This window comes from Paenibacillus sp. PastF-3 (genome assembly GCF_029893135.1).
GTDB lineage: Bacteria > Bacillota > Bacilli > Paenibacillales > Paenibacillaceae > Paenibacillus_AQ > Paenibacillus_AQ nitricinens.
The window spans coordinates 288,357-346,027 of sequence record NZ_JARXWM010000007.1 but is presented as its reverse complement, the minus strand read 5'-3'; the positions used below and the strand labels follow the sequence as shown (position 1 = coordinate 346,027).

The following is a 57,671-nucleotide window of genomic DNA, read 5'->3' as shown; positions in this document are numbered from 1 at the left end:
TTAATTATGGTAGTAGCGTTCAATTACTTGGGAGACAGTCTACATTCCGCAATGAACCCAAAAGCGCATCTTCTAAAGAAAGGGAAAGGATGTCGTCTAAATGTCTTTATTAGAAATAAAAAGTCTCTCGGTTCATGAGGCAGATACGGATCGTTGCCTTGTTCAGGATCTCAGTTTTACTCTCAGAAAAAATACATGTTTAGCCATTGTAGGAGAAAGTGGGAGTGGTAAGTCACTGACTGCTAAGGCGATACTTGGTCTTATACCTCCTTGGCTGGAGGTTACTGGAGAAGTGATTTACAACAAAAGGAATTTATTGCATGAGAAAGGCTCGGTTCTTCGAAAAATAAGAGGTCAGAAAATCTGTATGATCCTGCAAGATGCGATGACAGCATTCAATCCTCTGGATACTATAGGCAAACAGATGATAGAGACCTTTCGTGAGAACCTTGGAGTCACGAAGCGTGAAGCCCGAATTATAGCCGAGACTGCTTTGCATCGTGTACACATGCATACCCCAAAAGAGGTATTGAAGAAGTATCCTCATCAGCTGTCTGGTGGGATGCTGCAAAGAGTAATGATTTCAATAACAATTATGCTAGAGCCGGACATTATCATTGCGGATGAACCGACTACAGCCCTCGATTCTATTAATCAGCGTGAGGTAGTAGAACAGTTTAGACTGCTACGGGAGATAATGGGAACATCAATCCTTTTTATCTCACATGACTTAGGTGTTGTTCAATATTTGGCGGATGATTTAATCGTGATGCGTAATGGTGAATGTGTTGAAACGGGCCAGGCTTCTGAGATATTCTCAAATCCACAGCATGAATATACACGGTTTTTGATTAGAACCCGGGTTAATCTGGCTGCTCCTTTTCAGAAATCGATGGAAGAGAGAGTGATATAATGTTTGTCGAGGTTAATAAACTATCTAAAAGCTATCCAAAAGCTGGTGGCTGGTTTAGAAAAGAAAAATTAGAAATTCTAAATGAGATTCAATTTTCGATCAGAAAAGGGGAGTGTTTAGGATTAATTGGAGAAAGCGGAAGCGGGAAAAGTACATTGAGTCGGATCATTCTGGGATTAGATAAGCCGAGTAAAGGGAATGTGAAGATTGAGGGTCTTCCGGTTTCGAGATGGAGTAAGTGTAATAAAGGGAAAATGAGTGTGGTATTTCAGGATTATACCACATCAGTAAACCCTCAATTTACTGTCCGGAACATCATATCTGAACCGTTGATTATTTTGGGAGACACTAAAGAGCTTGATGATCATATTACGACCCTTTTGTATAAGGTAGGACTCCCGCTAGCGATGCTGGACAAGTATCCCCATGAGCTAAGTGGTGGACAACTGCAGCGGGTGTGTATTGCACGGGCGATTTCAACAAATCCGGAACTTGTTGTTCTTGATGAAGCTATTAGCTCACTAGATGTTTCAGTTCAGGCTCAGATTCTAGAATTGCTTCTTTCACTTCAACAAGAGATGAACATGACCTATCTGTTTGTTACCCATGATCTTCAAGCCGTGGCAAATCTGTGCGACCGTGTTCTTTTTCTTTACCATGGAGAGATTGTTGAAGAGCTTGATAGTTTTAAGCTTTTTGACGCTAAAAATGAGTATGCCAAAAGGTTGTTGGATTCGGTGATGCCATTTCATACTTGATCATGCTTCCCGACCAGATCATTCACATCCATAAAGATAACCGTCAAATCATAGGAAATATGATATAATGACGTCGTTGTTGTATGGTGCATTTTAATATGAAAATAGGATGGACAATATGAGAGGATATTTTCATAACGTCGATAAAAAACGATTGATTATTATGGTTATCGGCAATGTATTTCTGGGCATGGGAATCAGTATTTTTAAGCTGTCCGGCATGGGGAATGATCCCTTCAGCGGTATGGTTATGGCACTTGCAGAAAACACAGGTATGACATTTGCAAATTTTCTGATCTTATTGAATCTGGTATTGTTTGTAATCGAATTCATAACAGGACGAAAGTTTATTGGCGCCGGGACTTTCGTGAACGCAATTCTTCTAGGTTACATAGCTACTTTCTTTCATAGTACTTGGCTATCTCTGTTCGGCGAACCTCAATTGATATGGCAGCAGGTGGTCATCGTAGCGATTGGTGTAGTGGTATGCAGTTTTGGGGTATCTCTGTATCAGTCATCGGAGGTAGGCGTAGCTCCCTACGACAGCCTGTCCCTGATTATGAGGGATAACTTCCCGAAAGTATCTTATTTTTGGCACCGGATGTTTACGGATTCTCTTTGTGCTTTGGTTTGCTTCCTGGCAGGAGGCATTATAGGCTTAGGAACTCTGGTATCCGCATTGGGTTTGGGACCTATTGTTCATTTTTTTAATGTGAATTTTACGGAGAAACTTCTGGCAAAAAGGCGTACCAATTAAAAAGTTTATGAATTACAGTAAAGGCGGGGCAGATCAATCTGCCCCGCCTTTACTGTAATTGAAGGTCCATTTCTAATGAGCAGCGGATGAACTTTTTATTTTATTATTTTTATGAACATCTTCTGTACCGCTATCCAAGGCGGACTTGTAGTAGAAGCATTTATGTTCTATGACTTCCATCGTTTTTTTTAATTCTTCCATCTGTGCTTCTACGGAGGCTTTCCGCTCCAAGAACATGTCATATCTTTGCTGTAAGGTGGAATCTCCCTCTGAGCACCACTCAATGAAATGTTTTATTTCTTTAATTGGCATCCCGGATGACTTCAGGCATTCAATTACTTTTAAAGCGTCCATATCGGATTGTTTAAATATACGTTTACCGCCGGAGGTTCTTTCTATAGAAGGGAAAAGACCTTCCTTGTCATAGTATCGCAGGGTATGTGGTGTCATATTAAAGGATTCTGCAACTTCACTTATGGAGTATGTTTTCATCATCTATCTCCAATCTCAAATATATTTTATGCTTGACTTAGAGTTAACTTTAAGTAATAACATATGTTTTGTAAAGCTGACGTTATAGATTTTAATATTATCTAGAAGAGAGGTTTCACTATGATAAAAGTTAATGCACGCGCTACATTCAGTCAGGAAGGTCCATTCAAGCTAACCACAATCGAACGCCGAGATCTGCAGCCGCATGATGTTCTTATTGAGATTAAATACGCTGGCATCTGCCACTCGGATATTCATACTGCCCGCGGGGAGTGGGGGCCGGTCAACTATCCACTCGTTCCGGGACATGAGATCGCCGGAATTGTCAGCCAGATCGGTTCTGAAGTCACAAAGTACTCAGTAGGCGACCGGGTAGGAGTAGGTTGTATGGTTGACTCCTGTGGAGAGTGCAGTAATTGCCATAAAGGTGAGGAGCAGTATTGCCTGAGTGGAAATACGGGCACCTATGGAGCTATCGACCGGTACGGGCAGTATACGCAAGGCGGATATTCCACCCATATTGTCGTAACCGAGGATTTTGTGGTTCGGATCCCTGACAGTATTCCGCTTGACGCCGCTGCGCCGCTTCTGTGTGCAGGAATCACCACCTATTCACCACTACGTCATTGGGGAGCTGCTCCTGGCAAAAAAGTAGCTGTGGTGGGTCTTGGCGGACTTGGACACATGGCTGTGAAGATCGCTCATGCCATGGGGGCAGAGGTTACTGTTTTATCACAGTCATTGAAGAAGAAGGAAGATGGATTGAAATTAGGGGCGGATCATTATTATGCCACAAGTAATCCGGAGACATTTAAGCAGCTTGCCGGTTCATTCGATCTTATCGTGAATACAGTAAGCGCGCAGATTAATATCGATGCCTATCTTTCGCTTCTGGCGCTGGACGGCACATTAGTCAATGTCGGTGCACCCGCTGATCCATTAGCAGTTAACGTGTTTTCGTTGATCGGCCACCGCCGTTCGTTTGCCGGATCGATGATTGGCGGAATCCGTGAAACGCAGGAAATGCTTGATTTCTGCGCTGAACATAATATTGCATCTGAAATCGAGGTCATTTCTGCTGACCGGATTGATGAAGCCTGGGAGCGTGTACTTGCTTCAGATGTCCGTTACCGGTTTGTCATCGACATCAGCACGATGGGGAACGAATAAGGATTTCCTCTTTGTTTAAATCGGTTCGCGTCCAGAACCTCTGAGAATTCGATAATACCTGAGAAGATATGGAGGATCTGATCTCCATTGGCACAATCGGGAAGGACAAAAATGTAGAGATTCTCAACAAAGTATTTAAAAAGCAACTTGCCAACAGGGGGGTTGCTTTTTTGTTAAGCTTTTTATAGCTGAAGATATAGAGCCGACACGGATTAGAAAATCGTAAGATATGAAAGACAGGAGCCGCAGCCACTCTTGCTGCAGGATTTCAGCAATAATCCTTTATGAGATAGAAACAATCCTTTTAGCGGTAGCCGCTAGTCAATATGTCTTATAGACTTGTTAATGTAAGGAGTCCCGTATAATTTTAGAACGAGAAACGCACATATTCATACAAAAGGTGGAGAGGAGTAATAGAGAAGGGGATTGCTATACCTAAAAAGTTTCCCTACAGAAAGAAATTTTCCCGTAGGAAAAATAAGAAGGAGAGAAAATCCATATTATGAGCACTGTAACACAGATAAACAACAGCAAAGATAAGCAGACGCATTTTATCCTCAATGGCAATCTATGGAATGTCATGGCCCAGTTATCATGGCCCGCTATCATCGCAATGGTCCTCTATGGCTTAAACGCGGTTATCGCTGCTGTATTTGTGGGAAGGTTTGTCGGAGAGGAGGCACTGGCTGGAGTTTCGGTAGCCTATCCTTTAACCCAGATCAGCTTGGGACTGGGCTCCTTGATTGGGGTGGGTGCCGGTTCAGATTTAAGTTTAGCGCTCGGCAGGAAGGACAAAGAAATGCAACAGCGTTTGATGGGAAATGTTAATTATCTGTCAATCCTTGTAACGCTTGTCTATATGGTGTTGGGTCTACTTTTCTCCACACAGCTGGTACGATTCATGGGTGGAGAGGGGGAAACTCTGGCTCTTGGAGACAGCTATTTTAGAATTACGGTAATCGGTTCATTTTTCTGGATTTATGGATTGGCTGCCAACATGATTGTGCGTGCCGAAGGGAAAATGAAATCGGCAGCCGTGGTAATGGGCATTGGACTGGCAGTTGATGTTTTGTCCAATTATGTTCTGGTAGCCTGGCTGAATTTTGGAGTAGAGGGTGCTGCCTGGGCTACAAATATCGGGATGCTGGTCTATACCTTGCTGGGATGGATTTATTTTGGCAAAGGATTTGCGTCATTCCGAACGAATGTCTTCGCAATTTATCGGGATGCGAGCACAATCAAATCCATAGTTGGACTGGGAATGTCAGCTTTCATTATGAACTTTATGAATCTGGTACAGGCCGTTATAGTATTCAATACGCTGTCGAGATACGGGACTACAGCAGATATTGCATTTTATGGGGTGGTTTTTCGTGTATTCACCTTCCTGTTGACGCCGATTTTCGGATTAATGCGCGCCTTGCAGCCGGTCATTGGCATTAATTTTGGAGCAGAACAGTATGAGCGCGCCATCAAAGCTTATAAAATATTCACACTCGTCTCCATGCTGTTAACATTACCTTTCTGGATAATATCCATGATCTCTCCGGCTTCCATTCTGGGACTGATGCTGCCGGATCAAATCTTTGAGACCAGCAAAATGTTATATTTCCGGTTGAACATGGCGGTTCTGCCTTTATTGTCGCTCATTTTTATGGCCATGACCTTTTTCCCTGCGATTAATAAAGGGAAACCGGCGGCCGTTATCGGTATTACCAGACAACTTGTTTTTTATGTGCCGGTGATGCTTATTTTGCCAAGATGGTTAGGAGTCTCTGGAGTATATTGGGGTTCGCTCGTGATTGATTTTGTGGTTGTTGTGTGGACGGTAATCCTAGTAACTAAGGAATTTAGCAGACTTAGAGATAAGTCTAAGCCGGTCAGGACTTACAATATGTAAAGATAAGATGCTGGAGTTCACAGCCTAAGGATGGACGATCTAATAGATATATCCAAAAAGAGTACAGGGGCATTATAATTAGGACAATTGAATGGACATAAAGAACCCAAGCAATTGAATTCTTAATCGCTTGGGTTCTTTGCTTCATTTTCATGGGTGTTATTTCAGCTCTGAATTATGAATTCATCAACTGATATTAGGTGTAGAGTCTCTTATGATGAGTTTGGTATAAATATGAGAAACCTGATAGGGTTGCTTCGGATCATTAATTCGGGAAAGTAGCATTTCGGCTGCTTTGACGCCCATCTCATTACTATAAATATGAACCGTAGTAAGATGGGGTTCTACAATGCTTGATTCAGGACCGTTATCAAAGCCACAAATGACGATGTCGTTAGGAATGGAAAGCACATTTTTGAGTGACTTCATAAAGGTAACCGCAATATAATCGTTAGCACACACGAAAGCAGAAGGGAGCTCATTGATTTGACTTAGTCTAGTATCTGCCCACTCTGGACTTGAGAAAAATAGTCGATCGTCATCGAGAATGCATTGTGTGAGATCAAGCTGAATCCCGGATTCTATCAGTGCGCGATTAAAGCCCACCCATCTTTCATTAAAACTCCTACAGTGATTATAGTCCCCGATGAACCCCAGTGATTTGTAACCGCCCTCAATTAACTTTTTGGTAAGTTGGTATGTGCTGTGTTCGTTCTCCATGAGAAGCACATCTGCTTGGAATTCAGGGTAACAGACATCTGCAGAGCAGTCGATGAAAATAGTTGGAATACCTAGACTTGTAATCAGCTTACTATATTCCGAATTAAACAACTCAATACAAATAATTCCGTCTACATTGGAGACATCAAAATTATTTGGAAGAGACAGGGACTCTTGATCAATATCTCTTATAATGTGCATGGATAAATTATATCCTTCTGCACTGATTCTTTTTTCCATGCCGCTGATCAGTTTCGATCCAAAGTGGGAAGTGTTAGGTAAGTTTTCTGTTAATAAAGCGATGTTTCCAGAGTTTCTTGATAGAGTACTTTCGGAGTCCATAAATGCAAATTGTTTATATTTTAACTCTATCGCTTTCTTTATGACCTTGTTTCTGGTTTCATCAGGTATACCGTTCGTTCCATTTAACGCTTTGGAAGCTGTATTTCTGGAGATTCCTAAAGCGTCTGCGATGTCTTGTATGGTTACTTTTTCCCGAGCCATCTATGTAATTCACCTCTATATTCATGTTCTTAATATTCGCCGCAAATACTGTACTATTTGTCGTTATTTCAACTCTCTTTAATGTATATTAGTTTGCTAAAAATAGCAACATGATATTTACAAATGCATAATTTAGTTTACATTATATTTGGTCATAAGTGTGCATTTAATTAGTTTAGTTTTTGTTATATTTCGATTTTTGTGAGAATAAAGGTTGTGATCTTATTTAAATTGGCTGTATTTGCAATTATGTAAAAATATATACGCCATTTATGTACAAAATAATTTGTCATATGCACATAAATATTTTTACAAAATGTATTGACGAACGATTGAGTGTTTGGTAAATTGTAAAAGCAGCAGGACATAAGAGAGATTGAAAGCCCTTACTGCATCAAGATGTAAACATTGATAAGAACGGAGGTAAAGGCATTGCATAACCCAATAGAAGCCGAACACGGAATAACGGTGACGAGACATAAGAGTTCCTTCATGGATTATCTAAAGAAGCACTACTTTCTTTATATTTTGCTCGCACCAGCTGTGATTCTGACCCTTATTTTTAAGTACGGTCCTATGTATGGTGCGATTATCGCCTTTAAAGATTTCAGCCCAATCAAAGGAATTATGGGAAGTGAATGGGTAGGTTTGTACAACTTCGAGAAATTCCTTTCTTCCCCCAATTTCGAAGTAATCTTTATGAATACGCTTAAATTAAGTTTCTTCGGATTAATTCTGAGTTTTCCAATTCCGATCCTGCTTGCCTTGATGTTGAATCAAATTCGCCGTGCAGGCGTCAAAAAGAACATTCAATTGTTCTTGTATGCACCGAACTTTATTTCTGTTGTCGTTGTGGTCGGGATGTTGTTTATCTTCTTGTCCCCAACGGGACCGATTAACCAGTTTTTTACCTGGCTTACTGGTGAACCAATTATGTTCATGTCTCGTCCCGAGTACTTCCGTTCGATCTACATTTTATCTGATATTTGGACCGGAGCCGGTTGGGCATCCATTATTTATGTAGCAGCGCTTGCTAATGTCGATCCTGAGTTACATAATGCAGCTAATCTTGACGGTGCTAATCTTCTACAAAGAATACGCCATATCGATCTGCCAACCATTCGACCAATTATGGCTATTGTATTTATCCTTGCAGCCGGCGGAATTATGTCAATTGGCTTCGAAAAAGCCTACCTCATGCAAACGGCGATGAACTTACCAACCTCAGAAATCATTCCGACTTACGTTTATAAAATTGGTTTGCAGTCGGGCGATTATGCCTATTCAGCCGCAGTAGGATTGTTTAACTCTATCATCAACATCGTCTTGCTCCTCACAGTTAACTTCACCGTGAAGAAACTGAATGAGGGTGAAGGTCTTTACTAAGAAAGGAGCAACAAGCTATGCCTATTAAACATTCCGGATTAGATCGCTTTATCGTCGTGCTGAACGCGATCTTCCTGACACTGGCCGTACTTATCATCGTACTTCCTTTGATTTATGTAGTGATTGCTTCTTTTATGGATCCATCTGTGCTGCTCAGTAAAGGATTATCATTTAATCTTTCGGACTGGTCATTAGAAGGGTATGTAAAAATTCTTTCGAATCCTGCCATGATCCGTGGTTTTGGAAACTCTGTTTTATACTCTGTTTCATTTGCTATGATTACCGTTCTCGTCTCAATCTGTGCAGGGTACGCACTGTCCGATGACAGGCTCAAAGGAAAAGGGTTCTTCATGACATTGTTTATTATCACCATGTTCTTTGGGGGTGGACTCATACCGACATATCTGCTCGTTAAGAACCTTGGTTTGCTTGATACAGTATGGGCGGTGATCATTCCAGGGGCAGTTAATGTTTGGAACATCATTCTTTCTAGAACTTTCTTCAAAGGCGTTCCGAATGAAATGAAGGAAGCCGCTAATGTAGACGGAGCTTCGGAAATGCGGATTTTCTTCAGTGTCGTATTACCGCTCTCCAAACCGATTGTTTTTGTGCTCGCTCTTTATGCCTTTGTGGGCCAGTGGAATTCCTACTTTGACGCTATGATCTATTTAGATAATCCGAATCTTCATCCACTGCAGCTGGTGCTACGTTCCATCTTGATCCAGAATCAGGTAGATCCGGGCATGATCAGTGATCAACTCGCCATGGCGGAAATGAAACGATTGTCTGAAATCATCAAGTATGCTGCCATCGTTGTTTCCAGTTTGCCACTCATTGTTATGTATCCGTTCTTCCAGAAGTACTTTGAAAAAGGTGTTATGGTCGGTTCCCTTAAGTAGGAAACAGGCTGCACATAGATAAAGATTAATTCATTCCTATCTAATTTGGAGGTCATACCCTATGAAAAGAATTAAGAAATCAAGAGTTTCGACGAAAGCAGCTTCTGCCACTGTACTTGCTTCTCTTATATTCCTTACTGCATGCGGTGGAGGAGGAGGGGGAAGTGCAGCTAGTAAAGAACAGGATGCCAGCGGTAAAGTAACCTTGAACTTTATAACACAAAGCTCTCCACTTGCACCAACTGATCCCAATGAAAAACTGATTAATAAACGTCTTGAAGAAAAGACGAATGTTCATATTAATTGGAAGAATTTTACGAAAGACGTATTTGTTGAAAAAAGAAACTTGGCTGTGGCAAGTGGTGATCTTCCTGATGCAATTTTTAATGCGGACTATAGTGACTATGAGCTGCTCAAGCTTGCTAAAGATGGTGCCATCGTTCCGCTGAATGATCTCATCGAGAACAATATGCCAAACTTCAAAAAGGTGCTGGAAGAAGCACCGGAATATAAGAGTATGATTACGGCACCAGATGGCAATATTTATGCCTTTCCATGGATTGAAGAGCTGGGTAGCGGTAAAAAAAGAATCCAGGCAGTAGATAGTATGCCTTGGATCAATGTGGAATGGCTTAAGAAGCTTGGCCTTGATATGCCTACAACAACGGAAGAATTAAAGGAAGTATTAATTGCATTCAAGACAAAAGATCCAAACGGCAACGGTAAGGCTGACGAAATTCCATTGTCCTTTATTAACAAGCCGGGAGCAGAAGATCTGGCATTCCTATTTGCTTCGTTTGGATTGGGTGAGAACCCTGACCATGCGGTTGTGAGCAATGATGGGAAAGTGATATTTACGGCGGCACAAGAAGACTACAAGGAAGCAGTTTCTTTTATTAACGAGCTGTATAAAGAAGGACTCATTGATATTGAAGCCTACACACAAGACTGGAGTACTTACCTTGCAAAAGGAAAGGATCAGAAATACGGACTTTACTTCTCATGGGATAAGGCCAACATCACCGGAGATAATGACAGCTACGAAGTTATGCCTCCGCTTGCTGGACCCGATGGTGAAGTTAACGTAACAAGAACGAACGCGCTTGGTTTGGGAAGAGGGAAGATGGTTGTCACAAGCGCCAATAAGAACTTGGAAACGACAGCGAAATGGGTTGATCAACTCTTCGATCCGATTCAATCTGTACAGAACAACTGGGGGACGTATGGAGATGAAAAACAGCAGAATATTTTCGAATTTGATAAAGAAAAAGGAATGCTGAAACATTTGCCACTGGAGGGTGCAGCTCCTGTAGAACTACGTGAGAAAACAAGTGTTGGTGGACCCCTAGCTATTCTTGATTCTTATTATGGGAAATACACAACCATGCCGGATGATGCCAAAAGCAGAATGGATATTATCAAGAATATCATGGCGCCAAAAATGAAAGCAGAAAACGTAATGCCGAGTGTATTCCATTCCATTCAAGAGCTTGATCGTCTTACGACAATTGAAACGGATCTTTTTGCTTACGTGCTTAGAATGCGTACTGAATGGTACCAAAACGGTAAAGTCGAAGCGCAATGGGATGAATACCTGAAAGAATTGGATCGCTTGGGCTTGCAAGAATGGCTTGAAATTAAACAAAGCGGCTATGACAGAGCAACCAAATAACAAACTATAAATAATGTGCGGTGAAGGCCGTGTTTGGGAGTAAAGGAGAAAACAATAATGTCTACGATTGCGAAACAAAATTACCGAGGTGTGTATCATTTTTCCCCTAAGGAAAAGTGGATGAACGATCCAAACGGAATGGTTTATTTTGAGGGTGAATATCATTTGTTCTTTCAGCACCATCCGGGTGGAATGACCATGGGGGCTATGCACTGGGGCCATGCGGTTAGCAAGGATCTTGTTACATGGGAGGAACTGCCTATCGCTCTCGCTCCAGATGAATTAGGTATGATTTTTTCCGGCAGTGCTGTAGTTGACTGGAAGAATACGACTGGATTTTTTGAAGGTAAACCAGGTTTGGTAGCGATTTTTACGCATCATTTGGATATGCCAGAAGGCAAGCCAGCCATTCAGCGTCAAAGCTTGGCCTACAGTAAAGATAACGGAAGAACCTGGACGAAATATGAAGGAAATCCGGTACTTGAACATGATACATTTATTGATTTCCGTGACCCAAAAGTATTTTGGCATAAAGATACTAATAAATGGGTGATGATTGTAGCTTGTGGTCAAACGGTATGTCTATATCATTCTCCTGATCTAATGAACTGGACATATGCCAGCGAATTTGGTGAAGGAATCGGTTCTCATGATGGGGTATGGGAATGCCCAGACTTGTTCCCGCTTGCTATTGCTGGCGATCATTCGAACACGAAATGGGTGATGCTTGTGAGCATCGGTGCGGATCCCGCTTTTGTGGAAGGGTCAAGAACGCAGTATTTCACAGGGGATTTTGATGGAGAAGTGTTCACGCCAGATGAAGATTCGCTAAAAGTTCGCTGGATTGATTATGGAAGAGATAATTATGCAGGTGTAAGCTGGTCTGAAATACCGGCTGAAGATGGAAGACGACTATTTATCGGCTGGATGAGCAACTGGATGTATGCTAACAAGACGCCGGCAGAACAATTCCGCGGCGCGATGACGATGGCAAGGGAACTTCAACTCGAATCAAGACAAGGGGAGATCTTTCTTGTGCAGAAGCCGGTACGGGAGCTAGAATCTGCTCGTGTACAAGTCCTTTCTATGAAAGAGGCAACGGTGCAAGAAATCAATACTCTTCTTAAGGAGATTCACTTGGAATCTTATGAGATTATAGCTGAGTTCACTCAGGGTAAATCTGTAGGCTTCAAAGTAAGAGTAGGTGCGGATAGTCAAACGGTGATCGGTATTAACGGTGAGACCGAGGAGCTTTATGTAGATCGGATGGCTTCAGGTCAGCATGATTTCCACGAACATTTCGTAGGACATCATTCAGCCAAACTCGAAGCGCTTGATGAGTCAAATGATCTCCGTATTTTTGTGGATCGCTCTTCAGTTGAGGCGTTCAGTAATAGAGGTCAGGCAGTGATTACGGATCTTATATTCCCTGGACTAGAATCTAAAGGTATAGCTGTGTTTGCAGAAAATGAGAATGACTTGCTGATTTCCCTGGATATCTATGAGCTTACTCCCTCTGCTGGGCAAGACAAGAATTAGTCACCGAGAGGAGTCATGAATATGCGTATAGGAGCGATTGAAGCTGGCGGGACGAAGTTTATATGTGGCATTGGGAATGAAAATGGGAAAATTGAAGATCAGCTTAGTTTCCCAACAGAACATCCTGAGGTGACGTTGCCCAAAGTTATTCAATATTTTCAAGGCAAGCAAGTAGAAGCTATCGGAATTGGATCATTTGGTCCGATCGATATACATCCAAATAGCCCGACATATGGTTATGTTACAACAACACCGAAGCCAGGGTGGGGAAATTACGATATGCTGGGTACTTTGCAGCAAAGCTTCTCGGTTCCCTTTGGATGGGACACGGATGTGAATGCAGCGGCATTCGGTGAAGCTAAATGGGGCGCTGCCCAAGGGCTGTCCAGTTGTTTGTACTATACAGTTGGCACGGGTATTGGTGTCGGTGTGTATTCCGAAGGCAAGCTTATTCATGGTCTTGTGCATCCCGAGGGGGGGCATGTTCTTACGAGACGTCATCCTGACGATGTATTCCCGGGGGGATGTCCCTATCATGGGGATTGCCTAGAAGGGATGGCGGCAGGTCCTGCTATCGAAGCAAGATGGGGGAAGAAGGGGCATGAACTTCCTATGGATCACCTTGCATGGGAAATGGAAGCATTTTATATTGCACAGTCGATTACGGGAGCTATATTGCTTAACTCTCCTCAGAAAATCATTCTGGGTGGCGGTGTTATGCAGCAGTCACAATTGTTTCCACTTATCCGGCAGGCTGTGCTTCAGAACCTGAACGGCTATGTTAGCTCAAGTACGATTTTGGAACACATAGATGATTATATCGTTCCACCAGGTCTAGGCCAACAGGCGGGATTATGCGGCGCTCTGGCTCTTGGACTCACAGCACTGGAAAGTCAGATTTCTGCTCAATTGTAAAAGAATATATAGAGGAGGTCAGTGCAGTGATGAATTGGCCTCCTTCTTATTTTTAAAAAGAGTAGTTATTAATGATAGAAAAAGAGGGTGAAGAAGATGAGGAACAAAGGAAAAATTGTATTATGCTTTCTCATGGCCACAGGACTTGTTATGACTTCAGCAGGCCTTTATGTTGCAAATCCCGGTACGGGTTGGGCTGCTCCTATTTTTGAAAGCGTAACCAGAACAAAAACGAACTTAACAGGTTGGCAAATAAAAGGAAAAGGGCAGCTGGTGGATACGCCTGACGGGATCTTACTGACTTCGGAACCAAAAGAAAATGTAATGGCCATCTCCGAAACGGTGTCAGAGGATTTTATTTATGAAGCAGATGTCATGATCAAGGATATGAATGCTGATGCGACCTTGCTTTTCCGTTCTAATGAAGAGGGTTGGAATTCCTATATGCTCCAAATCGTACCGAATGCAGGTATAATCCGCTTACGAGACGCAAGTGGTACTGAAGGGAAATTAAAAGAGGAGCGAAAGATTACTGTGAAGGAAGGAGAGATCTATCATCTTAAGGTCACAGCTGAGGGTTCATCGCTGAAAGTATATTGGGACAATAAATATAAACCTGTGATTGAGGTTCAGGATCAAACGTATCGTACGGGTAAGCTAGGACTCAATGTATGGGATGGTTCTGCTTTGTTCCAAAACATTATCGTAAGTGATCTGAAAGGAAATCTGGGTACAGTGGTTACAAATAAAGGAGAATGGCAGCCTAATATCGGCGGCAAAAAAGGAAGGGGAATAAACCAGAATAAGTCACAGCAAATTTATAATAGGCAAGCTTCTGATTTTGTATATGAAGGAAATATAACCCTTCAATCTGATTCTGTTGCAGCACTCGCATTTCGTTCAACGGCTGATGGAACAAAGGGATATGAAGCTACCCTTACAAAGGAAGGGAATCAGGTCCGTTTAAGCTTGGCGAAAGCTAACGGAACAACCATTGGAAGTTCACAGCGTACCTATCCAAGTCAGACCGGAGCAAAACATCACGTAGAGATAAAGGCAAATGGAAACAGAATTCAGGTCTTCTTAGACGGGTACACCCCGGCTGCAATTGATCTAACAGATAAAACCTACACCGATGGATATGCAGGAATCGTTGTTAAACAGGGAACAGTTTACTTCCAGGATACCTATGTGACGGATGCCAGCAGTTATTATAATGAAAAATATCGTCCTCAGTATCACTATACGCCAATTCGTGGTTCTGCGAGTGATCCGAATGGACTGGTCTACTTCGAAGGAGAATATCATCTATTTCATCAGGACGGAGGCACATGGGCACATTCTGTCAGTATAGATATGCTGAACTGGAAGCGGCTTCCGATTGCGCTGCCGTGGAATGATCATGGACATGTCTGGTCTGGATCGGCTGTAGCAGATTTGACGAATGCATCAGGCTTGTTCGGAGACTCAGGAGGTAAGGGGCTAATTGCATATTACACTTCCTATAATCCTGATAGTCCGAATGGGAATCAGCGTATCGGTCTTGCTTACAGCAAGGATCAAGGTCGTACTTGGGAATATTCCAAAACGCGACCCATTGTTATCGAGAATCCAGGCGATAGTGGAGGGGAGCCCGGAAGTTGGGATTTCCGTGATCCGAAAGTGATTCGTGATAACGACAATAACAGGTGGGTAATGGTTGTATCCGGTGGAGATCATATTCGTTTCTTTACTTCAACGAATCTACTGGATTGGACCCTGACAGATAGTTGGGGATACGGGGATTATGTTCGCGGTGGTGTTTGGGAATGTCCGGATTTGCTTCAACTTTCGGTAGACGGAACATCACAGAAGAAATGGGTTCTGATGATTAGTACAGGAGCGAACTCAAAAACAGGCGGATCAGATGCTGAATATTTTGTGGGTCATTTAACGGCGGAAGGTAAATTCGTAAATGATAATTCAGCAGGGAAAGTATTGCGAACAGATTTTGGAAAAGAATTCTACGCTTCAATGTCTTTTTCGAACATGCCAGATCATCGCAGTGTAATGATGGCATGGATGACAAATTGGGACTATCCGTTTGCTTTTCCAACGACCAACTGGAAAGGCGTTCTGTCTATCCCGAGAGAAGTTACATTGGTAACGACTAAAGATGGGATTCAGCTCGCCCAGAGTCCGATCAAGGAGCTCCAATCGCTGCGTAGTCAGCTGTATTCTACAGCTAATAAAGTCGTGACTCCTTCTTCTCAGAACCTACTGAAAGGCATTACCTCTGGTGCATACGAGATTGAAGCAGAAGTGGAAGTTCCAGCAGGTAGTCAGGTGAGTGAATTTGGCTTTAACGTTCGTGAAAGTGGAAGTAAGCAAACGGTTGTTGGATATAAACCTAGTGAGAGTCAGATTTTTGTGGATCGGTCTGCATCTGGTTTGACGGATTTTTCGAGTTTATTTAGTACAAGACATGAAGCGCCAATGCCAACGGAGAATAAGCGTGTTAAGCTGCGTATCCTTGTAGATGAGTCTTCTGTTGAGGTTTTTGGCAACAACGGTAAAGTTGTTTTGTCTGATGTCATTTTTCCAGATCCAGCCAGCAGGGCTTTAAGCTTTTACACCAAAGGGGGCAACGTAAAAGTCGTATCTCTGAAGGTGAACCGGTTAGGCTCTGTATGGAATCAGGACTCTAATTCCGCTACCAAGATAATGATGGATACAAATGATCGTGAACTGAGCAAGGGGCAAAGCGACACACTCCTGGCAATGGTAGAGAATGGTACAGGTAATGGTGCACAGCCGGTGAAATGGAATTCCAGTAACAAAGATGTAGTTGAACTAAACGTGGCAGATAACTTACAGGTAACCATTGTAGGTAAAAAAGAAGGCGAGTCTATCATTACTGTCTCTACTCCAAATGGGAAGACATCAACAAGCGTATTAGTTAAGGTAACGGATGGTGAATTTCATACGAACTTAGGTGGATGGACTAAAGATCTTTCCGCAGCCTCTTGGGTCATTAGTGAAAATGGAATTCGTGGAAGTTACTTGAGTGACGCAAATTATGTCGCAGAGAAGCGGGCAGGAGACTTTACTTATGAAGCAGAGATGATGTTAGGTAAATCCGGTGGAGCGGGCTCTATGTTGTTCCGTTCAAGCGAAGATGGACGCAGCGGATACTACTTAAATCTGGATCCGAATATGAAGTCCGTACGTCTCTTTTATAAAATCGAAGGCCGTTTTGAAGAGCGTCAAATGCTGGCGAAAATACCTACGTTCATTCAGCCGGGTCAAACCTATAAAGTGAAAATCGAAGCCAAGGGCCCGCATATTGTGGTTTATGTGGACGGGCAGAAAGTGATCGACCTGCAGGATGGCACTTTTGCAGAAGGTCACTTTGGACTACATGTATTTGGTGGATATGTTTCATATCAAAACGTTAACGTGAGCGGAGAAACACCTGCCAATTTGACCACATCCAGTCTAGTAAATGCAAAGCTACAGAAATCTCTCTACACAGCAAATCTTGCAAATGGTGAAGCGGTTACCCTGAAGGAAACGAATAATTCTACGGATCAGAAGTGGGTATTCGTGCCGACGGGGGATGATGCAGGTTCCTATTCCATTCGTACAACAGCTGGTCAGGCGCTGGATCTCGACACAGGACAAAATAAGATTCAGTTATACCATTATCTTGGATATAACAATCAGCGTTGGATTTTTCACGAGAATGATGATGGTACCATTAGTATTACTTCTGCTTATCATAAGAAAGCGCTGGAAGTATCAGCAGATGGAACGACACTGTCTCTAAGCGAACTTGATCCTACTCTTGATCGACAAAAATGGGTAATTACGAATTAACATGAACCGGGTTCAATTTTATGCAATTCAGTTGATGGACCCGGTGATTTATTATTTAACACTGTCGTATTTAAGGTATGAAGATGAAAACAAGACGACATTAAGGTACAATCATACTTAAAACGAATACCTGATGAAATAATCCATTCGTTCATCGAGCAGGGGGGGCTTATGAGAACAGCAAACGCTAACTTAATGAAGGAAATTAACCTTAACAACGTTCGTCAAGTGATGAAACGTATAAATACAGCCACCAAACCCCAGCTGGCGACACTGACCAAACTGAGCGTAGTAACAGTAAACTCATTAGTCAAGGAGCTGCACGAGTTAGGTGAGCTGTTCGAAGACTTGACTGTACCATCAAACGGCGGTAGGCCAGCACAAACTTATCGCTACAATTACAACTTCAGCCTCGGGCTGGTCATTTATCTGAAGGATAAAGAGGGACAGGTGCTGATTTCAGCCACCGTCGTGAATTTGGAGAACGAAATTCTGGCGAAGGATGAACACATCATTCCAGTCTACGAGAGACAATTTTTTTATGATATTATTGAACACTCTATAGCCTTGTATCCTTCTATCAAGGTTATTGGCATAGGCATTCCGGGTCAGGTTGTCAACGGCGAAATTAAAGTCAGCAGCCACCATGAGCTGACTGGCTCACGGATGATTCAAGAGATTGAGCAGCAATTTGAGTTGCCTATCTTGGTTGAAAATGACGTTAATGCAGCTATTAGCGGATATTGCATGAACGAAGGGGGAGAAGAGAAGCAGTACTTGCTTGGTCTTTACTTTCCAAGCAGGTACCCGCCTGGTATGGGGATCTATCTGAATGGAAAGATCCTTAAAGGCAATCAGGGCATGTCAGGGGAAATAAAATTCCTGCCTGACATGCCTGACTGGAGTCTGGAGATGGGCAAGGACACGTTCATCGATACTACCTGCCGGATTATCCAAACCCTGAATGCAGTTCTTGCTCCGGACAAAATTGTAATATATCAGGATAAGGTGGAGTTAGAAACCTGGACATCTGCTTGGGAAGCTTATCAGCTTCGACATCCAATGCCCATTTATCCACAGATCGTTATGCAAGATACATTTCAAGAAGATTTCGAGGCCGGCCTGCGCTGGTTGACATTGAAGTCATTGGAGCCGGATTTGGTCGAGCTCCATTAAGAGGTTGTCCCATAAGTCATGAGATGAATGACTTATGGGACAAGCCTCTTTTTTTAGGTGATCAATATGAGTATTAATCCAATTGCAGATATGCACTGCAACAAATGATACAGCTTCGGATCAGTGAATGGGTTGCTTGACAAAGGAATGGTTATATCGCATACTTAATTTATAGACTTTATAAAGTATATTTATTAAGTGTATAAATGTATTTCTTTACCCGTGCGTCGAATCATTTTTATCACGAGGGGGAAGCATGCTTGTCTACCTGGTTTTTGATTGTTATATATCTGGCTTTTATCAGTCTAGGACTTCCTGACTCTTTACTTGGCTCGGCATGGCCCGTTATCTGGCCCGAGATTGGTTCATCTCTTGGCTCGGCGGGTATCGTGTCCATGATCATTGCGGGAGGGACCATCGTGTCCAGTCTGTTCAGCAAAAGGATGGTCGAGCGTCTGGGTACGGGTAGAATCACATTGTTCAGTTGTTTCCTTACTGCGGTTGCGCTACTTGGATTTTCCATTGCTCCATCGATGCTCTGGTTTATAGTGTTTGCCATTCCACTTGGTCTTGGGGCGGGAGCGGTGGATGCGGCATTAAATCACTATGTGGCAGAAAACTACAAAGCCCATCATATGAACTGGCTGCACTGCTTCTGGGGTGTGGGGGCAACGATGGGGCCGATGATCATGGCTGTCAATCTTGTGAACTCTCAGTCATGGAGAGGTGGTTATGCAGTTGTTGCGATCATTCAGTTCCTACTCGTGATCATTCTTCTTGTGACGCTACCCCTCTGGAAGCGCGTGGCTACAACGCAGGAGAAACTGCTTTCGAAGGATGGGGAGCTGCTAGAAAATTTTCATGTTGAAGCTGCAGCAACAACGAAGCTACAAACTAACGTACTTCGTTTACGGGGTGTGAGGCCAACGCTCCTTACCTTCCTGCTGTATTGCGGGATAGAAACGATTGTCGGGCTCTGGGGTGCTAGTTACCTGGTCAGTACAAGAGAGGTCACAGCTGATGTGGCTGCACGTTGGATTTCCTTATACTATGGTGGCATCACAGTTGGCAGGTTAACAACTGGATTCATCGCATTAAAGGTTCATAACCGCTTTCTTATCCGTTACGGTCAGTTGGTAACCATTGTAGGTGGTGTAATACTTTTATTACCGCTGTATTCGTCCTTATCGCTGTTCGGATTCCTCTTGATCGGTATCGGTCTGGCGCCTATCTATCCGGGTCTTCTGCATGAAACACCTTCCCGATTTGGCAGAGAGAATTCAGCCCGATTGATAGGCTACCAAATGGCTGTAGCGTACACGGGAACAACATTAATTCCACCACTGTTCGGATCTTTAGCTGTACACACAAGCCTAGATCTATTCCCCTTTGTTGTGTTTACCCTACTAACATTGATGTTTTTGAGTACAGAGACGATTAATAGATTGCTGATAAAACCCACGCAAGGGAGGGGATGAAGAGATGGTTTATATCATTTTATGCGCAATCATCTGGGTAGGAGTGTATTTGAATCTAGCCGCATCGAAGGAATCGATGGATGTAAAGCCTATTCGTTCCGTGAATGATCTGTTTGAATAACCAAGGAGCAACGTAAAAAAGCATCTGATCCTAGATCAAATGCTTTTTTTGATAGTGCAAAGACTATATCGTTTCAATTGCAACACCCCAAACCATTCCGTTACAGGCGGAATAGCTTGGGGTGTTTCATTTTTTATAGCGCTTATAATTATTAATTAAGTAAAACTATTGGTTTTGTGAAATATAGTGACTTACTGTTTCTTTTGAAGCAGGAAAACATACATATATATTGAATACAAAACAACAAAGAGGGAGGATGAAAATGTCATATAGAGCCAATGCATTACGTTCGTCATTAACCCTAGCTGTTCCAATTATTTTAGATAGGCATTACCATTCTATAACTATGAAAAATATCGAATCCGCCTGGTTTGTAAAGACGCATAAGGAATTGTTAGATTCAACATTCAACACGATATTAATGAGTATGATAGAGGCACTGTTCTTGGATTCCTTTGATTACGACCAATACCTAAACATACTAGAAAAAGAGGGGGTGGGGCAAGGGATTTATACTGCAGAAATATTCGGTGATCATTTTGATATCTTACTTGAAATGAGCAAGGATTTAATCTTAATTGCTCAGAATATTATGTTTAAGATCATTGAAGAGATGGAAGATGATTCTACGACTCGATTGTTTTTTTATAATCGTTTAATGGAAAGCAACTGGACCGGTTTTACGGGCTTTGCAAAGGGTTATTTATCTAATAAAAATCAACAGATTGACAATTTGCATGAACAAAAAATTGCTGTTATGGGACAAATGGCAGCTGGTATGGCACATGAAATACGGAATCCGCTTGCTTCGATTAAAGGGTTTGCCCAGCTTGTAAATAACAGGCTATATGAACCGGAGATCAAGGCGGATGAATTGCGTGCGTATCTGGATATAACCATCAAAGAGATTGATGCTCTTAACGGATTAGTAACGGACTTCCTAGTACTGGCTCGAAAAGGAGATAGTTCGAAAAATAACGGCGTAGTATATAACGTTATCGAGGCTATACATAGAGTTAATAACATCGTGAATCAACTCATACTTAGTGATGATATTATTCTTACCGTGGAGTATTCTCTAGAGAAAGTACTAACGTATGGAAACGCCTCTCAACTAGAGCAGGTAATTCTAAATATATTAAAAAACAGTATTGATTCATTCACAGCATTTAGCGGCAGAATAGACATTACAGTTAGCGCCTCTGCTGAGACTAACGAAATTATACTTATTTTTAAAGACAATGGGGAAGGAATTCCACAGGATAAATTAAAGCGAATATTTGACCCTTTCTATACAACCAAGCAAAAAGGGACGGGAATTGGATTATCCATTTGTAAACAATTAATAGAAATGTATGGGGGACAAATTAAGGTAGACTCAGAAGTTCAGGTAGGTACTAGCGTGATGGTTATTTTGCCTTGGGTAAATGATTATCACATTTGAGGCTACGAACAATTTGGAGGATTGAATGGGACTGCTTACTTCCAGGATAACTATGTGACGGATGCCAGCAGTTATTATAATGAAAGTTTTAAGTATAATACGTTATCTTCTTCTGCTTCTTATAGGCTAAAGGTGTCATGTTCATTGATTTTCTAAATTGACCGATGAAATAGCTTGTGCTATTAAATCCTATCTGATAGGCAACATCCGTAATATTATATTCGGGTTGTTGCAGTAAAATAAGGCTTTTTTGAATACGGTACTCCATCAAATAATTCATAGGTGTCTTCTTTAGAAAGCGTTTAAAATATCGGCAACATTCGGACCGGCTTAATTGCCCAGCCCTTGCGATATCCTCTAAAATGATTTTTTCAGCAAAATGGTTATGGATCCAATGCAGCATTTGCTTCATTCTGTGGTTCTTCAACATATCTGCTTCTTTGTACTCTAATTTAAAACCGCTAACCACCAAGCTTCTCCATATGTGAGTTAACTGCATTGTAATATCTATTTCATATAATGCTGGACTTTGATCGATCAGCCGGTCAATTTCCAAAATCGCGTCAAGGATGTTTTTTGCCCAACTTTCCCTTGCGGACAGGATGATATAGGATAAGTTAGTTGCTTCGATATAAGGATATACATAAGTCCGAAAGAGCTCTTGAGAGAGAACGAAACTAGGCGAAACATTTAAGCAAATATACTCACATTGTGAGTGGTTATCATCTTTTGCCAGGTGCAGGCAACCGCTATTAATAAAAATTCCGTCACCTACGTCCAGCTTCACTTTTTCTTCTTGGATCTGAAAAATGGCTTGTCCCTTCATGATAACAACAAATTGAAACTCTTCATGCCAGTGCATAGGGATATATCCATTTAGGTTTTGACGAATAGTTGTGCGATAGCATGCGATAGGTAAGACTGTAGTTCGATGTTCTGTCAGCTCTTTAAAATTTTGACCAATCTTAAAGTTTTTCGTTTGCATCCATATTACCTCAAATCTCAATATGCTTATATTTTATGATTTGATCCTAGTATATATTTAAAGCTTTCCTCTTTATTATAGTGTAAGTAAGCTACTTTTATAATACTTTGATGGAGAGTTGACATATGAATAAAGGAAGAGGAATATTTTTCATCATTACTGGAGCGGTTTTTTGGGGAATCGGAGGAACGGTTGCAAAAAAGCTATTCCAACAATACGGCATCGATATGGGCTGGTTCGTTACAATCCGTCTACTCATCGCAGGATTACTGCTTCTAATTGTTCACATTTTTAAAAAAGGTCCTACTGAAATTTTTGAGATCTGGAAAGATAAAAAATTATCATTTCAACTTTTGATTTTTGGATTAGTGGGTATGCTTGGGGTTCAATATACCTATATGGCTTCGATAGAAAGTGGAAACGCTGCTGTAGCTACGTTATTGCAATATTTAGCTCCTGTAATGATTATTTTATACTTATTAGCCCGCAAACAATCAATTCCCACAAGGAAAGATATGTATACAGTTTCACTCGCTTTGCTGGGTTGTTTTTTCTTGTTAACTAATGGCTCATTGTCTCAATTATCTGTACCCTCTGATGCAGTTGTTTGGGGAATACTATCCGGGATTGCCCTTGCATTCTATACCTTGTATGCTGTTCGCTTTCTTGAAAAATATGACTCAGTAGTCATTGTTGGCTGGGCGATGCTGATTGGAGGAGTTGCGTTAAGTTTTGTTCACCCTCCTTGGCAGATGAATATTAAAGGCTTACCGTTAGAAGCCTGCTTATATTTGATATTCGTCATCGTTTTTGGAACGATGCTGGCCTTTTGGTTTTATATTGAAAGCTTAAACAGCTTATCTCCCAAAGAGTCCAGTCTTTTGGGAAGCTTGGAACCGTTGGCGGCCGTATTAACAACCGTATTTTGGTTAAAGGAGCCTTTGGGATGGTTCCAATGGATTGGAACGTTTTGCATCCTTGCAATGATTCTTGTCTTAGCTTTTAATAGAGATACTTCATCAAATAGGTGATAGGTAATTATGGCATATCTTGAATAATGATTAAATGATATGAAATGATATAGAAATATTTTTTCTGCAGGACAGCAAGTAAGCTTTCTTTAAAATGGTCTAAGTTAAATGAGGTGCACAATGAATCGAATTTTACTGGTTGAAGATGATGAAAACTTGGCATTTGGTATCGAATATACCTTAACGAGTGAAGGTTATACGGTCGTAGTTGCTGGTAGCATAAAAGAAGCCAGAAAAGCATTAAAGACAGTTGCCGTCGATTTAATTTTGTTAGACGTCAATTTACCTGATGGCTCAGGGTATGGCCTATGCAGGGAAATCAGGGTATCCTCTCAGCATCCCATCATATTCTTGACGGCTTTGGATGAAGAGGCAAATGTTGTTGCCGGTCTGGACTTGGGAGCGGATGATTATATGACCAAACCAATCCGAACCAAAGAACTTATCTCCAGAATGAAAGCCGTATTAAGGCGCAAACCCAAGCTTAAGGATGAAGTGGATAGATGGATATCTGATGATATTGAAGTTCGGGTTCTCGAAGGAACTGTTCATAAACACAATCAAGAGCTTTTGTTAACTGGGCTGGAATATCGATTGCTGTTGATGTTAATGACTCACCCCAAACAAATTTGCAGCAGAAGCAGCATCCTTAACAGTCTATGGGATATGTCAGGAGATTTCATTGATGACAACACCCTTTCGGTCCATATCAGAAGGTTAAGAGAGAAAATTGAGGATAATCCTGCTGCTCCGAAATATATTATTACTGTACGAGGGGTTGGATATAAATGGAATGCAACTGTTATAGGACGATAAAGCATGAATGAATTTGTCCGAAATCCAGAGTGGAAGTCTATCGTCGTTAAAGTCATTATAATGCAAGTTATGCTAGCGGTTCTTATGTTCTTTTTTATGAGTCATCAAGTCGACCAGATAAATAAGGCCGTGGTTAATCAGAATGCTGCGCTGATAGGTTTCGTTTTGAAGCAAGTTCCTCAGTTAGAAAACGATATTATTCCTTTTATCACTCAAGGGGCGAAAGAAAATGAAATCTTAGAGGGAAAACGAATTCTGGCGCAATATGCCTATAAGGAAGATATATCCAAAAGAGATCAGCCTGTACTCGCGAATAATGCTTTACCCTTGATAACAGCAAGTCAAGTTTTGCTATTAAGTATTCCATTTCTACTGTTATTGTTATGGGAATACCGCAAAATATTTAGCAAAATTCGAACCATATCCTTTGCCGCGGAGCTAGTTGTCGAACATCATTTTGAAAAGCAACTTCCGGAAAACGATGAAGGGGACTTTGGCGCATTAGGACGGAACTTTAATGTGATGGCTGAAAGGTTACACAACAGTCTTGGGCAACTCAAACAAGAAAAAACATTTCTGCGCAACCTGCTCTCCGATATTTCACATCAACTCAAAACACCTCTAGCATCCCTCATCGTTTTTAATGAAAATTTGCTGAATGACCCTCATATGAAAAAAGAAATGAGAATGAAGTTTCTGGAACGGAGCCGACAGCAGCTAGAGCGAATGGAATGGCTGATCATTAGTCTATTGAAGCTGGCACGAGTAGAAGCCGGAGCAATTAAGTTTCGTAGGGAACGCATCCTGGTAAGGGAAGTGATCGATCATGCGGTTCATTCGCTGCGAATATTATCCGAGGGAAGAACGCAGAAGATCCGCATATATGGCGACCAACAAATGTACGTTTGGGCAGATGAAGAGTGGCTGACTGAAGCTATTATAAATTTAATTAAAAATGCACTGGAGCATTCGCCACCAGAGAGTAAAATTGATATTACTTTAGAAGAAAATTCATTGTTTAAAACGATACACATTCAAGATCATGGGGAAGGCATTTCTCCAGAAGATTTGCCTCATATATTTGAACGGTTTTATCGAGGCGGAAGCACAACAAAGTCACAAAGTATTGGTATTGGTTTATCTTTATCCAAGTCCATTATTGAAGAACAGGGTGGTATAATTACCGTTGCTAGTGAACCAGGGCAAGGGACGAAATTCAGAATTTCGTTTAATAAAGGGGATAGATAAGGGGAAGCTTACGATAACGTAAGCTTCCCCTTCACTTTATTGTAAGCTTGCTTGTTTATAATAACAAACATGCAAAGTGAAGATAAGCTCAGGAGGAAAACAAAGTGGAGATACTGAAAACTGTGAATTTATGCAAAACTTATGGAAGTGCAGAGGCGAAGGTGGATGCTATAAAAAACGTCAATTTCTCCGCTCAAAAGGGGGAATTTGTTGCTATCGTGGGGGCAAGTGGATCAGGAAAGAGTACTTTAATGCACCTTTTAGGGGGTGTAGACCAGCCATCCAGTGGACAGGTCATCATCGATGGAACAGATCTTTATACCAAAAGCGAAGCGGAACTCGCCGTATTCCGAAGACGGAAAATAGGATTTATTTTTCAATCCTACAATCTGATTCCAGTTCTATCCACGGAGGAAAATATCAAATTACCGATGTTATTGGAGAACAAAAAAATAGATGAAGGCTATGTACAGGAACTGATGGGTATCTTAGGTCTGTCTGAAAGAAGACACCATCTTCCATCCGAATTGTCAGGCGGACAACAGCAAAGAACGGCCATTGGTCGTGCTTTAATTAATAAACCATCGATTATTTTAGCGGATGAACCTACCGGAAATCTGGATAGTAAAAGCAGTAGGGAAATTATAGATCTCCTTACGTTCTCCGTTAAAAAATATCATCAAACGTTAATCATGATCACTCATGACTTAAATATTGCAAACATCGCAGATCGTGTCGTAAGAATCGAAGACGGCATCCTCCTACAGCCAAATGAGGTGAGTGAGGTTTGAAGAGCTATACAGGCCTTACCGGGAAATATATAAAGGGGCAGAAAAAAAGATCGCTGCTTATGATCTTCGGTATTATCTTGTCGGTTACACTGCTTACGTCCATTGGAACGATCGGGATGAGTTATTGGGATAAATCAATCAGACAAACTATGCGGGACTTCGGAGATTATCACGTCTCCATCAATGGCATTACAGGAGAAGCGGTCTCGAAAGTGAAAAATAATACATCCATAAAAAGTGCTGGCATCATTAGCAGAGAAGGATATGCTGTCATTGAGGAAACAACAGAGAAGGAAAAGCGGGAAGATCCGTTTGCCGCACCTTACCGATACTTGAATGTCAAGGGATATGATGCGAATGCAATAAACATGCTTCAGGTGCAGCTCGACTCGGGAAGGATGCCTAAAAATCCGAATGAAATTGTCCTTTCATCACCGAGTTTGAGTTACTTCTCAGAAAAACTGAAACTTGGCGATACGATAAAGCTAGGGCTTGGAATTCGAAAGGTGACGTCCACCGGTGAAGAGAAGAAAATTAGCGGAATTGGTGATTTTGGCTGGGATCTTGACGAGGTGTTTAAGGCCCAAACCCAAAAAGAATATACTATCGTCGGCTTTGTGAAGCCGCCAACGGGGAATTGGTCTTCCAGTTACATTTTTCCTGCCATTACTGTCGATGATCACAAGACCATCGACAACAATAAAAAGTACTTCGTTTACGTTAAAATGAAATCTTTGAATGACATTCAGAAGAAAACGGAAGCTATCATGTCCTCTTTACAGTTGGAAAATGTCGAACAAGGTTCTGCCATGCAACTGAGTAGGGATAATTTTATTAAGGATATAAGAATTGAGTACAATAATGAGCTGCTTAAATTATATGGCAAAAGCACTTATGAGGGTGTGAATCACAGCCTAATTCTTGCATTCGCTGCTATTATTATAATTATTATGACCTGCACGATTGCCGTAATTTATAATACTTTCCATATTTCTGTACTGGAACGGATTTCACAATTTGGCATGTTGAGATGCATTGGGGCTACACCAAACCAAATTCGTAAAATTGTGATGCAAGAAGCGACGCTGCTGAGTTTAATCGGCATACCCATCGGGCTTCTTACAGGAACCCTTTTTATGAAGTTATTGTTCTATTATATCAGTTTGTTGACGTTAGGTTTCTTAAAGGATATGAGAATGGTCATTTCCATACCGATTCTGATCTTTGCTGGGGTGTTGGGCTTGCTGAGCGTATTTCTTTCCGCCATTCGACCAGCAAAACAAGCAGCTCGCGTATCTCCCCTAGAAGCGCTTAAAAATACTGGGGGAACGAAGGTTGAACATATCACAAAGGTCAACAAGTCCTTGTTTGTTAAAAAGCTGTTTGGCTTCGTAGGGCAGTTCGCCAGCAGAAATTTGCAGCGGAACAAGAATCGTTTCCGGATCACAGCCTTTTCCATGATTATTAGCATAATTTTATTTATTGTCTTTAGTGGATTGGTTGAATTCATGCAGCAAACAACACAGGTCTCAGGTAAGCAGTATTCTTATTCGATTTCCTACGATGGTCCTTCAAAACGCATAGATGATACGGTGTATCAGCATGTTACCCAGCTTGATGCTGTTGAGCAGGTCTACAAATTTTACAGTGATCAAGTGATGGCAATTATCCCTAAAGATAAGATCAATCCCAAATATTACGAATTAAGAAAAGATCGATATGTTGTTGATGATGGGGAGGGATATCGAACAAGTAATAACTTCTTCATGTCCTATGGGGATAATGGATTGGATGATCTGCAATCAAAACTCACGTCCGGGAAGATCGACAAGGAGCAAATGGACCGGGAAAACGGCGTTATCATACAACAAAAAATAAGTATGCTTACGGATGACGGCAAACAAATGATTATCGATCAAACCAATTTTAAAGTTGGGGATCGCATCAAAATTCGAACATTTGACAGAAGTCAAAAAGGATACCAAACCGTGACAGTGGTAGGAATTATCGATCATGATTTGTTGTCGGAGGAATATAACGATAGTGAAGTTCTTTCTTTCATTACGACTCCTAAAGTATATTCCAATATTATGGGTACTGACGCTTATGCCAGAATGTTTATTCTTGCTAATCCTGATGTATCGAACCAAGCGATCACGGACTATTTAAAATCATTAAATGTTAAAGACGCTGGCTTTAACTATCTGGATAGAGTGGCAGAGGTTGCCCAAGCTAAAAACGACGCATTGACTTTCAGTATTTTACTTTACGGTTTTATCGGTGTCATCGTATTAATAGCTTTCTTGAACATTGTCAATACCGTAAGTACGAACCTAATTCTTCGCACGAAGGAGTTTGCAGTCCTCAAAGCTATCGGCATGACCCAACATGAAGTAAGAAAAATGATTGTTTTAGAAGGTGTTTTTTATGGTTTGTTTGCCGGCGTTATTGGAATTATCATAGGTACGGGTTTGAATTACGGAATACACTACCTATTTGGAGGTGCTTTGGATATAGATTGGGTGTTCCCGTGGTACAGTATCGGCATCGCTTTTGCCGGTTCGATGATTACAACCTTCCTCGCAACGATTGGGCCGATGTATAGATTGAATAAAGTGAGTATCGTTGATGCTCTACGGAGGGAAAATTAGGGAGGAGCATATCTTTCGGCTTGGGTGAATTTGATGGTGCTCAATTTTGCAGTATTGCAAAATTGGGCACTTTTTAGGTGCGCTAGGCATTCGCTACAAGTTTGGCGGAAATCACATTTAAGGCAGGAGACCCGCCGGATGAGCTTGCTTAACAAAGCAAAGTCCAATACTTTCTAAATCCCATGATGTAAATAGGTTAAATAGTCCCTAATATTAGAATACGCCAATGCAGATTATAATGCCAAACCTGCGTATTTATTAGCGGTGCGGGTATTCAAACATAAAGTAGTTTAATTGCCTGATAACGTTACAGGGTTTAGAAGCGACTTATCTGCGGATGGGTTGCTTTTTTTCATCTCTCTACGTATCACTAAGTTGTATCTCTTTTTCTTTTACAAACTTCTCCAGCACTCTAAAATCCTCGGTAACCTTTTTAAAGGGTAAAGAGTCCAGTGCCTTATCCCTGTAATCCTTTTTCGCAGCAGCAGACAGACGGGAATCAAGTATGCTGAGTACACCAAGGTCAGTCTCACTACGGATCAGTCGCCCGGTTCCTTGTCTTAACCGAAGCAGCATGTCCGGTACAAAAACGTCATTTAAGGGATTCTTTGCCAAAGATGCTTTATATTCATAGACAGGATCGGAAGGAACAGGGAAGGGCAGACGGAAAATAATTAACTGCGACAAATCAGAACCTTCGATATTCACGCCTTCCCAGAATACACCGGTACTAAGTAGGACGCCTTTACTGCCACGAAATTCAGCGATCACTCCGTCCTGAGACGATCCTTCTCTTTGAACATGCACCGCCCATGCAAGCTTCTCGGATTTTAACTTCTTATGAATGTACTTCATATCTTCCTTCGCTGAAAAAAGAACCAATGTCCGTCCGTCCGTTAAATTACAGAGCCTCAGCATTTCCTTGTATGCCGCTTCAAGATAAGCTACCTTGTTCTGATGGTTGTAGTAAGGGATATCTTTAGCAATATACAGCATGGTGTGGTTGTCATAATCAAACGGCGAAGCCTGGCGCTCCATATAATCTCCCTTGTAACCGAGCGACTGCGTCAGATATGCATATTGTTCCTCTAGTGTTTCTCCGGTTTGGCACATGGTGGCTGACGTTAAAATAACAGATGTCTTCCCGTTAAATAAGGTATACCTAAGAAACTGGCTTATGCCTTTAGGGCAGATACTAATAGTGGCCTCACGCTGGGTATTGCTTCCCCAAATCAGGTAGCTATCCTGTACTCCGGCGAGTACATCAAAGAGATCTATAAGTCCGTTCATTGCTTCAAAAAGATTATCGATCTCTCGCTCATGCTTGGAAGTTAAGACGGATAAGCTGAGACTAAACTCTTTCAAAACCTGAGTCCCCCGCTTTAACGGAATCCCTGTGATCTCCGACACTTTTATCCGGTCATTATCTTGCTTGGCTGTTTGCAGCAAATCCGCCTCTACCTGTTTGAAAATATGACCCACGCATCTTTTTAAAAATTTAAATTGCGGTAAAAGGCCGTTATCTGCGGATTGTTTGAAGAGAATCTGTAAGGTGTCATCCAGAATACGGCAGGTTCCCCGGTATGTAAACTCGAGCGTTCTAGCATCTCTAACCTTTGCTTCCAAATTATGAGCTTCATCAATTACGATCAGAGCTGGCCGTTCAGTGATTAATCCCTTCGTTCCTTCTTTTTTCTTGATCAAATCACGGATGAGCAGGTCCTGGTTGACAATAATAAAATCCATGTCGCTGGCGTCGGCGTTAATCTTTGCTCTCATTTCGTAAAATGAACAGGTGCTTTTATAATGGCATCGTTCAAATTTACAATCATTCACACAAACATTAGACCATACTGCATCACTAACCCCGCCCTTAATATCTGCTCGCTCATCAATGTCATAATTTACAATACGCTGGGCGAGCGCAGACAGAGGAGATCTTGAATCATCAGGTTGTAAAAGGTCTGTTGCCCTGTATCGGCAAGCATATTGCCCCATGCCTTTTCCGACTACGGAGCGAACCGATGTAAATCCGAGCCGGCTTCCAATGAATCTCAGATCTTTATGAATCTGTTCTGAAAGCTGTATGGAGGATGTTGCAATAATGATCGGTTGCCTTGAGACTTGGTTAATGAGCAGGCTGGGAATGAGGTATGCAAAGGACTTACCGATGCCGACTCCAGCTTCAATCATTGCGTTTCTACCATCAATATAAGCATCAGCGATATCCAGAGACATATCTTGCTGGCCGATCCGCTCTTTAAGTCCAATCCTGGGAAATCTATCATACATCCGAAAGATGGCATTGACTAAAGAGGGTTCAATGTCCTTTTTTAGCTCCCGCTTCTGTAATTTATATAGATCACTTAACCAGCTAATAACGACCGCCCCATTTCACTATCAATTTTCTTCCAGTCCCAGTTTTTTGGGTGAGGTTGTAATTATCGTAGATGAAGCGCTAACAGTCAAGTGTCAGAATATAAAATAATGATTTTAAACCCTGTTCATCTAATCATAATACAGATGCTTTAATCTAGATCTGTAAATGACAGAAGAACAGCGATTCTCCATCCTTGGAGAATCGCTGTTTTGTCTTTTTGTTCAATTGTGATCAAGAAGCTGATTTAGGAGTAAACGCTCTGCGAACAATTTTCGTCAATTCCATTAGAATGACGGCACCGAGTGCCAGACCGCTTGCAATCAGCCAATCGGACATTCCGAATGAAGCTGGAATCGAGAAGATTTCTCTAACCCCTGGAAGAACTGCAATGCCGTAAAAGGCAAAGCAGACCAGAACGGCTCCGATGACGTATTTGTTGCTGAAGAACCCAGCTTCAATAGCTGTTTGACTGTTCGAGCGAGCGGCAAAGGTCTGAAGCGTACGAGACAGGATCAGGGTTGTAAATGCCATGGCCACGCCCATATCAGGGGAATGCTGGAGTCCGATATACAGGGATATAATTACGGCGATACCTATAAGTAGACCACGAGTAATAATAGCCTGCATCATTCCTCCGGCAAATATACCTTCCTTCAGTTCTCTTGGATTTCTGTTCATCACGTTAGGTTCAGGTTTCTCCATACCAAGAGCAATGGCGGGCAGTGAATCATTCGCCAGATTGATAAATAGAAGCTGAATCGCTGTGAAGGGATTAATCCAGTCGAAGATCAGGGCAAACAGAATGGCGATAATCGCACCCAGGTTGCCTGAAAATAAATAGGCGATCGCTTTTTTGATATTGTCGAATACCGTTCTGCCCACAGATACAGCATTCACAATGGATACAAAATTATCATCGGTCAAAATCATGGCAGCCGCGTCTTTAGCAACGTCAGTTCCACTACCCATGGCAACACCGATGTCTGCTTGCTTCAATGCAGGTGCGTCATTTACGCCATCACCGGTCATGGCTGTGATTTTGCCTTTTCGCTGCCACGCCCGGACAATTCTGATCTTATTCTCCGGGGAGACTCGGGCGTACACACCAATCTGCTCCAGCTTATTATCCAGTTCTTCGTCGGACATGGCATCAAGCTCTTGACCGGTTACGGCAATTTCTTTCTCCGTCATAAGGCCGATATCGCGTCCGATCGCTTGTGCGGTTGTCTTATGATCACCAGTAATCATGATGGTCCGAATTCCAGCCTTCTTGGATTCTGCGATCGCGCCATAGACAGCTTCCCGGGGGGGATCAATCATAGCTGTCAAGCCTACGAGCACCAGGTTTTGTTCATCCTCAAGGCCCACTTCTGTGACCGTATTGGCTACGGTTTTGTAAGCATAGGCAAGGACACGTAGTGCTCTGCTGGAGAATTCCTCATTGGCTTCAATGAAACGATTAAGAACCTCCGGTGTCATCGGCACTTCTTGTCCACTTAGTAGTACATGCGTACAAAGATTAAAGAGTACATCTGGTCCGCCTTTGGTGATCACTGCTTTTTGTCCGTTAAACGTGTGTAAGGTCGTCATCAGCTTACGGTCCGAGTCAAAAGGAAGTTCGGCTTCACGAGGGAAATTGTCGCGTATTTCCTTGTAATCTTTATTTATGCTGTTACTGAAGGCAATAAGTGCCACCTCAGTTGGATCGCCTAGTTCTTTACCATCCTCATTAATGTTAGAGTCGTTACAAAGCACGGCAATGTGTAGGAGGCGCCGGGCTTCCTCAGACCATTCTTCGGGCTCTTGATTGAATTGATCACGATCACCTTCCGGTAAAAAGTAATCTACAACCGTCATTTTATTTTGGGTTAGCGTACCGGTTTTGTCCGTACAGATGACACTGGTTGATCCAAGTGCTTCGACGGCTGGTAGCTTACGAATAATCGCATGCTGCTTAGCCATTTTATTCGTACCTACGGATAAGACAATCGTTACGATCGAGGATAGGGCTTCAGGAATAGCGGCGACTGCCACAGCGACTGCAAACATTAGGGCATTCAGGATGGCTTCCGTGGTATCTACTGTATCATTCGACAGCCAAACACGTCCGGCTTGGATGGCAAAGATCAAAACGGACAGCACGATAATCGCTACGCCCAGCTGCTTGCTAAAGGTTTCGAGCTTACGCTGTAGTGGCGTCTGCTTGGCTTCGGCGCTCTCAATGAGTTCAGCGATTTTGCCGATTTCGGTTGTCAGTGCAGTTCCTGTTACTACAAGAGTTCCACGGCCATATACAACCAAAGAACCGCTAAACGCCATATTACGACGGTCTCCGAGTGGAGATTCCTTCGCGATGGGATCCGTATGCTTCTCTACAGCTTCAGATTCTCCGGTCAGCATGCCTTCATTGATCTTCAAGCTTCCCGATTCTATGATGCGGCCGTCGGCAGGTACAAAATCTCCAGCCTCCAGTAATACGATATCACCGCGAACAAGCTCTCTGGCAGGGACGGTTTTTAAGGCTCCATCCCGCAACACTTTAGCCTCGGGTGCTGACATCTGCTGCAAGGCATCGAGTGAACTCTCTGCTTTACGAGTTTGGATGACACTTATAACTGCATTGAGAATCAACACGAGGAAAATGATAAGCGACTCCATAACTTGACCCATAATAATCTGGACAATAGCCGCAATAAGCAGTACGACCACCATAGGGTCCATGAAATTTTCAAGGAAAAGCTTCCAGAGGGGATCTTTTTTCTTTCCTTTTAATTCATTGTAACCATCACGTTCCAGTCGTTTGTCGACTTCTGCCGACGTAAGCCCGTTAGTTGTACTCTGCACTTCCTGTAAACTGTCTGTTACATTCTTGCGGTAATACTCCACTAATGATAGCTCCTCTCCGCTGTGCTGTGTCTTTTTTTTAGGTCTCATAAGCTTCGATTTACTGCATAAGTGCACATAACTGCGTGTTTTATACAAGTATGGTATATCAGTTCGTCGAATCAGTAGACTTCAGGACCTATCTTCAAACTTACGATTCAACGTGACGCAAGTTTCAAAATATGGAGCTTAGTATGCGCATATCTAAAAAAAGATCATTCGTAATCGTCCATATTGTGAAATCTTTTTAATGAATAAGATTGGATTACCTATGAAAAAGTCTTATTACATGGGAAGACATAGGGAATTCCTAGATCTTGCGTGTGTTTTCCTATGATTATGGGGGGTAACACCTTTAGTATTAGTATAGTTGTCAATTGCGTCGGAGATGTAAAATGGTGTAAGCACACATGTAAGCGGTTACAAATGGAGGTGGATCTCTAATATCAATTTTTAAGGGCAGCTTCTAGAGGGTTTAGGTAATAACCACTTTGAAAAATAACTTGAGGAGGAATGCGACAAATGAATAGAATGTTTAGACAAGTCATCTTGATTTTACTCGCAGCTGTTTTGCTTATTCCATCAGGTTGGTTAGCTCCGATTACGAAAGCTACGGCGCAGGATACGACAACGTCATCAGATACGGTAACCGTATATCACGAAACCTTTGTGAACGGTAAAGGTGTTGCAGGTCAATCAGGTGGTGCTAGTCTCACCCCTGTCACCGGTAAGGTTTTTGACGGAAATGCTGACGGTGCTGCTTTATATGTTGGCAATAGAAAAAATAACTACGACGCAGCTGATTTCAAGTTTAGCGACATGGGCTTAGAGAACGGTAAAACCTACTTGGTGTCCGCATCTGTTTATGTTGACGCTGATGTGGTTGTACCTACTGGTGCACAAGCTTATCTTCAAACTATAAATAGTTATGGTCTTTTGGCAAGCGTGAATTATGAAGCTGGAAAAGCGATCACTCTGACGAAAGAACTCACTGTGGACACGAGTAAAGATACGACGCTGCGAATTCAATCCAATGAGATTGGTGAGGCCGTGCCGTTTTACATTGGGGATATCCTCATCACGGCAAAAAAAGCAGTCACAGAAACGGATAAAGAAATTTATCACGAAACTTTTGCAAGTGGTAAGGGTTTAGCCACACAATCAGGCAGTGCTGCTCTAACACCTGTAACAGGTAAGGTTTTTGCTGGTAATGCTGATGGTGCCGCATTATATGTTAGCAATAGAACAAATGACTGGGATGCGGCTGATTTTACATTTAGCGACATAGGCCTGGAAAATGGTAAAACCTACACGGTGACCGCAACAGTATACGTTGATCCTGATGTGACTGTTCCTAGCGGTGCACAAGCTTATATACAAGCAATAGGCAGTTATGCCCTTTTGGCAAATGTGGATTATGTAACAGGCAAAGCGATCACCTTGACTGGCAAATTCACTGTGGATACGAACAAAGATACGAAAATTCGTGTTCAATCCAACGATGTCGGGAAAACAGTTCCGTTCTATATCGGCGATGTGTTGGTTACAGAAAAGGTGACAGCAGAGCCGACACCATCACCAACGCCAGAAATACCTAGAGATCCAGCTTTACCTTTTACTACAATTACTTTTGAGGATCAAACGACAGGTGGCTTTGAAGGCAGAGCAGGTACTGAAACACTTACAGTTACCAAAGAAGCGAATCATACGAATGATGGTTCATACGCTTTGAAGGTAGAAGGAAGAACAGGTACTTGGCATGGACCATCATTACGTGTGGAGAAATATGTGGACAAAGGCTACGAGTATAAAGTTTCGTTCTGGGTTAAGTTGTTCGACCCCGCAAGCTCGCAGCTCCAGTTGTCTACTCAGATTGGCAATGGAAGCAGTGCCAATTATGTTTCGCTCGCACCTAAAACCATCAGTGCAAGTGATGGCTGGGTTCAGTTCGAGGGAACATACCGCTATAACAATGTAAGCAGTGAGTATTTGACCCTTTATGTGGAAAGCTCCAGCAACAGCACCGCATCCTTCTACATTGACGATATCAGCTTTGAAAAAACAGGATCGGGTCCGGTTGGCATTCAAAAAGATCTAATTCCGATTAAAGATGCTTATGCAAATGATTTTTTGATTGGAAACGCAATATCGGCGGAGGATTTGGCAGGTGTCAGACTTGAACTTCTAAAAATGCATCATAATGTCGCTACGGCAGGGAATGCCATGAAGCCGGATGCGTTGCAGCCTACGAAGGGGAACTTCACGTTCACCGGTGCAGATGCGCTTGTAGATAAAGTGCTGGCGGAGGGAATGCAGATGCATGGACATGTCCTGGTGTGGCATCAGCAATCACCTGCATGGATGAATACAACAACAGATGCAGAAAACAACACGATCCCTTTGGGGCGCGATGAAGCGCTCGGAAATTTGAGAACCCATATCAAAAATGTTATGGAGCATTTTGGCGATAAGGTGATCTCCTGGGATGTTGTTAATGAGGCGATGAGCGATAATCCATCTAACCCGACGGATTGGAAAACTGCACTGCGATCCGCCCCATGGAAAAGTGCTATTGGAGCAGATTACGTAGAGCAGGCATTCCTGGCAGCAAGAGAAATATTAGACGCGAATCCTGATTGGGATATTAAACTCTATTACAATGATTATAACGAAGATAATCAGAATAAAGCACAAGCCATCTACAGTATGGTCAAAGAAATCAATGATAGGTATGCGCTGACTCACCCTGGTAAACTGCTAATCGACGGTGTCGGCATGCAGGCGCACTATAGTATCAATACGAACCCTGAGAATGTGAAGCTTTCCTTGGAAAAGTTCATTTCCTTGGGAGTCGAAGTAAGCATCACCGAGCTGGACATTCAGGCGGGAAGCAACTATCAGCTTTCGGAGAAGCTTGCTAATGCACAGGGTTATCTGTATGCGCAGTTGCTAGAAGTCTTCAGAGCTCACAGGGACCATATCACACGTGTTACCTTCTGGGGAATGGATGATAACACAAGTTGGAGAGCTTCCTCCAATCCGCTCCTGTTTGATAAAAATCTTCAAGCTAAACCAGCTTACTATGGCGTTATAGATCCTGATACCTTCATTGAAGAGCATGAGCCTGAATCGGTGGAAGCTAATCATTCTACTGTCAAATTCGCAACACCTGTCATAGACGGAACAGTTGACGAGATCTGGAGCCAAACCGCTGAAATCCCGATCAACCGTTATCAAACAGCTTGGCAGGGAGCGAGTGGAGTGGCCAAAGCGCTCTGGGATGATGAAAATCTATATGTCCTGATTCAAGTTAGCGATACGCAGCTTGATAAGAGCAGTGTGAATGCATATGAACAGGATTCGGTTGAAATCTTCTTGGACAAAAACAACGGGAAAACAACCTTCTACCAAGAAGATGATGGACAGTACAGAATTAACTTTGATAATGAGACTTCATTTAATCCTTTAAGTATCGCAGCTGGCTTCGAATCGGCAACCCACATTTCCGGAACAAACTATACGGTTGAAGTGAAGATTCCACTTCAAGGCATAACTCCGGATGATGATACAAAGCTTGGTTTCGATGTACAAATCAATGATGCAAAAGACGGCTCACGTCAAAGTGTTGCGGCTTGGAATGATACGACAGGTACTGGATATATGGACACATCTGTGTATGGTGTGCTTACCCTCAAGGGTAAATCTGCGGGTTCGGAACCAACACCAACACCAACACCAACACCAACACCGACGAACCCAACAGATCCAACAGATCCGACGGAACCATCAGCAACTCCGACTCCTGTTCCTACAGCAACACCAGCGCCAACCAATGAACCAACTGGTAGTAGCAACATTGGCAGTGCAGTAACAACTCCACAGCCTGCAGCCATTGCATACAAAGATGGTGTTGTTACGATTACACCGGAGGTCAAATCTGAAAACGGGCGTGCCATAGGAACAATCTCCAGCGACAATTTGAAAAAAGCGCTTGAACAAGCTACAGCCGCGGAAAATGGCAAGAAACAAATCGTAATCGAAGTACCAAAGCAAACGGATGCGCAAGTGTATGATATACAATTGCCTACCCAAAGCTTGATGGGGAAAGAAAACTATGAGCTATTGCTTAAGACGGAAAATGCTACAATCCGAATTCCAAGCAATATGCTGTCCAACGTAACTGATAATGCTGAGCAAGTAACTATACGTATAAGTACGGTTTCAACGGACAGCTTGAATGCAGCCACCCGCAATTTGATCGGCAACCGTCCGGTTATTGATCTAAGTGTTGTATCAGGCGATAAAGTCATTCCATGGAATAACCCTAAAGCTCCTGTCACGGTATCCATTCCGTATACACCGACAGGGGAGGAACTAAGTAATCCGGATTTAATCGTTGTTTGGTACATCGATGATAAAGGCAACGTAGCTCCGGTTCCGAATGGTCGATATGATGCTGCCACCCAAACGGTTGTATTTCAAACGACCCACTTCAGCATTTATGCAGTAACCTTTGTAAATAAAAACTTCGGAGACCTGCAGAGCGTAACTTGGGCAAAACAAGCCATAGATGTTATGGCAGCTCGCAATGTCATTCAAGGAACGAGCATGAATAATTTCTCACCTGCAGATTCTATAAAGCGGGCAGATTTCATTGCTCTTCTTGTCAGAGTGCTTGAACTGAAGGGAACGGGCAATAGTTCAGCGATGTTCAGCGATGTTCAAAAGACAGACTATTATTATGATGAACTAGTTATCGCGAAGGAACTGGGAATTGCCACAGGCTTTGAAGATGATACGTTCCGACCATACAGTGAAATCTCTCGTCAAGATATGATGGTGCTGACCGCACGGGCACTGGCGGTATCCGGCAAGCAAGTCAAGGCGAGCGGCGCTTTAATTGCTTATCTCGATGAAGCAAGTATCTCCAGCTACGCGAAAGACAGTGCATCCTTGTTGATCAGATTCGGGATTGTGAACGGTAAGAATGGTAGAATTTCGCCTAACGACACGCTTACCCGTGCTGAAGCAGCAGTGATCTTGTACCGCATCTGGAAGCTGTAAGCTCAGCTTAGAAAGAAGCGCCTTTATAATTTGGTAGCAAGAAATATTAAAAAAACGTAAACGACACAAAACAGCGATTCTCCCATCCTTGGAGAATCGCTGTTCTTGTATATGTATAGGACAAGGGATATGGCTATGCCAGAAAGGAGGCAACGAGAATCTGTGGAAAGTACAACAATATGTGCTAAATTTATACTAACAGAAACCAACTCACCCGATAGGTTAATTTGTTCGTCGATCAATATAGAGAAGATTTCTCTGACACAGGCAGAACCGTAATGCCATAAAAAGTAAAGCAGACCCTGCAGGTAGTTCGCAGGGTCATGCTCTTCAAAATTTTGGGGAGACTGTCTAAAGGCTGTCCACTTCTTATTTCTTACCTTCTCCCTTGGCATTGAGCATGGCAATTAGCTTATCACCCTCGACATCGAGGTTCGGAAGCAAGCGGTCTAGCCATTTCGGAAGCCACCAGGCTTTGTCGCCGAAGACGGCCATTACCGCCGGAACGAGCGTCATTCGGATGATGAAAGCATCGATCAGGATGCCGAAAGCCAGCGCAAATCCGATCTGCTTGATCATCGCATCAGGTGCGAAGATGAAGCCAGCGAAGACGGAAACCATGATTACGCCTGCGGCAAGTACGACGCGGCTGGCGAGATCGTAACCCTGAACGACACTGTCGTTGCCATGACGTCCATGGACGTAAGCCTCACGCATGGAGCTGACGAGGAATACCTGATAATCCATCGCCAGTCCGTACAGAATGCCGGTGACCAGAATTGGCATAAAGCTGAGCAGTGGGCCTCCTGTGTCAAAACCAAACAGAGAGTGCAGCCATCCCCACTGGTAGACGGCCGTGGTTAGGCCAAAAGTAGCGAGGACGCTGAGAATAAAGCCTACCGTCGCCTTGATCGGAACGATGACTGACCGGAAAACGAGTAATAGAATAATTAGTGATAGGATTACGATGATGCCAATATACAAGGGAAACGCGTCGGATAGCTTGGAAGACATATCGATATTAATCGCAGTGAAACCGGTCACGCCAAGCGTTACATCATTTGCTGATGCGAGGCTGGAAGCGGGATTACGCAGATCCTGCACCAAATCTCTCGTTTTTGTATCTGTAGGGCCGGTTTTAGGAATCAGACTGATAATAGCAATATCTCCGGTCGCGTTGACGCCCATTGGGGACACAAGCGTGACGTTATCATGCATTTGCAGCTCTTGAACCAGCTTGCCAAGTGTCTGCATTGAAATCTTGTCGGACGGGTTGTTTGGCTGGGCCACAAGGAGTAGCGGACCGTTGAACCCTTCGCCGAAGCCCTTGGAGATGATGTCATAGCTCTGGCGTGCTGGAGTGTCCAGATTTGCTGAAGCGCCAGACGGAATACCTAACTCCATTTTGGTGACTGGAATCGCCGCTGTGCCAAGAACCAAGACCACTAGAACAATGATAGCCCAGCGGTATTTTACCGTAGCGTTCGCCCAGCGGTGTGAGAACCCGTGGCGGGCTTTGCCCGCGGAAGCTACGTTCTTTGAACGTGCCTTGACGGTGCAGATCCGTTCGCCTACCAGACCCAGCAGTGCAGGCAGCAGGGTAAGCGCCAACAGAACAGTGATCAGAACGCTGACAGCAGCAACGAGAGCCATGGTTGACAAGAAGCCGATGCCGATGACCAACATGCCGCAAAGGGCGATGATGACGGTCAGTCCGGCGAAGAATACTGCACTGCCGGCGGTGCCGACCGCTCGGCTTGCTGCTTCCTTGGCACTTAAATTCTCATCGAGAATTAACCGCCGCTGCCGGTTCACGATAAATAAAGAGTAGTCGATACCGACAGCCAGACCGATCATGACTGCGAGAATGGGTGTAATGTCATTCATGTGCACAATATTCGAAAGAGCAAAAGCACCGCCGACGCTAATCGCGACGCCAAGGAGTGCGGTAATCAGCGGCAGTCCGGCTGCAACAATCGAACCGAGTGTAATAAACAGCACAACTGCTGCGACGGCTACGCCGATCGCTTCCGTAGATCCGATGGACGGTGTGCTTTTGAGCGAATCACTCGGAATGGCTGTGATCCCGGAGCCTGCCTGCTCCACCTCGGTTACAGCCTTAATAACGTTATCTGGTACAGAAGAGGGGAGAGATGTCTGCTGAACCGTGAACTGGAATTGGAACAGGGCGATGCTGCCGTCGGCGGACAGCATGACGCCGGGAACCGGAGCACCATCAAGGATTAGTGGCCCGTAAGGAGCGGCCTGAGCTGCAGCAGTAGCTTGACCCGCAGCGTCTGTCTGACCCGCCGCCGAAGGGTCAGAAGTGGCAGTCTGGCCACCAGCAGCTGCAGATGGGTCTGCTCCTGCAGCTTGACCCGCAGCCGCCGCGGCTTGCGCGGCCAGTTCAGCAGGATTGATGATATAATCCATGCTGTAGACATCATTTATAGCCTTCAGAATCACTGCTGATCTCTCCGGCGTATCTAGCCGTTCTCCATCAGGCGCGGTGAAGGCAACGCTCGCCTGACCGCCAGCAGCCGCTGGAAGCTCCTTGACCAGCATATCCAGTACTTTTTGCGATTCAGTGCCTTCAATTTTCATTTCCGAGCTGGACTGGATACCATTGACACCAAGCAATGCGCCTATAACACCAAGAATCAGAATCCAGACCGTAAGAAAATACCAGGGCTTGGTATATGCAGATTTACCCAATCGGTACAGAAATGTAGACATATTATGGTTTTCTCCTTTGTATCTCTAAATTAGAAACCTTTTCGTAAATAAGTGAACATTGAATTTAGATATTGGTCGAACGATATGGCATCGGAGTGTTCATCCTGCGCTTCACCTGGTAGCATGACATTCAGACGTCCATCCAGAATCGGCACGAACGCTCCGTAAACGGCACCAGCGAGAAGATGTGTATATCCGTCGGCATAGCGCCCATGAGTGAACTGTTCGAGCACTTCCTGCGCGGCAATCTGCAGGCGGCGGAATACGCTGAGGATATAAGGCTCCAGTGACTGATATTGATTTGCCAGCGATACGAATTGCCGCAATTGATACAGAAACTCGGAAGTGAACTGCAGCTTGAACAATTTATACAGAGCATCCAGCGGTGTTGCATCTGGTGGCAGGTCCTCGAATAGCTTGCTCTGACCCTCTCTTGAAGAGTTGCTGATAAAATATGCGGCTACCGCCTCCTCTTTGCATGAGAAGTAGTTGGCAAAGGTCCGCCGGGAGTAGCCGGCTTTCTGGACAACGTCGTCGACGATGAAGCCGTCCATCCCTAGTTCAAGCGCAAGCTCGAAGGCAGATTTGGCTAAGGCATAGGCAGTAGCTTCTTTTTTTTTGTCGCGCAGCGTCTGTTTGGGGTTCAAATTCTATGCGATCTCCTTTCTTAAGTACAGAGGATAGTCTGTGCTCTATTTTCTATTTTTATATTATTGCCCAAAGGGCAAAATTGCGCAATGGGCAATTTTTAAGAAACGAGTGGAGGTTATATTCAGGATACAGGATAGTGAACCGTCCGAGGTTGTAAGCAGGGTAGTTGTCAGACTAAAAAGAGATCAGCAATGATTAACATTGCTGATCTCTTTTGCAATTTACTTTAAATAGTGCTATTTGCTTTTATATATTAAGCTTCTTTGGCGATGATCTTTTTGAGCTTCACTTCGGGTTCTTGCTCAAGATCAGGCGCTTGCCCAACACGTTTAATGAAGAAAGAGAGCAGCAGGCCGAGAATGCCGATACCAACAATGACTAGATAGGAATCATTGATACCTTGGATGGAAGCCTCCATAATCATATGTTCCTGTGTTCCGTTTTGTGTGCTACCGGAGGCTAGCATATCCTTCATATGCGTTGTGGTACGACTCGTCATTACGGTGACGAGTAGGGAAGTCCCCACGGCGCCAGCCACTTGTCGAATGGTATTCGAGATCGCTGTACCGTGCGCACTAAGCTTGGAAGGCAATTGATTTAGCCCTAAAGTTTGGATAGGCATCAGGAGCAGAGCCATCCCGATCCGGCGTCCTGTTGACATATAGACCAGATACATATAACTGGTTGAGTCCGTTAAGTTCACAAAGCTTAGCGTAGTTGCAATTGTAATGAGTAGACCGATGATGGCAAGCCATTTTGCCCCGAACCGGTCGAACAGCTTCCCGGTTATCGGCATTAGTAAACCCATAATGAGTGCACCAGGAAGCAGCAGCAAGCCGGATTCCATCGCTGTAAAGCCACGGGCATTCTGCAGATACAGAGGCAACAGCATCATATCTGCATACATCACGATGGTAACTGCGATACTGATGACAGTCGTTAAGGAAAACATACTGTATTTGAAGGCTCGAAGATCAAGCAGCGGGTTCTGGGAAGCTAGCTGTTTCCAAGTAAACAAGCCAAGGGAAAGGACACCCAGGCCCAGAGACAACAGCACTTCCGCGCTTGACCAGCCAGCGCTGGCAGCGCGGCTGAAGCCATACAGCAAGGTTCCAAAACCAATCGTAGAAAGAATTACGCTAACAATATCCAACTTGGGAAAGATGCGCTCCGATACATTTTTTAAATAAATAAATCCGCAGATAATTACAATAACGGTCAATGGAATCATGCCATAGAACATAGTTTCCCAAGAATAATGCTCCAAAATATATCCGGCTAGAGTAGGTCCAATGGCAGGCGCAAAAATAATGGCTAACCCTACCATCCCCATGGCCGCCCCTCTCTTTTCCGGAGGGAACAGGGTCAAGATGACATTCGTGAGCAGTGGCATGATAATCCCGGCACCAGCTGCCTGAATCATACGACCGGTCAGCAGAATAGGGAAGTTAGTTGCGAGCGCCGAAACGATCGTTCCAGCCAAAAATATAAACATGGATGCTTGAAAAAGCTCTCGCGTCGTAAACCGTTGCATCAAATATGCTGTAATTGGGATCAGAACCCCATTAATCAGCATATAGCCTGTTGTGAGCCACTGAGCGGTAGCAGCCGTGATATCAAAATCATGCATTAACTCCGGAACGGCAACGCTCATTACCGTTTGATTCAGTGTTGCAAGAAAGGCGCCCAAAATCATAATGAATAAGATGGGTCCCTTTTTTACGGAACTGCTTGTTACTTCTGTCTTTGTACTCACTCCACTCCATCCTTTCAAATCTTCGATCATGGACTAAATTTACAGTGTGTTGTATAGTTTACAATGCATGAATTAGATTATAAATGAAATTTTCATGTAATCAAGCAACGATTTGCGAAAAAATGTAAAATAGTTTACATTCATTTTAAATTTGTAGTGTTTTCTCATGAAAAAACAACAATTTATTAAAAATTGTAGTTTACGATATGAATGTAAAAGATTGGAGAGAGTAGGATGAATAACACATCGCAACGTACAGATCCACGGGTACTTCGTACACGTCAATTGCTTAGAGATGCTGTGATTGAATTGCTTGAGGAAATGGATATTGAGAAAATATCAGTAAACCGTATTGCAGAGCGGGCTAAAATCAATCGGGTTACTTTTTATCTGCATTATCGGGACCTGCCGGATATGTTAGAAAAGATGGCGGATGAAATGGTGGAGGACATTCTACAAGTAGTGAACAACGAAGATAATGATCACGAATCGGTTGAAGAAGAGAATTTAAGAATACTTGAGAGTCTGCTAAAGCATATTGCGGAAAATGCAAAATTCTACAAAGTTATACTCACATCGAAACGGAGCCCGATTTTTACTGATCGACTGTTTGACTTGATGGCGGAAATCATTTCTGCACACCAGGAGAAAAAGGAGGGTGCGGCTGATCATTCCAAGATGCCCATACAGAAGGACATTGCCGTTTGGTACGGTTCTGCAGCCTTAATTGGCACGGTTATTTCTTGGCTTCGAGATGACATGCCCTATACGCCAGTGTATCTTGCCAGACAAATAAGTATGCTGCGTGCTAACTAGTCAAATGAATGCGATCAAAGGAAAAGCCGCGCATCATTGCGCGGCTTTTGATGTGCAGAGCGGGTTACTCACTGCACACTGAGATTATCCCAGTTGACTTGAAATTCCTTCAGCATGCCTTCTTTCGTCAGCTTTCCACCGAGATAGCCTTGAATGCTGCTGGATAATTCCTGTGGCATCCCGTTTGGCAGACGGGTCCAGTTCCAGGTTAGTGCTTGATCCTTATCGGTATAGGCTAACACTTCGGCGCCCAGCGCTCCAAGATCTTCTTCGGTGCCCTTAATGCTGTCGAGCGCAGGGATGAACTGGAATTCCTTAGTGATATACTTTTTCCCAGTCTCGGAGGTGACCAGCCAATCCAGGAAGACCTTGGCTTCCTGCTTAACGGGGGAGTTTTTATTGATCACCCAATTGCTTGGCACGCCTACATACAGCTTGTCGTTGTCTTCGGGGGTGTCGTCAATGGGCATCGGCAGGATACCCAAATTTAGATTAGGATCGATACCATCGATCTGTCCTTGCGTCCAGTTGCCCTGCTGCATCATTGCGGCTTCTCCGCTCGCTAGCATAGTGACTTGGGTATTATAGTCTGTCGAGAGAGGGTTCTTATTGCCGTACTCTACAGTAAGGTCGAGTAGATCGATCCACTTGGAGAAAATAGGGTCTCCGGCGAAGGTTTTGGAACCGTCTGTAAGTCCGGCGATGAATGCCTCCGGATCAGGCTGCTGGGCGAAAGGTACGTTCACATTATGATTGCCAAGCACGAACCATTCCTGGTAGCCGTTCGCAAAAGGTGTGATGCCAGCTGCCTTCAACTTCTCTGAGGCTTCGCGCAGAGCGGTTAGCGTCAATGGCTTCTCGGTGATGCCGGCTTTTTTAAATAGGTCCTTATTATAGATGAAGCCGTATCCTTCCAGATTCATCGGCATGCCATAGAGCTTGCCATCGATGGTCATTTGTTCTGCTGCAAGTGGCTTTACATCCTTGACCCAAGCTTCGCCGCTCAGGTCCTCCAGATATTCCAGCCACATATCACGTTCATTGTTGCCGCCGATGGTGAAGATATCCGGTTCATCTCCAGATGAGAACTTGGCGCGTAGGGAGGCGCCGTAATCGGTCCCGCCACCGACGCTTTGGACCTCCAGCTTAATATTGGGGTGTTCCTTCTCAAATTCAGTCTTAAGCGAAGCGAGCGCTTCAGATATTTCAACCTTGAACTGGTAGATATGCACGGTTTTAACTCCATTCGCATTGTCGCTGTTATCTCCGCAGCCGGCTGTCAGGGCAGCCAGCAGCAGGGAGCATGCGAGGAGAATTCCACGTTTGGTTCTCATATTCATTCATCCTCTCTGGCTGAAAATAACATGTATCGTTAGCCCTTTACGGAGCCTTGGGCAATGCCTTCAATAATATATTTTTGCATCGCTAGGAAAAAAATGACCACAGGCGTAATCCCGAGCACAAGTCCCGGAAGCGCCAAATCCCACTGTTTCGTATATTGTCCGAAGAAGCTATAAGTGGCGATGGGAATGGTGCGAAGCACCGGGTCCTGCAGAATAAGCGAAGGCATTAAGTAATCGTTCCAGATCCACAGGGTATTCAGAATAATGACAGTGACAATAATCGGCTGCATGAGCGGAAGCACAATCCGGAAAAAGGTACCATAAGGACTGTTGCCATCTACTCTCGAAGCCTCCTCAATATCAAGAGGTACCGATTTGACGAAGCCATGGAACAGAAATACAGTCATAGGGGCGCCAAATCCAAGGTACGCTAAAATCAAACCTGCGGTTGAATCCATGACGCCCAGACCGCTAACGACTTGCACCAGCGGGATCATGATCGCCTGAAATGGAATAACCATAGCGGCCACTAAGGCAATATAAAGTATGCGGTTATATAAGCTGTTATTGCGGACCATTTTGTAAGCGCACATAGAGCAGAGGAACGCTAGCAGAATATTACTAATCACCGTGATAATAAAAGAGTTTAGGAAGGCACGAGGAAAATTAATGGCTTTCCAAGCTTCGGCGTAGTTGCTCCACTGGAATACGGAGGGCAACGCAGCGGAATCCGAAAGAATCTCACTATAGCTTTTAACCGAGTTAGCTAGCAGAAAGTAAAACGGTACTAGGAATAGAAGGCCCAGCAGGATCGCAATCACTTCGACGAGAAGCAGGGGCACATTGAATTTCTTGGCGGTAGTCTCCATTACAGCTCCACCTCTCTTTTCTTAGTTGCTCTAACCTGTAGCAGGGAGATCAAGGCCACAATGACGAAGAAAATCATCGCTTTCGCTGAGCCCATCCCGAATCGGCTAATAGTGTAGGCCTCATTGTAAATATTCAACGCTACAGATTCGGTAGCTTTGAAGGGACCACCCTTGGTCAGCGACAGGTTAAGGTCGAACAGCTTAAACGACCAGGAGATAGAAAGGAACAGACAAACGGTTACAGCCGGCATAACCAGCGGGATGATGACATGGCGTAGAGCCTGAAAGCGTCCGGCGCCATCCACTTTTGAGGCTTCAAGCAGGCTTTTGGGAACGTTGTTGATTGCAGAAATGTAGATGACCATTAGGTACCCTGCATTTTGCCAGACAAATACGATCACTATCGCCCAGAAGGCTGTCCCTCCGGTGCCCAGCCACGGAAGATTAAAGAAGGACCAGCCCGTAGCCTGTCCAATCGAGGAGAATCCTCTTACAAAAATAAACTGCCAAATGAACCCGAGCAAAAGTCCACCAATGACATGAGGGACAAAAAATACCGTTCTCAGGACATTACGCGTGAACAGCTTACGGGTCAGTACATAAGCGAGTGCGAAGCCGAGCAGATTGGTCAGCACCAGGCCAAATAAAGTGAACTTCGCTGTGAACCAGAATGAATGAAGAAAGGAAGGGTCCTTCGTGAATATATGTAGATAGTTCCGGAGTCCGGCCCACTCCACATGACGCGAGATTCCGTTCCAGCTGGTAAATGAATAATAGAGTCCTAAAAAGAAAGGAATCAGCACAATCATAAAGAAAAACAAGGAAGTCGGCCCGACAAAAATAAACTGCTGCATCAGGCGTGATCTTTTTCTATGGTCCATCGTTCCTCACCCCTTTTTGTTAATGTAAACTTTTCATTCTATAACCGGATTGGTGATTAAGCGAAACAAAAAGTAATATCACGCACAAAGTAATCTTAACCAGTTACGGTATCGGAGAGGCAAAAATGCCTTTGATAGCGCCGAAAGTGGTCGATTTGGAGAAAAGAGAGGCGAAAATGCCTTTGATAGCGCTGAAAGTGGCTGGGCTTTATTTTCACTGGCTCGGAGCGATTTCTTTTCGGGCTTGACAGCCCTTTCAAAGAATCGGTATGGTGGACTTGTCAGACTAATAGGAGGTTGATACGCATGTCAGGATGGCTAGGCAATCATTTTGTTACGCAGATTGGAATATTAGTGAATGATGTTGAAAAGGTAAGTACGGCATATGCCGAGTTTTTTGGACTCAAAAAGCCGGAAATTATCGTTACAGATACAGAAGATGTTGCACAGACACGGCATAATGGCGTGGCGACGCAGGCGCGGGCTAAGCTGGCTTTTTTTGATATGGGCTCTTTGCAGCTGGAATTGATTGAACCGGATCATGAGCCGAGTACGTGGCGCGATTACTTGAATGAGCATGGTGAGGGACCTCATCATATTGCTTTTGTGGTTGAAGGAATGAAAGAAAAGATAATGCTGCTAGAAGGCAAAGGCTTTCCACTTCAGCAAAAGGGTGAGTATACCGGTGGGCGTTATGCTTATATGGACACTTTCAAGGAGTTAAAGGTGATTGTGGAGCTGCTAGAGAACGATAAAGATAACGGGGAGGAGTAATTATGAATATTATTATTACCGGTGCAGGACGTGGACTAGGTTATGAGCTGGCGGCTGAAGCGCTGAAGCGTGGTCATGGAGTTATTGCCGGGGTTCGCCGTCCCGCTCAGGAACAAACAGCGTTATCCCAGCTTGCTGAAACCTATGGAGATAAGCTTACCATCGCTGCGCTGGACGTGACGGACGAGACGGGAATCGCGGCACTTGCTGCGAGTCTACAAGAACAAGGACGCTCGCTCGGTGCCATTATTAATAATGCGGCGGTGCTCAGCGCCCGGGATACATCGATTGAAGTATTGGATTTCCAAGATATGCTCACAACGATGGATATTAATCTGTATGGACCAATGCGAGTGGTTAAGCATTTCTTGCCGTTACTCACGGAACCCGAATGCTCGATCATCAATATATCGTCGGAAGCAGGAAGTATAACGAATGCTTACCCGAACGACTATCCTTATGGCATTTCCAAAACGGCGCTCAATATGTTCTCACAGCAGCTGCATGTGTATGTAAAAGAACGCGGGATTCAAGTGCTCAGCGTGCATCCCGGCTGGATGCACACGGATATGGGCGGGGCAGAGGCACCAACAAATCCTAATCATAGTGCCGAGGGAATCCTAGACCTGATCGAGAAGCGAACTACACGGGAAGGTCATTTCATGTTTGTAGATTATACGGGTAAGGATATGAAGATTTAGCTGATTAGATACCGCTCTTCTCGGTTGAAATCTGATGACAAAGACGGTCGCTAGCGCTCCTGCAGTTCCAAACTTCCCCTCCGATCCTTCTCGCTATTCGTTATAATCTTTTATTCAGCCTATATAAATAGGAGTGGCAGTAGAAAGAACCTCGGTAATTGTGCCGAGGTTTTTTTGTCTAAACAAATGCTTATTTCTTAAGCAATAAATAAGCGAAATAAGGTACGCCGATTAGCGACACCATGATTCCTGCCGGAATACCGTCAGGATCGACGAGATTGCGGCCAACGGTGTCCGCGATCAGAAGTAGCCAGCCGCCCAACAACACAGCGACGGGAATAAACATCTGATTACGCGGGCCGACTAGCGATTTCGCAATATGTGGAGCCATCAGTCCGATGAAGGCGATCCCACCTGTGACAGAAACTGCGGAGGCTGAAGCTGCAACTGCCGTGAGAATCAGAACGATACGTTCACGTTCGAGATTCATCCCGACACCAATGGCAGATACTTCACTTAGGCTGAGCAGGTTGAGTCGCTGCGATTTGTACAGGGTAAAGGGAACTAGTAAGATCAACCAAGGCAGTAAAGCCCAGATGAATGGCCAATCTGTACCCCATATATTCCCCGCGATCCATTTAGCAATAAAATCTACCTTGGCACGATCCGCGGAGGAAATGATCACGATCATAACGCCAGACAGCGCTAGGGAGAACCCTACCCCAACAAGCACTAACCGAACAGGGTCAAGCCCCTTAGTCCGACTATATGAAAAAAGATAGATTAACGCTGCTGTAAGTAATGCCCCTATGAAAGCAACCAGCGGCAGCGCATAAATGAATGATCCGGCGCTAACCGGGAAAAAGAGAAAGAAAGCAGCGACAGCCACACCTGCACCGGAGTTGATACCAATAATACCGGGGTCGGCTAGATCGTTTCGTGTAACGCTTTGCAGAATGGAACCGGATAACGCCAAGGCCATGCCTGCCAGCAGTGTAATCAGAATCCGCGGCAATCTTACAGAGAATAATACAAAGTCCTCTTTAAAGGTTCCATGCCCGAACAGAACCGGAAGCAGTCTGTCAAAAGATAGAGAAGAATATCCGATTCCCATGCTGACGATTGCTGTCAGCAGAATCAATCCGCTGCATACACATAGGATAATACGTTGCTTTCGTACGGGAGCAGAGGAAATCATGAGAGTGTTTTACCTCCTTTCCGAACAACAAACAAGAAGAAAGGTAGCCCAAGCATAGCTACTACGGCGACCACTGGCGTCTCATAAGGTGCATGGATTGTCCGTCCAATTGTATCCGCGAGAAGCATGAACGATGCACCTGTAAAGATCGAGATCGGCAATATATACCGGTAATCGGTACCGACAATCTTACGGACAATATGCGGAATCATCAGCCCCACAAAAGCCATATCCCCAATTAGAGCGACCGATGCTCCAGTCAGCAGAATAATAAGAGTGAATAGAATCCCTTTAACCAAAGCTAGGTTTTGGCCTAAACCGATGGCTACCTCGTCACTTAAGCTAAGAATGGTTAACTGGTTTGAAAAAAATAATGCGACCACGATGCCGATGAGGATCACAGGTGCGATAGCCTGAAGCTGGCCCCAGGTTGTGCCAATCAATCCACCCGCTGTCCACATGGATACATCCTTGGATATTTTGAAGGCAATGCTTACGCCACTTGCGATAGCATACAGAAAGGCAGATACCGCTGCACCGGCGAGTACGATTCGAATCGGAGAGAAGCCACCTTGGCGAACAGAACCGAGAACAAGCACTAGCACGGCTCCTAGGGCAGCGCCAAAGAAACAAGCGATCATGGTACCAAAATAATTCAGTCCCGGCAGAAATACAAACGTAAGAGCCAGCGCCATATTCGCGCCCGAGGTCAGACCGAGCAGGCCTGGGTCGGCTAATGGATTGCGTGTAACCCCCTGCATGATAGCACCGGATACGGCAAAGGCCGCACCGATCAGCATGGCGGCGAGTTCGCGAGGCAGCCGGATCTCACGCAGAATAAGGACATTGTCTGCTTTTGAATTTGAGGTGATGGCGAGCCACAGATCATTGAAAGTGGTTTCTTTAGCCCCGAATAGCATAGCAATCACGAGGCATATAACCATTACCAGCACGCTACCAAGCAGCTTATATAAAAATGGAATGGAAGTTTGCTTCGTAGTCATTATCTTTATTTTCCAAGAAATTGTTGTTCAAAGAATTCCAACTGGTACTCAAGGCTAAGTGGATCGTTAAAATAGAATGCTTTTGCATCAGCTTCGTAGACATGATTATTTTTGACAGCAGGGATGCTCTTGTAGATTTCTGTATTCTGGAAGGAATTGTCCTCATCCGCATTTTTACTGAAAATAACGTAATCGCCCAGATAATCCTTCAGCACTTCTGTCGAGACAGCAAAGAATCCATCTGTTTTGGTGCTTTCCTTTACTGTTTCTGGCATGCCAAGCTTGAAGTCCCCATAGAGGAGTTCAGTTCCGCGGCCAAAGTTATACCCGTATACATACAATTGCTTATTAAAGGTCTCAATAACAGAGACAGTGGCATTATCACCGATCTTCGCTCTGATTTCTTCACCCGCTTTTTTGGTACGGGCACTAAAATCATCGACCCAAGCCTGAGCTTCTTTTTCTTTATTTACCAATTTGCCGACTTCCAGCTGTTGGGTTAAGTAATCCACTTTATTATAAGTATAAGTAACGGTCGGTGCGATTTGCTTGAATTTATCGATATTCTTAATATCGGAGAGCCCGATGATCAGATCCGGCTGCAGTTCAATGATTTTCTCCAGGCTTTCATCGCTAACCGCTTCTACGTCTTTTAGCTGTTCTTCAAAGCGTGGATTGGTTTTGGACATTTCGTCTACACCTACAACAGGTACACCAAGTGCCATGACATTCCCGGTTAAAAAACGGGTGAGTACAACGACACGCTGAGGATGTGTTGGAACCTCAACAGGGCCGCCTTCGGATTGATAAGTAAAAGTCGCACTTTCTGACTCCGCAGCAGGAGTAGAAGATGGGCTGTTTGTAGGACTAGCATCATTCTTCGCCTGATTTCCCCCACAAGCACTGAGTGCAATCCCCATAATAAGTACAAACGGAATAAATATCTTTCTCATTAAATCATTCTCCCCTTTTTTTGTATGACAGTGTTACTTTGAACAATTCAAACCGTGTAAATCAATCTTCAGCCTATGCTTTAGAGTGATTATGAGAATCATTCGCATTTGTAATCATTATAGGGATCCCTTATGTGCCTAACCATGCCTTTTTGTTGGAAAAAAGACTTGGACTATTATTTGCCTCTGAATAAAGCTACAGCACGTCCTAGTTGTAAGCGAATCGAAGCGGGGTTATAAGGAACCCAATCATCCAGATCAAGTAAATGGACTTTCTTCTGCTGCACTGCGGAAAGCTGGCTCCAATAAGGGGATTGAAAGATCGCTTCAGTGTGCGCGGTAGAGCCTTTGGCATCGGGAAATACAATGACTAAAATTCGGTCTCCTGCATAATCTGCAAGATCTGAAACTTCAATCGAAATTGAATGGAACTGGTCTCCCAGTCTTTTTATCTCGTTGTCAATCAAGGTCGGAGCTCTAAGTCCAAGGGATTGGTATATCACATAGCCTACATTTCTTGCCCCGTAAACGAGTAGCTCGTCCGGTTTAATGACCAGAAGGGTCACAATTTCGTTAGCGATCGCACCTTGCTGTATCACGGCACGAGCTTCTAGTTCTTCTTGTTCAAAAGCATCTAACCACTGCTCAGCCCGATCACTCCGCTGAATGGCTCGGCCAATTAGGCGGAGCTGATCTTTCCAGCCGATTTCGTTCCAAGAGACTTCCATAATAGGGGCTACTGCCCGTAGCTGCCCAGCATTCAATCCGTATTCTTCCAAATGCTCTTTGGCCGCAATAATCAGTTCAACGTTGGCATCAAGTAAAAGCGATCGGATCTGTTCAGCCGAGCTATTTGTGTTGATAAACTTCATCGACTGAGGTGGCTCCTGATCCGAAAGATTCAAATATTCACTACTTTCAGAGATGGTAACCGCAGGTTCTAAGCCAAGTAACAGTAAATGGCTTGCATATGGGGTGAGCATTACGGCAACTCGCTGGAAAGAGCTTCGGCTGTAACCAGATGGAGATGCGCCTGTCTGCAGCTTAAAACGACGGCTGAGATAAAATTCATCCTTGTAGCCTACCTTTAGCGCAATTTCCCTAAGTGTACCTGAACCGTTAAGCAAAAGCTCCTTGGCACTATGGACCCGTAGCCGCGACAAGTATTCGCTCTGGCTGAAGCCTGTTACCTGCTTGAACAGCGTTGAATAATGCGAGCTGCTTACACCCGCAATGGCGGCTAAGTGCTCACGTGTTATTTTTTCGCTAAAGTGATTCTCCAGGTAAGAAATGCTCCGTTCCATCGATGGCTGCTCGTTGACTGTATATCTGGCTTCCTGCTGTTCAAGCAATTGTAGAATAATCTGATGAAAGAGCATTTGATTCTGTACATGACGTGTTTCTCGATCTGGCAGTCGGTGAAGATACAACTCCTTGACACTGGATACAATGGTAGGCTCATAAGGAAACAACAGCATATTTGAACTCGAAGCTATTTCGCTTTTTCGTACCATCGTACTGCCAGGTATAGTTTGAGTCTGCTCTTGAATCCAGATGGTGAGCTTATAGGCATGAAGCGGCTGCTGGAGATTTGTAATTATAGAGGCATGAGTATTAGCGGGGAGAAGGATTACGCTTCCTTCCGTAAGCTCATAGGTTAGATTATTGACTTCAAGGCTTCCTTTACCAGCGGCAACGGCCAGTAATACGGTTAGATTCTCATGAATCTGAACTCTTGGTAGATTTGAGGTCCCATACATCGATTGAATGCTGCCAGCGCTATATAAAGGAAAATGAGATTCGGCCCATTCCGGGATAACGTTATTCAAAATAAGGCCTCCGTTACTTGAATATATTTTGAAACTATAATGCTATAGATTGAACTGTATTATTGACGTCTGTGGAACTCATTATAACATCTTACCTTTTTAGATAAGCCTGTTAATTATCTGCTCTATATATTCTTTTTAAAGGATACGTCTGTCCAAGAGAAAGCACATTGGATCGAATATACATACTACCAGGAATTCTTCATCCATTTTAAAGAGGTGATTAAGATGAAAAAGCAGATAGCCTCCACTAAGAAGCGAAGGCTTCTTGCCAGTCCTAAGCCCAAACGTAATCTGAATCTTAAAGCAAAAGCCCAGACTATTAATTTCGCGGTTATTGGGGATAGCCATGTGGGATATGGGAATAGCGCAAGCATTTTTAGAAATCTTCTGCCAAAGGCTGTGGGGAGCGGGAATAAGAGGTTTGTTATTTTTGGAGGAGATAACACGCAAGCGGGAGCGAATCATGGAAATAATGCAAATGCCTATTACAAGGACTTCAAGGATACAGTTACTAGCACGCTCGGAAGCATCCCCTATAAAGCATCGATTGGAAATTGGGAGGCAAGTACCCAGTCCTTATTCACACAATATTTAGGGGCTGTTGAAGGACAAATGAATTTCCCTGGGACACAGGGCAAAGTGAAGTACGTATGGCTCAATTGTGCGCTTGGAAAATTTTCGCCGGCCAGTATAAATCTATTAAAGAATTTAGATGACCAGCATTACTACATTATTGATTTTCATTGGCCTTTAAAAGTGAGCGGGATCACGGTCGATCCTAGCCATGTATTAAGCGCGGCGGAGACTGCTAAGTTTTTTACGTCTATTCCTGTAAAGGTGAGAGATAAAGTACTGGCTATTTTTACACATCATGGGCATTTGTTTTACCGAAAGCTTACTAATATATATCCAGGGTATACAAATACAAAATTCTTTGTGTGCGGATGTTCGGGTGATTATAAATGTAAGCCGAGTGGTGATCGCGGTTATTACAACGCCACACTAACCATCAATGGGACGGCATTAAATGTCGATGCTTTTAAGGTAGCGGTCTCTTAGTGAAGAAGTGGATGCGGTTAAAATAAAACGCTAATTTTCGGGATAAACCCGAGATTAGCGTTTTATTTTATTAAGAATAGCCCATTAACCATGTAGTCACAGGTAAATAGTGAGTAAGCAGGATTATTTAATATATTTGTATAATAGTTTATATATGTATTGAATAAATTTGTTTAGGGGGGCTATCCATGAAAGAACTATTATTTCATTCTTTAGAACAAGCAGGTGTGTCGGCTTACGGTGTAGAGCGCATACGTATAGCAGCTGCACAAATGGTTGAAGACAACATCACACCGGCACAAGTTATTGTTGCTGCAAGAAAGGGTACGCTACTGGTCCATCAAGCGAACGGGAAATTCGGTCCGGAGCCAGGCGCAGCGGAATTAACTGTAGATGCTATTTATCCGCTGTGTTCTATAACAAAACTGTTTACGGCAACCGCTATAATGATGTTAATGGAACAAGGGAAGATTGGTCTAAACAGACCTGTTTCCGATTACCTCCCCGAATTTACAGGTGAAGGCAAAACTAAGGTATGCGTACATCACTTATTGACACATACCTCTGGCCTGGAGGGTGAGGTGATTTGGCAGAACGGACAGTTGAAAAAGGAACAAGGAGAATACCCTCCACACGAACCTAATCAAGATCCAGATCAGCATAAGTACTTATATGGCGGTTATGATGCACCGCTTAGTAACGAACCTGGTACGGTGATGTCTTATTGCGGATATGGTTATGAGCTGTTGGGTGAAATCATCCGGCGCGTTAGCGGACAGGCTTATGATGTATTCGTAAAGGAAACCATTTTTAAACCGCTTGGTATGGAAAATACATATTATCGTGTACCCATGGACGTGCTGGACAAAGTAGTAAGACGTGCACCAGAAGCGGCGTGCGCGGAATGGGTAGACAGCGAGTATAATTTGAATTCCGTATCTGCGGGGGGCGGCGCGTACTCCACGGCTATGGATTTGGCTGTCTTTGGCCAGATGTTTCTTAACGGTGGGATATATAACGGAGTACGATTTCTTAGTCCGGTTACCGTAAAAGAAATGACCCGCAACCAAATTCCAGGCGTATCCTCACAATATAGAGACGAGGTTTTTCCAGAAGCGTATTGGGGGTACGGATGGGCGATTAACGGCTCGAAGCGTGATGGTGGAGATTTGTTCTCTCCAGAAGCCTATTCACACTGGGGCGCGGCAGGTCCTTTCCTTTGCGTTGATCCGATTTATCAGACGGTGACCGTTCATTTATCCGTAGAGTTGGATCACCAGAAGCCATTTAAAAATATGTATGTTGATTACTTCAACAATTCTGTTCTGGCAGCCATCACTGATCTTTAATCGAATTTGGTTACCATTCTAAAAAAAGCCTGAGGGAAACTATTAAATAGGTTCCCAGGCTTTTTTCCTATTCCAACTCATGTTAATGAAGAGATTATCCTTAATCAACAAATGTAAGATCTATATCTATTTTTCCCTTTGGATGCTTTGCTTGTAATGTCCCCATTTTTTGCTTTCATTTTCAAAGTATCCCCGACC

At 43.6% G+C, this 57,671-nt stretch carries 43 protein-coding genes (2 of these 43 cut by a window edge); 27 read left to right on the top strand and 16 right to left on the bottom strand.

Going from position 1 to position 57,671, the window contains the following annotated elements:
* The 4 genes from opp1C to M2444_RS16560 form a co-directional block, all read left to right on the top strand.
* Positions 1–138: the 3' portion of a nickel/cobalt ABC transporter permease gene (gene opp1C, locus M2444_RS16575; protein WP_280787503.1), read on the top strand. 753 nt of this gene lie to the left of the window's left edge; the window shows 138 of its 891 coding nt (coding positions 754–891); its start codon lies off the left edge, out of view; its stop codon occupies positions 136–138.
* Positions 101–913: an ABC transporter ATP-binding protein gene (locus M2444_RS16570; RefSeq protein WP_280787502.1), complete on the top strand. Its 813-nt coding sequence runs from the start codon at positions 101–103 to the stop codon at positions 911–913. Before opp1C ends, M2444_RS16570 begins: the two co-directional genes overlap by 38 nt.
* Complete coding sequence (locus M2444_RS16565) at positions 913–1,671, top strand: ABC transporter ATP-binding protein (protein WP_280787501.1); 759 nt, start codon at positions 913–915, stop codon at positions 1,669–1,671. The genes M2444_RS16570 and M2444_RS16565 overlap by 1 nt, the downstream gene beginning before the upstream one ends.
* Positions 1,672–1,789: 118 nt before the next feature.
* Positions 1,790–2,428: a YczE/YyaS/YitT family protein gene (locus tag M2444_RS16560; RefSeq protein WP_094872192.1), complete on the top strand. Its 639-nt coding sequence runs from the start codon at positions 1,790–1,792 to the stop codon at positions 2,426–2,428.
* Positions 2,429–2,500: 72 nt separating this feature from the next.
* Here the strand turns inward: M2444_RS16560 and M2444_RS16555 are convergent, their stop codons facing one another.
* Entirely contained in the window at positions 2,501–2,920 is a 420-nt protein-coding gene (locus tag M2444_RS16555) for a MerR family transcriptional regulator (protein ID WP_280787531.1), read from the bottom strand.
* A gap of 120 nt (positions 2,921–3,040) precedes the next feature.
* Between M2444_RS16555 and M2444_RS16550 the strand changes: the two genes are divergently transcribed.
* Entirely contained in the window at positions 3,041–4,090 is a 1,050-nt protein-coding gene (locus M2444_RS16550) for an NAD(P)-dependent alcohol dehydrogenase (RefSeq protein ID WP_094878142.1), read from the top strand.
* A 502-nt stretch (positions 4,091–4,592) separates the two neighbouring features.
* Entirely contained in the window at positions 4,593–5,990 is a 1,398-nt protein-coding gene (locus M2444_RS16545) for an MATE family efflux transporter (protein WP_280787500.1), read from the top strand.
* Positions 5,991–6,176: 186 nt separating this feature from the next.
* Here M2444_RS16545 and M2444_RS16540 read toward each other — a convergent pair whose 3' ends face one another.
* Entirely contained in the window at positions 6,177–7,214 is a 1,038-nt protein-coding gene (locus M2444_RS16540) for a LacI family DNA-binding transcriptional regulator (protein ID WP_094872198.1), read from the bottom strand.
* Positions 7,215–7,706: 492 nt separating this feature from the next.
* Here M2444_RS16540 and M2444_RS16535 point away from each other — a divergent pair, with 492 nt between their 5' ends.
* The 9 genes from M2444_RS16535 to M2444_RS16495 all read left to right on the top strand — a co-directional run bounded on the left by M2444_RS16535 (position 7,707) and on the right by M2444_RS16495 (position 21,702).
* Positions 7,707–8,600 carry an ABC transporter permease gene (locus M2444_RS16535; protein WP_094872200.1) on the top strand — a complete coding sequence of 298 codons (894 nt, stop codon included), beginning with the start codon at positions 7,707–7,709 and terminating at the stop codon, positions 8,598–8,600.
* 17 nt (positions 8,601–8,617) lie between these two features.
* The gene (locus M2444_RS16530; RefSeq protein ID WP_094878144.1) at positions 8,618–9,499 is read left to right on the top strand and encodes a carbohydrate ABC transporter permease; all 882 of its coding nucleotides are present in this window, start codon (positions 8,618–8,620) and stop codon (positions 9,497–9,499) included.
* A 61-nt stretch (positions 9,500–9,560) separates the two neighbouring features.
* Entirely contained in the window at positions 9,561–11,171 is a 1,611-nt protein-coding gene (locus tag M2444_RS16525) for an ABC transporter substrate-binding protein (protein WP_280787499.1), read from the top strand.
* A 57-nt stretch (positions 11,172–11,228) separates the two neighbouring features.
* Complete coding sequence (locus M2444_RS16520; protein WP_280787498.1) at positions 11,229–12,710, top strand: glycoside hydrolase family 32 protein; 1,482 nt, start codon at positions 11,229–11,231, stop codon at positions 12,708–12,710.
* Positions 12,711–12,731: 21 nt separating this feature from the next.
* Positions 12,732–13,625 carry an ROK family protein gene (locus M2444_RS16515; protein WP_280787497.1) on the top strand — a complete coding sequence of 298 codons (894 nt, stop codon included), beginning with the start codon at positions 12,732–12,734 and terminating at the stop codon, positions 13,623–13,625.
* Positions 13,626–13,721: 96 nt separating this feature from the next.
* A complete protein-coding gene (locus M2444_RS16510; RefSeq protein ID WP_280787496.1) occupies positions 13,722–17,483 on the top strand; it encodes a GH32 C-terminal domain-containing protein in 3,762 nt (1,253 codons plus the stop codon).
* 195 nt (positions 17,484–17,678) lie between these two features.
* Positions 17,679–18,659: an ROK family protein gene (locus M2444_RS16505; protein WP_481857505.1), complete on the top strand. Its 981-nt coding sequence runs from the start codon at positions 17,679–17,681 to the stop codon at positions 18,657–18,659.
* Between the two features lie 260 nt (positions 18,660–18,919).
* Positions 18,920–20,137 (top strand): MFS transporter, encoded by a 1,218-nt coding sequence (locus M2444_RS16500; RefSeq protein ID WP_280787494.1) that lies wholly within the window; start codon positions 18,920–18,922, stop codon positions 20,135–20,137.
* Positions 20,138–20,514: 377 nt separating this feature from the next.
* Positions 20,515–21,702 (top strand): sensor histidine kinase, encoded by a 1,188-nt coding sequence (locus M2444_RS16495; protein WP_094878934.1) that lies wholly within the window; start codon positions 20,515–20,517, stop codon positions 21,700–21,702.
* A gap of 88 nt (positions 21,703–21,790) precedes the next feature.
* Here M2444_RS16495 and M2444_RS16490 read toward each other — a convergent pair whose 3' ends face one another.
* Complete coding sequence (locus M2444_RS16490) at positions 21,791–22,687, bottom strand: helix-turn-helix domain-containing protein (RefSeq protein WP_280787493.1); 897 nt, start codon at positions 22,685–22,687, stop codon at positions 21,791–21,793.
* Between the two features lie 125 nt (positions 22,688–22,812).
* Here M2444_RS16490 and M2444_RS16485 point away from each other — a divergent pair, with 125 nt between their 5' ends.
* The 5 genes from M2444_RS16485 (at position 22,813) to M2444_RS16465 (ending at position 29,224) form a co-directional block, all read left to right on the top strand.
* Positions 22,813–23,718: a DMT family transporter gene (locus M2444_RS16485; RefSeq protein ID WP_280787492.1), complete on the top strand. Its 906-nt coding sequence runs from the start codon at positions 22,813–22,815 to the stop codon at positions 23,716–23,718.
* Between the two features lie 120 nt (positions 23,719–23,838).
* Positions 23,839–24,534: a response regulator transcription factor gene (locus M2444_RS16480; RefSeq protein ID WP_280787491.1), complete on the top strand. Its 696-nt coding sequence runs from the start codon at positions 23,839–23,841 to the stop codon at positions 24,532–24,534.
* Positions 24,535–24,537: 3 nt separating this feature from the next.
* On the top strand, positions 24,538–25,782 hold the full coding sequence (locus tag M2444_RS16475) for a HAMP domain-containing sensor histidine kinase (RefSeq protein ID WP_280787490.1): 1,245 nt from the start codon (positions 24,538–24,540) through the stop codon (positions 25,780–25,782).
* 104 nt (positions 25,783–25,886) lie between these two features.
* Positions 25,887–26,573 (top strand): ABC transporter ATP-binding protein, encoded by a 687-nt coding sequence (locus M2444_RS16470; protein ID WP_280787489.1) that lies wholly within the window; start codon positions 25,887–25,889, stop codon positions 26,571–26,573.
* Positions 26,570–29,224: an ABC transporter permease gene (locus M2444_RS16465; RefSeq protein ID WP_280787488.1), complete on the top strand. Its 2,655-nt coding sequence runs from the start codon at positions 26,570–26,572 to the stop codon at positions 29,222–29,224. Before M2444_RS16470 ends, M2444_RS16465 begins: the two co-directional genes overlap by 4 nt.
* 360 nt (positions 29,225–29,584) lie before the next feature.
* On the opposite strand, the gene M2444_RS16460 is transcribed toward M2444_RS16465, so the two are convergent.
* Both M2444_RS16460 and M2444_RS16455 read right to left on the bottom strand, forming a co-directional pair.
* Entirely contained in the window at positions 29,585–31,516 is a 1,932-nt protein-coding gene (locus tag M2444_RS16460) for an ATP-dependent DNA helicase (protein ID WP_280787487.1), read from the bottom strand.
* 319 nt (positions 31,517–31,835) lie between these two features.
* On the bottom strand, positions 31,836–34,490 hold the full coding sequence (locus M2444_RS16455; RefSeq protein ID WP_280787486.1) for a cation-translocating P-type ATPase: 2,655 nt from the start codon (positions 34,488–34,490) through the stop codon (positions 31,836–31,838).
* A gap of 519 nt (positions 34,491–35,009) precedes the next feature.
* Here M2444_RS16455 and M2444_RS16450 point away from each other — a divergent pair.
* Entirely contained in the window at positions 35,010–39,551 is a 4,542-nt protein-coding gene (locus M2444_RS16450; RefSeq protein WP_280787485.1) for a glycoside hydrolase family 10 protein, read from the top strand.
* A gap of 369 nt (positions 39,552–39,920) precedes the next feature.
* Here M2444_RS16450 and M2444_RS16445 read toward each other — a convergent pair whose 3' ends face one another.
* The 3 genes from M2444_RS16445 to M2444_RS16435 all read right to left on the bottom strand — a co-directional run bounded on the left by M2444_RS16445 (position 39,921) and on the right by M2444_RS16435 (position 44,724).
* The gene (locus tag M2444_RS16445) at positions 39,921–42,287 is read right to left on the bottom strand and encodes an MMPL family transporter (RefSeq protein ID WP_280787484.1); all 2,367 of its coding nucleotides are present in this window, start codon (positions 42,285–42,287) and stop codon (positions 39,921–39,923) included.
* 29 nt (positions 42,288–42,316) lie between these two features.
* Positions 42,317–42,934, bottom strand: a complete 618-nt coding sequence (locus M2444_RS16440; RefSeq protein WP_094872232.1) for a TetR/AcrR family transcriptional regulator — start codon at positions 42,932–42,934, stop codon at positions 42,317–42,319.
* Positions 42,935–43,191: 257 nt separating this feature from the next.
* Positions 43,192–44,724 carry a DHA2 family efflux MFS transporter permease subunit gene (locus tag M2444_RS16435; protein WP_481857503.1) on the bottom strand — a complete coding sequence of 511 codons (1,533 nt, stop codon included), beginning with the start codon at positions 44,722–44,724 and terminating at the stop codon, positions 43,192–43,194.
* Between the two features lie 204 nt (positions 44,725–44,928).
* Here M2444_RS16435 and M2444_RS16430 point away from each other — a divergent pair, with 204 nt between their 5' ends.
* Complete coding sequence (locus M2444_RS16430; RefSeq protein ID WP_094872235.1) at positions 44,929–45,510, top strand: TetR/AcrR family transcriptional regulator; 582 nt, start codon at positions 44,929–44,931, stop codon at positions 45,508–45,510.
* 68 nt (positions 45,511–45,578) lie between these two features.
* Here the strand turns inward: M2444_RS16430 and M2444_RS16425 are convergent, their stop codons facing one another.
* The 3 genes from M2444_RS16425 to M2444_RS16415 are packed head-to-tail and all read right to left on the bottom strand — an operon-like array spanning position 45,579 to position 48,603.
* Complete coding sequence (locus tag M2444_RS16425) at positions 45,579–46,844, bottom strand: ABC transporter substrate-binding protein (protein WP_256990641.1); 1,266 nt, start codon at positions 46,842–46,844, stop codon at positions 45,579–45,581.
* Between the two features lie 38 nt (positions 46,845–46,882).
* On the bottom strand, positions 46,883–47,722 hold the full coding sequence (locus M2444_RS16420) for a carbohydrate ABC transporter permease (protein ID WP_280787483.1): 840 nt from the start codon (positions 47,720–47,722) through the stop codon (positions 46,883–46,885).
* The gene (locus tag M2444_RS16415; protein ID WP_094872239.1) at positions 47,722–48,603 is read right to left on the bottom strand and encodes a carbohydrate ABC transporter permease; all 882 of its coding nucleotides are present in this window, start codon (positions 48,601–48,603) and stop codon (positions 47,722–47,724) included. The genes M2444_RS16420 and M2444_RS16415 overlap by 1 nt, the downstream gene beginning before the upstream one ends.
* 125 nt (positions 48,604–48,728) lie before the next feature.
* Between M2444_RS16415 and M2444_RS16410 the strand changes: the two genes are divergently transcribed.
* Genes M2444_RS16410 through M2444_RS16400 form a run of 3 tightly spaced genes read left to right on the top strand, consistent with a single transcriptional unit; the run spans position 48,729 to position 50,078 of the window.
* Positions 48,729–48,851, top strand: a complete 123-nt coding sequence (locus M2444_RS16410; protein ID WP_280787482.1) for a hypothetical protein — start codon at positions 48,729–48,731, stop codon at positions 48,849–48,851.
* A gap of 58 nt (positions 48,852–48,909) precedes the next feature.
* On the top strand, positions 48,910–49,377 hold the full coding sequence (locus tag M2444_RS16405; RefSeq protein WP_094872241.1) for a VOC family protein: 468 nt from the start codon (positions 48,910–48,912) through the stop codon (positions 49,375–49,377).
* Positions 49,378–49,379: 2 nt separating this feature from the next.
* Positions 49,380–50,078, top strand: a complete 699-nt coding sequence (locus M2444_RS16400; RefSeq protein ID WP_094878656.1) for an SDR family oxidoreductase — start codon at positions 49,380–49,382, stop codon at positions 50,076–50,078.
* A gap of 190 nt (positions 50,079–50,268) precedes the next feature.
* Here the strand turns inward: M2444_RS16400 and M2444_RS16395 are convergent, their stop codons facing one another.
* From M2444_RS16395 to M2444_RS16380, 4 genes are all read right to left on the bottom strand, one after another.
* Positions 50,269–51,276: a FecCD family ABC transporter permease gene (locus M2444_RS16395; RefSeq protein ID WP_094878655.1), complete on the bottom strand. Its 1,008-nt coding sequence runs from the start codon at positions 51,274–51,276 to the stop codon at positions 50,269–50,271.
* Positions 51,273–52,280 carry a FecCD family ABC transporter permease gene (locus M2444_RS16390; protein WP_280787481.1) on the bottom strand — a complete coding sequence of 336 codons (1,008 nt, stop codon included), beginning with the start codon at positions 52,278–52,280 and terminating at the stop codon, positions 51,273–51,275. Before M2444_RS16390 ends, M2444_RS16395 begins: the two co-directional genes overlap by 4 nt.
* 5 nt (positions 52,281–52,285) lie before the next feature.
* Positions 52,286–53,233 (bottom strand): iron-hydroxamate ABC transporter substrate-binding protein, encoded by a 948-nt coding sequence (locus tag M2444_RS16385; protein ID WP_280787480.1) that lies wholly within the window; start codon positions 53,231–53,233, stop codon positions 52,286–52,288.
* 176 nt (positions 53,234–53,409) lie between these two features.
* The gene (locus M2444_RS16380) at positions 53,410–55,062 is read right to left on the bottom strand and encodes a helix-turn-helix domain-containing protein (protein ID WP_280787479.1); all 1,653 of its coding nucleotides are present in this window, start codon (positions 55,060–55,062) and stop codon (positions 53,410–53,412) included.
* Between the two features lie 228 nt (positions 55,063–55,290).
* Between M2444_RS16380 and M2444_RS16375 the strand changes: the two genes are divergently transcribed.
* Together M2444_RS16375 and M2444_RS16370 are read left to right on the top strand one after the other, a co-directional pair.
* On the top strand, positions 55,291–56,124 hold the full coding sequence (locus M2444_RS16375; protein WP_280787478.1) for a metallophosphoesterase family protein: 834 nt from the start codon (positions 55,291–55,293) through the stop codon (positions 56,122–56,124).
* A gap of 188 nt (positions 56,125–56,312) precedes the next feature.
* A complete protein-coding gene (locus M2444_RS16370) occupies positions 56,313–57,473 on the top strand; it encodes a serine hydrolase domain-containing protein (protein WP_280787477.1) in 1,161 nt (386 codons plus the stop codon).
* Between the two features lie 104 nt (positions 57,474–57,577).
* Here M2444_RS16370 and M2444_RS16365 read toward each other — a convergent pair whose 3' ends face one another.
* Positions 57,578–57,671, bottom strand: the 3' portion of a protein-coding gene (locus tag M2444_RS16365) for a helix-turn-helix transcriptional regulator (protein ID WP_280787529.1). It continues 524 nt past the right edge of the window; 94 of the gene's 618 nt are visible here — the last part of the coding sequence; the start codon falls outside the window, past its right edge; the stop codon is at positions 57,578–57,580.

Coding starts and splice junctions, on each gene's coding strand:
- M2444_RS16555 (WP_280787531.1), bottom strand. CDS start 2,920: ATGAAAACATACTCCATAAGTGAAGTTGCAGAATCCTTTAATATGACA.
- M2444_RS16530 (WP_094878144.1), top strand. CDS start 8,618: ATGCCTATTAAACATTCCGGATTAGATCGCTTTATCGTCGTGCTGAAC.
- M2444_RS16425 (WP_256990641.1), bottom strand. CDS start 46,844: ATGAGAACCAAACGTGGAATTCTCCTCGCATGCTCCCTGCTGCTGGCT.
- M2444_RS16410 (WP_280787482.1), top strand. CDS start 48,729: ATGCCTTTGATAGCGCCGAAAGTGGTCGATTTGGAGAAAAGAGAGGCG.
- M2444_RS16560 (WP_094872192.1), top strand. CDS start 1,790: ATGAGAGGATATTTTCATAACGTCGATAAAAAACGATTGATTATTATG.
- M2444_RS16545 (WP_280787500.1), top strand. CDS start 4,593: ATGAGCACTGTAACACAGATAAACAACAGCAAAGATAAGCAGACGCAT.
- M2444_RS16540 (WP_094872198.1), bottom strand. CDS start 7,214: ATGGCTCGGGAAAAAGTAACCATACAAGACATCGCAGACGCTTTAGGA.
- M2444_RS16435 (WP_481857503.1), bottom strand. CDS start 44,724: ATGATCGAAGATTTGAAAGGATGGAGTGGAGTGAGTACAAAGACAGAA.
- M2444_RS16460 (WP_280787487.1), bottom strand. CDS start 31,516: ATGTATGATAGATTTCCCAGGATTGGACTTAAAGAGCGGATCGGCCAG.
- M2444_RS16495 (WP_094878934.1), top strand. CDS start 20,515: ATGAAAATGTCATATAGAGCCAATGCATTACGTTCGTCATTAACCCTA.
- M2444_RS16525 (WP_280787499.1), top strand. CDS start 9,561: ATGAAAAGAATTAAGAAATCAAGAGTTTCGACGAAAGCAGCTTCTGCC.
- M2444_RS16515 (WP_280787497.1), top strand. CDS start 12,732: ATGCGTATAGGAGCGATTGAAGCTGGCGGGACGAAGTTTATATGTGGC.
- M2444_RS16520 (WP_280787498.1), top strand. CDS start 11,229: ATGTCTACGATTGCGAAACAAAATTACCGAGGTGTGTATCATTTTTCC.
- M2444_RS16385 (WP_280787480.1), bottom strand. CDS start 53,233: ATGAGAAAGATATTTATTCCGTTTGTACTTATTATGGGGATTGCACTC.
- M2444_RS16450 (WP_280787485.1), top strand. CDS start 35,010: ATGAATAGAATGTTTAGACAAGTCATCTTGATTTTACTCGCAGCTGTT.
- M2444_RS16375 (WP_280787478.1), top strand. CDS start 55,291: ATGAAAAAGCAGATAGCCTCCACTAAGAAGCGAAGGCTTCTTGCCAGT.
- M2444_RS16420 (WP_280787483.1), bottom strand. CDS start 47,722: ATGGAGACTACCGCCAAGAAATTCAATGTGCCCCTGCTTCTCGTCGAA.
- M2444_RS16475 (WP_280787490.1), top strand. CDS start 24,538: ATGAATGAATTTGTCCGAAATCCAGAGTGGAAGTCTATCGTCGTTAAA.
- M2444_RS16405 (WP_094872241.1), top strand. CDS start 48,910: ATGTCAGGATGGCTAGGCAATCATTTTGTTACGCAGATTGGAATATTA.
- M2444_RS16480 (WP_280787491.1), top strand. CDS start 23,839: ATGAATCGAATTTTACTGGTTGAAGATGATGAAAACTTGGCATTTGGT.
- M2444_RS16570 (WP_280787502.1), top strand. CDS start 101: ATGTCTTTATTAGAAATAAAAAGTCTCTCGGTTCATGAGGCAGATACG.
- M2444_RS16445 (WP_280787484.1), bottom strand. CDS start 42,287: ATGTCTACATTTCTGTACCGATTGGGTAAATCTGCATATACCAAGCCC.
- M2444_RS16490 (WP_280787493.1), bottom strand. CDS start 22,687: ATGCAAACGAAAAACTTTAAGATTGGTCAAAATTTTAAAGAGCTGACA.
- M2444_RS16535 (WP_094872200.1), top strand. CDS start 7,707: ATGGATTATCTAAAGAAGCACTACTTTCTTTATATTTTGCTCGCACCA.
- M2444_RS16550 (WP_094878142.1), top strand. CDS start 3,041: ATGATAAAAGTTAATGCACGCGCTACATTCAGTCAGGAAGGTCCATTC.
- M2444_RS16390 (WP_280787481.1), bottom strand. CDS start 52,280: ATGACTACGAAGCAAACTTCCATTCCATTTTTATATAAGCTGCTTGGT.
- M2444_RS16505 (WP_481857505.1), top strand. CDS start 17,679: ATGAAGGAAATTAACCTTAACAACGTTCGTCAAGTGATGAAACGTATA.
- M2444_RS16370 (WP_280787477.1), top strand. CDS start 56,313: ATGAAAGAACTATTATTTCATTCTTTAGAACAAGCAGGTGTGTCGGCT.
- M2444_RS16510 (WP_280787496.1), top strand. CDS start 13,722: ATGAGGAACAAAGGAAAAATTGTATTATGCTTTCTCATGGCCACAGGA.
- M2444_RS16485 (WP_280787492.1), top strand. CDS start 22,813: ATGAATAAAGGAAGAGGAATATTTTTCATCATTACTGGAGCGGTTTTT.
- M2444_RS16430 (WP_094872235.1), top strand. CDS start 44,929: ATGAATAACACATCGCAACGTACAGATCCACGGGTACTTCGTACACGT.
- M2444_RS16415 (WP_094872239.1), bottom strand. CDS start 48,603: ATGGACCATAGAAAAAGATCACGCCTGATGCAGCAGTTTATTTTTGTC.
- M2444_RS16395 (WP_094878655.1), bottom strand. CDS start 51,276: ATGATTTCCTCTGCTCCCGTACGAAAGCAACGTATTATCCTATGTGTA.
- M2444_RS16400 (WP_094878656.1), top strand. CDS start 49,380: ATGAATATTATTATTACCGGTGCAGGACGTGGACTAGGTTATGAGCTG.
- M2444_RS16565 (WP_280787501.1), top strand. CDS start 913: ATGTTTGTCGAGGTTAATAAACTATCTAAAAGCTATCCAAAAGCTGGT.